Below are 56829 nucleotides of genomic sequence, written 5' to 3' on the forward strand. Positions count from 1 at the left end.
TCAAGGGGCCAACGACACCCCGGTGGGTGTCGACGATGCCGGCACCGCGATCGAGGCCGGTGGTGTACTCAACGGCACGCCGGGCAGCGATGCCACCGGTTCGGTGCTGGGCAACGACACCGATGTCGACACCCCAGCCAACGGCGAAACCAAGACCGTCACCGGTATTCGAGCCGTGGCTGAATCGGACCCCGGCGTCTTCAACCCCGTCGCGGTCGGCACCCAGATCGCCGGCCTCTACGGCACGCTGACCATCAACCCCGACGGCACTTACCGCTACGTGCTCAACAATGACAACGTGACGGTGCAGCGCCTGAGCGCCAATCAACAGCTGGTGGAATTCTTCAGTTATCGGGTCACCGATGCCGGCGGCCTCAACGACGTGGCGCAATTGCGCATCGTCATTCAGGGCGCCAACGACAACCCGGTGGCCAGCGACGATGCGGCCGACGCGCAGGCGGCGTCCACCAACGGCAACGCCACTGAAAGCAATCCCAGCGGTAACGTCATCCTGTTCCCCAGCCGTCCGGGCACCATCGATCAGGTCGGTGGCAACGGCGTGGACCAGGACGTCGATCAGGCCGACCGGCCCAGCGAACAGTTGCTGGTCAACGGCGTGATCAACAAAAGCGAAGCCACTTATGACCCGCTGAACGATGTGCTCAACGGCGTCAGTACCGGCACCACTTCGGCCAATGGCACCGTCGTGGCCGGGCTCTACGGCACGTTGCGAATCGGCGCCGACGGTTCGTTCTTCTACGACGTCGACAGCACCAACGCCGCCGTCCAGGCCCTGGCACCGGGCCAGACCCTGACCGAGTTCTTCACCTATCGAATCGTCGACACCGCCGGGCTCACCGACACCGCGCAACTGGTGATCACGGTTCGCGGCGTCAACGACCCGCCCGTGGCGCAGAACGTCATTTCCGTCGCCACCGAACAGGGCGGCGTGAACAACACCTCGCCCGGCGTCGACCCGACAGGCGATGTCACGGCCACTGCATTCGACCCGGACGGTGACCCGCTGACCGTCACATTCATCCGCGCCGGCGCTGAAGCCGATGGCGGAACACCCGTGGCCGTCGCCGCCGGCGGCACCGTCATCAACGGTCTGTACGGCACGCTGACCATCCGCCCCGACGGCAGCTACAGCTACGCCGTCGACAACAACAACCCAGACGTTCAGGCGTTGCGCCTGAGCAGCAACCTGCTCCTCGAACGTTTCACCTACACCATCAGCGACGGCGTGAACCCTTCACCGGAAATCGACAGCGCCGAAATCATCGTGCTGATTCGTGGCCAGAACGATAACCCGGTCGCCACCGACGACGGTGCAACTGCCATCGAGGCCGGTGGCCTGAACAACAATCAGCCCGGCCAGGACCCGACCGGCAACGTGCTGACCAACGACACCGATGTCGACGGCGGCGAGATCCCCGCCGACCTGCCCGCCCACGACTACGGCGAAACCCGCGCAGTGTCGTCGATGCGCACCGGCAACGAGGCCGCGACCGGCACCGCCGGCACGCTGGGCACGGAACTGCGCGGCACCTATGGCTGGCTGACGCTGAATGCCGACGGCAGTTACAGCTATCGCCTCGACAACAGCATGGCCGAGGTCCAGGCCTTGCGCGTCGGCAACACGCTGCTCGATGCCTTCACCTACAGCGTGATCGACGCCAGCGGCGCGCAGGACAGCGCAACGTTGACCATCACCGTGCAAGGCAGCAACGACACGCCCGTTGCGCAGAATGATGCGAACACGGCCATCGAAGCCGGCGGTTTGAACAACGGCACGGCGGGCGTCAATCCGAGCGGCAACGTGCTGGCCAACGACAGCGACGTCGATGCCAACGGCGAAACCCTGAGCGTCATCGATGTGCGCCAGGGTGCGTCGGTCGGGGTCATCGGCTCGGGCCTGGCCGGTGCCTTTGGCACCCTCACCCTCGGTGCCGACGGCAGCTACACCTACGTCGTCAACAACAGCAACCCGCAGGTCCAGGCATTGCGCACCAACGGCGACGTGCTGACCGAAACCTTCACCTACCAGATCCGCGACCTCGCAGGCGCCACCAGCAGCGCCGTGCTGACCATCACCGTGCGCGGCACCAACGATAATCCGCTGGCAGTCGATGACACGACCGTTGCGGTCGAAGCCGGCGGCACCGCCAACGCCACCCCAGGAATCAACCCTGGCGGCAACGTACTGAGCAATGACAGCGACGTCGATGCCGGCGACAGCAAGACCGTTACCGACATTCGTGGCGGCACTGAAGCCGCTGGCGGCACGTTCACCACGCTGGGTGCCAGCCAGTCGATCAACGGACTTTATGGCACCCTGACGATCGCTGCCGACGGCAGCTACAGCTACGTGCTCAACAACAATCTGGCCGCCGTCCAGGCACTCAAGCAGGGAGATACGCTGCTCGAAACCTTCACCTACCGCATGCGCGACACCGCCGGCGCCACCGACATCGCGCAACTGAGCATCCGCATCGACGGCGCCTGGGACGCGCCGGTGGCAACCAACGATGTGGCGGTCGCGGTGGCGGACAACGGCGCCGGCAACAGCGTCAACCCGACCCGCAATGTGCTGCCCAACGACACCGACGTCGACCAGGGCGACGTGCTGCATGTCAGCGGTATCCGCTTCGGCAACGAAGCGGCCGGTGGCGCACTCGCTGCGGTCAACCCGGGCACCGACAATACCAACGGCACGCTGATCAACGGGCTTTACGGGCAATTGATCATCGGCGCCGACGGCAACTACACCTACATTGTCGATTCCAACAACCCGACGGTCCTGGCATTGGGGCCGTTGCAGGTGCTCAACGAGTTCTTCACCTATCGGGTGACCGACCTCGGCGGGCAAAGCGACCTCGCGGAAATCCACATCATCCTGCGCGGGCGCAATGACGCGCCGGTCGCCAACATCGATACCGCGACGGCCGTGGAAGCCGGCGGCGTCAACAACGGCCAGGCCGGCATCAACCCCAGCGGCAACGTGATCAGCAACGACACCGACCTTGAGGGCGACACCCTCTCTGTTTCGGCAATAAGAACGGGAGGCCTCGCCGAGAACGGTACCAATGGCGTCCTCGGCACCTCGTTGCGCGGGCTCTACGGCAATTTGATCCTCAACAGCGATGGCAGCTGGCAGTACCTGCTGGACAACAGCCTGGCGGAAGTGCAGGCACTGCGGATCAGCGGCCAGACCTTGACCGACGTCTTCAGCTACACCCTGCGCGACGTCTTCGGCGGCACCGACATCAGCGAGTTGCGTATCACCGTCGATGGCCGCAACGACACCCCGGTGGCCCAGGACGACGGCAGCACCGCCCTCGAAGCTGGCGGCATTGCCAATGGCACGCCGGGCAGCAACGCCACGGGCAACGTGCTGGACAACGACAGCGACGTCGACAGCGTGGCCAATGGCGAAACCAAACAGGTGCTGAGCGTCAGCGCGCAAAACGGCCAGTCCAGCGGTGCCGGGCAAGTGCTGACGGGCCTCTACGGGCAACTGACGTTGAATGCCGACGGCAGCTACACCTACGTGATCGACAACAACAACCCGACCGTGCAAGCGTTGCGCACCGCCGGCGAAACCCTCAGCGAAACCTTCACCTACCGCATGCTCGACACCGCCGGCGCCACCGCGGATGCGCGCCTGACGGTGGTGATTCAGGGCGCCAACGATGCACCGGTGGCACGTAACGACAGCACAGTCGCCACCGACCAGACGCCCGCACCGCAAGCCACCGGCAATGTGTTGCCCAACGACAGCGACGTTGATGGCAACGACGCCTTGCAGGTGGTGGCGATCCGCACTGGCAGCGAAGCCGGCAGCGGCACCGCGGGCGTGATCGGTCAGCCGATCATTGGTCTCTACGGCACCCTGGTCATCAACGCCGACGGCAGCTACACCTACACCATCGACCAGAACAACCCACAAGTGCTTGCCGCCGCCGGACTGGGCCAGGTGCTGCAAGACATCTTCACCTACACCATCAACGACCTGACCGGCGCCAGCGACCAGGCCGAACTGGTGATCAATCTGGACATCGCCACGCCGTTCATTCCAGCGCCGGGGGGCAATCCGTTTCCCAGCGACCCGAACAGCCAGAACCCCAACCTGCGCCTGCCTGACCCCACGCCGGCAATTTTCATCACGCCGGTGGTGGAGCGCGAAGCCGAGCTGCTCGAACTGTCCACCTGGGGCGCCGGTGGCGCGAACTTGCGCATCAGCAGCATCGGCGAGTTCCCGAGCGAATCGCTGGCCAATGGCCTGGGGATCGTGCCCGGTCAGTTTGTCGCGGCAGCGGTGCGCGAAAGCCGTCGCGACAGCGACCTGGACCTGGCCTGGATCCTCGGACGCCAGGGGCGCACCAGCCTCAGTGCCGATGGCCTGTTGAGCGATCCGTCGCTGTTTACCCTCGACCCCGCGCACCTGACCCGAGGCCAGGCACAAACCGAAGCCCCCCGGGAACAGCGCCCGGCGCGGGGTTTCAGCGCTCAGTTACGCAATGCCGCACAGCGCCTGCACCCGACAAACACGGCCAACACCGAAAGCGGCCGAACAGAATGAGTATGCAGATCACAAAGGAATGACTATGCCGAAGACAGCGACCAGGTTTCTGAGTACCGCCCTCGCTTCCGCACTGTTGCTCAGTGCCTGTTCGTCGCTGGAGCCCAAGCCCTCCACCGACGAAGAAAACCGCCAACGCATTCTGGCCGATCAATCGCGTATGTACTCGGGCCAGGAACCGGTCACCGCGCCCATTACCTTTTACGAAGCCTGCGCCCGCGCGCTGAAATACAACCTCGACTACCGCCTCAAGCTCATGGAGAGCGCACTGGCGTCAGACCTGCGCGACGTGTCCAGCCATGAAATGCTGCCCCGGCTGGTGGCCTCGGCCGGATACGCCGGGCGTAACAACGACTCCGGTGGCACCTCCATCGGCATCGAGGATCGCCAGGTCAGCTTGCGTGCATCGACCTCCGAAGAACGCTACCGCGAACTGTACGGCGTGGGCCTGAGCTGGAGCCTGCTGGATTTCGGCGTGGCGTATTACCGGACCCAGCAAAAATCCGATCAGATCCTGATGGCCGAAGAGCGCCGGCGCAAAGTCGCGCAGAACGTTCTGCAGGATGTGCGCAACGCCTACTGGCGCGCACTCGGCGCGCAACGGCTGATGCCGGAAGTCGACAAACTGCTGAGCCGCACCCACACCGCGCTGACTTCGGCCCGGGAAGCCGAGCAGCGCGGGCTGCTGCCGCGCCAGGAAATCCTCGCCTACCAGCGCGCCCTGCTCGACTCGATCTACCTGCTGACCGTGCGCCGCCAGGACCTGGAGTTCGCCCAGGCCGAACTGGCGGCACTGATGTCGCTGCCGTCGGGCTCGAAAATGATCCTCGCCGACACGGCTGATCCGCCGTTGCCGGAGCTGCGTCAGAGCATGGCGCAACTGGAGCAGCTGTCCCTGGAGCACCGTCCGGAAATCATGGAAGAGTGGTACCGCAAGCGGGTCAACCAGAAGGACCTGGACATCGCCAAGGCGCAGTTGTGGCCGAACGTCAGCGTGGATTTCGGCTACAAGTACGACTCCAACAAATACCTCTACAACAACGACTGGATGGGCACCGGGCTGCAAGTGTCGATGAACCTGCTGCGCCTGTTGCAGTTGCCGGCACTCAACGCGGCGGAAAAATCCCAGAGCGAGACCGACGATACCCGTCGCGTGGCGCTGTCCATGGCGATTCTCACCCAGGTGCGCGTCGGCACCCTGCGCTATCAACTGGCGCGCCAGGAAGTGGAGTTCACCGAAGACAGCCTGCGGGTCGACCGCAGCCTGCTGGATTACGCCCAGGCAGCGAAGACCGGTGCGCTGGGTTCGGAACTGGAGGTGATTCGCTCCGAGGGTCGTTACCTGCTTTCGCGTTATCAGCGTGAGGCCGCGTTCTCCAGCGCTCAGGCGGCCTGGGGCCGGTTGTACAACTCGGTGGGACTGGACGTCCTGCCGACGGAAATCGAAAAACACGACATCAAGACCCTGGCCCGGGAAATTCAGCGCACGCTGAACGAACAGGAACACCAGCGGTTGCTCGTCACCCAGCAAGGAACGCCGAATGTTCAGACTCAGCCTTGATCCACGTTGGTTGTTACTGCTGGCGGCTATCGCCTCCGGCGCTCAGGCGGAGGACGCACCCACGGAAAGCGCCTCGGCGATCCGCGTGTTGCTCGCCGCCGAACTGGAAACCACGCTCTCCAGCCAAATGAACGGAACACTTGGCGAACTTAAGGCCAGCTTCGGCGAACACGTCGCCAAGTCAGAACTGCTGGCGCGTTTCAACTGCAACGAAGCGGATGCCCGGAGCAAAGTGGCTGCAGCGGAACTGGCCATGGCCCGGCAAAACCTCGAAGCGAAAAAGCAGCTGCGTGAGCTGAATGCGGTGGGCGATATCGAGGTGTCGATGGCCAACACCGAAGTGCAGAAAGCCGACGGCGCCCGGGCAATGGGCGTGGCGCAAAGCGGCTATTGCCAGGTGCTGGCGCCGTTTGCCGGGCATGTGGCCAAGGTGTACGTCAAACCGTACCAGACCGTCACCGCCGGTACGCCGCTGTTCGATCTGGTCAGCGACGGCGCCTTGAAAGTCCGGCTCAACGTGCCCTCGAACCTGCTGAAAACCCTCAAGCCCGGTATGCCGTTGCAGGTCAGCATCCATGAAACCGGCAAGACCTACCCGGCCCATATCAGCGCCATCAATTCACGCGTCGATGCCGTGGCGCAGACGGTGGAACTGGAAGCCCGGCTCGACGAAAAATTCCCCGACCTGATGGCCGGCATGAGCGGCACGGCGCAATTCAATCATGACAATGAATGAACCACTGCCCCACCCGCACCTGTTGCTGCAACTCGATGCGCTGCGCGACAAGGCGCTGGCGGCCGACTCGTTGAACGCCCTGGCGTTCAGCATGGCCAACGACCTGTATCCGTTGCTGGCGTTTCATCAGGCGCTGGTGTTTGCCCAGCGTGAACACACCCTCGAATTGTTGAGCGTGTCAGGATTGTCGCGGCCCAGCGAAGATTCGCCGTACCTGGTGTGGCTGCGCCGGGCCAGTCGCTGGATTGTCGCTCAGGTACCCGGCGACGCACCGGTCTGGCTGACCCAGGACAACGCAACACCACCAGCGGACATTGCCGAAGGCTGGAACGAATGGTGGCCGTCGGGCCTGTGGTGCATTCCGCTGCGGGATCGTGAACAGCGGCCGCTGGGCTTGCTCGTGCTGTTGCTTGAGGAAGAACCGCCGGCGCTGCTGCGCCAACACCTCGGCGGGTTGATCCAGACGTGGGCTTACTGCTGGACCGCACTGGTACGGCGCCGACGTTTTGGCCGCTGGTGGCCCAACCGCAAACAACTGCTGATCGGGCTGTTGCTGATTGGTGCGCTGCTGTTGTTGCCGGTGCGGCAAACGGCCCTGGCGCCAACGGAAATCGTCTCCCGCCAGGCGCAGATCATCAGCTCGCCGATTGATGGGGTGATCGAGCAGATCCAGGTCCGGCCCAATCAGCCGGTCGAAGCGGGCACACCGCTGTTCTCGCTGAACGAAACCACCCTGCGCAGCCGCGCCGAGGTGCTCGGCAAAGAAGTGGCGGTAGCCGATGCCGAGTTGTTGGCCGCCAGCCAGCGGGCGTTCGACAACCCGCAAAGCAAAGGCGAACTGACCCTGCTCAATGGTCGGGCCCAACAGCGCCGGGCGGAACTGGCGGCGGTTCAGGCCCAGCTCAAACGCACGCAAGTACTCTCGCCACGGGGCGGTGTCGCGGTGTTCAGCGACCCCAACGACTGGTTGGGCAAACCGGTGGTCACCGGCGAACGGATCATGCAAGTGGCCGACCCAAGCCAACCGGCGATGCTGATCCAGCTGGCCGTCGCCGACGCGATTGCCCTGGAACCCGGGGCCGAGGTCACGCTGTTCCTGACCGCGTATCCGCTGACCCCGCTCAAGGGCCGGATCCTCGAAACCAGCTATCAGGCGCGGCCCAGCGATGAAGGCGTGGTCGCCTACCGCCTGCTGGCGAGCATCGAGGGCACGCCGGAACATGCGCGCCTCGGCCTGCACGGCACCGCCAAACTGTATGGCGGCCGGGTGATGCTCGGTTACTACTTGCTGCGTCGGCCATTGGCGACGCTGCGGGCGTGGAGTGGCTGGTGATGCTCGACCCGGCCGATCTGCCCCTGCCACCGCTGCGCGAAGACTTGCGTCTGAGCGAAGCCGCCCACGGCAGCAGCGGCGAACCGGCGTGGGTGATTCAGGACACGGTGATCAACCGCTTCTACCGCATCGGCTGGCTGGAGTTTGAATGTTTGCTGCGCTGGGGCCAGTCGCCCCGGCAGATCAGCGAGCAAATCGCCGAACGCACCGCGCTCAAGCCGGATGTCGAGCAGATCCTCGACTTCCGCCAGTTTCTCGAACAGCACCAGTTGCTGCGCGCCGGCCCGGCGTCCCTGGCGCGCCTGCAAGCGAAGGGCGAGGAAAGCAGTTGGCTAAGCTGGCGCTGGTGGCTGCATCACTACCTGTTTTTCCGCATTCCGCTGTTGCGTCCGCAGCAACCGTTGCAGCACCTGGCGCACGCGCTGCGCTGGTTGTTTCACCCGCTGACCGCGATCCTGGTGTTCAGCCTGAGCCTGCTCGGGGTGATTCTGGTCCTGCAGCAATGGGACACGTTCACCAGCGCCGTGGTCGAGTCATTTTCCACCGAAGGCCTGTTCAGTTTTGCCCTGGCGCTGATCGTCGCCAAGACCCTGCACGAACTGGGGCACGCATTGGTGGCGACCCGACTGGGTTTGCGCGTCGGGCACATGGGCATCGCGTTCGTGGTGATGTGGCCGATGCTCTACACCGACACCGGTGAGAGCTGGAAGCTCAGCCGTTCCCGCCAGCGCCTGGCCATCGCCGCGGCCGGCATCGTCACCGAGCTGTCCCTGGCCGGGCTGTCGACGCTGGGCTGGGCACTCTGCGATCCGGGAGCGTTGCGCAATGCCCTGCTCTATCTGGCGACCACCAGTTGGCTGTTGTCGCTGGCGCTGAATGCCAGCCCGTTCATGCGCTTCGACGGCTATTTCATCCTGTCCGACCTGCTCGATTTCCCCAATCTTCACGAACGCGCCTCGGCGCTGGCCAGGGTCACCTTGCGCCGCAACCTGCTGGGCTTGCAGGAAGAATGGCCGGAAACCTTCCCGACCGGACAACGACGGCTGCTGGTGACCTTCGCGATCATCACCTGGCTGTATCGCCTGGTGCTGTTCCTCGGGATCGCCCTGGCGGTGTACCTGTTCTTTTTCAAACTGCTGGGGATCATCCTGTTCATGGTCGAACTGTCCTGGTTCATCGCGATGCCGGTGATGCGCGAACTGAGTCACTGGTGGGCCCATCGCGCCGGCATTCCGAGTCGGCGCAAGGTGCTTTTTTATGCGCTGCTGGCGGTCATTCTCGCGGGCCTGGCCATTCCGTGGCGGACCCAGGTCGATGCCGTCGGCGTGGCCCGTGCCGAGCATCAGTTGCGGGTCTATGCGCCCTACCCGGCGCGGCTGCAATCGATTCATGAGGTGGGCCCGGTCAAGGCCGGGGAGATTCTCGCAGTGCTCGACGAACCGGACATTGCCTCGCGCCTGCAGAGCAGCGAAGCCAATGCCCGCAGCTATGAAGCGCGCCTGTCCGGGTTGCTCGCCGATCCCGGCGGGCTGACCGAAGACGCCGTCACCCGCCAGCGGCTCAACGTGCAATTCGAAGAGGCCCGGGCGGCTCGCTCGGAGATTGCCCGGCTCAATCTGGCGACCCCGTTTGGCGGCGTGTGGCTGGACGTGAACCCGGACTGGAAGCCCGGCCAGTGGATCGGCCGTCAGGAATCACTAGGCATTCTGATCGACCCGCGCAGCTGGCAAGTGGATGCGTACGTCGCACAGGATCAGGTGCACCGCCTGGTCACCGGCGGACAGGTACGTTTCTACCCCGACGGCCAGACCACGCCGCTGACGGGGCGGGTGCTGGTGATCGGCAGTACCCGCGCCAGCCAGTTGTCCCATCGCATGCTGTCATCGCGCTTTGGCGGCCCGGTGCCGACCGCGTCCCAGGATCACCCGCTGATCCCCGGCGCCGCGCTGTTCCAGGTATTGATCCAGCTCGACGAGCCGCTGCCGAGCCTTCGGGAAACCCGCGGCCATCTGAAAATCCAGGGCGAACGGCGCAGCCTGCTGGGTGACGGCGCGACCCATTTGCTGGCGGTGTTGATGCGTGAAAGCGGTTTCTGAAACTAAGGCTCTTTCGGTTCTTCAGCCGGCGCGGTAAACCACTTGTCCCTGGCCACGACCTTCTCGTCTCGCGGATCGCCCAGGTAGTGCGGCGACATGATCTGCACGCCGTACTCGTTGAACACGTCCTGGATGTGGCCGTGCAGCACGCTGAGCAACACCGCGCGCGGGCGCGGCTGACTGGGAATGGCCTGGGCCACCAGGCGGTATTCCGGGTAAAAGTCCGAGAGCGCGGTCTGGAACACTTGCGGCGGCGGATCTTCGAGAATGCCGGGGGTGCGCTTGGCGGCTTCCAGCAGCATCGCTTCCACTTGTCGCCACGGCGTGTCATAGCCAATGGTCACGACGGTATCGACCACGTAACCGGGGCCTTGCACGGTGCGTGAATAATTCTTGGTGACGGTGCCGGTGATCAGCGAATTGGGCAGGGTCAGGACCTCACCCAGACCGGTGCGGATGCGGGTGGTGAACATGCCCAGCTCGGTGACCGTGCCTTCGTACTCGCCAATGCGCACGAACTCCCCCGGGCGCAACGTGCGGGTGTACGTCAGGATCAACCCGGCCGCCGCCTGCCCGACCACGCTGCTGGCGCCGAGTGAAATCATCAGGCCGATCAGCACCGACAACCCTTTGAACGCATCGGTGCCGGCACCGGGCAGATAGGGATAAGCCATGGCCAGGGCGAACAGCCAGATCGCCAGCGACGTCAGGCGCGTGGTCGGTTGCAGGGTTTCATGGTTCAGCCAGCTGACGGTGCCCGGGATTGCCAGGCGCCGCAGGACACGACGGCTGAACGCGGTAATGCCCCGGGCAATAAAGAAAATCGCCAGGGCGATACCCAGCCCCGGAATCGCCCCGATGATGCCTTCGAGCAGATAACGCGCGACATCCAGCAAGTAATTGTTGAGGCTTTCACCCCAGGGCCGGGTGTAGGGAAAACGCGACAGGACAAACCCCACCCACTCGTAAGTCAGCAACAGCACGATGACCCAACGCAGCAACCAGAACAGCCGGCTGAGCAGCGCATAGAGATAGCTCGCATCAATCACCTGCGTCTCGCCGACCTTCAACGCCTGGGTGTGCCGATGCATCAATTCCGGAAGCCGTTTATGCAGCCTGCGCCGCAACGCTGCCATGCCCCACAACAAGGCGACGTAGATCACGGTCGCCAGTGCGGCGGCGGCCAAGGCCTTGAGCATCAGGTGCAGGGTGCGCGCTTCGCGAGTTTCGGCGACCACCTGGCGCAATTTCTGCGCCGCACTTTCCGCCGCCTGCTGTATGGACGCGTATTCCACCGTATCGACGTCATCGGGGGACACGATGAACGCGCGTTTCGCACCCAGCAGCACCAGGTAATTGTTCTGGGCAGGATCGACGGTGACCGTCATATCCCCCGCTTCGTCCAGCGCCTCGTTGATCACGACCCTGGCCCGCTTGACCCGTGATTCCGGCACTTCTCCCAGCACCGTGGCGCGAAACACCATGATGCTGCGGTTGGCCACCTTGAGTTCGGCGGGGCTGTCCTTGGCGATGGGCGCATCCGCAGCCCCCACCAGAACGGACCACAACAGACAAACGCTGACGAGCCCCAGTGCTAGCAGCCTGCTTTGCATGGTTAAACTCCTTACGCCGCAGGCATCAAAGTGTCGATGTCGATGAAATTCAATCCTTGTCATCTCCATGAACCGGTACGTATCGCAGCGTAGTTGAGCGTTGCAGGCTTGTCAGATTTGCGCGGCGGCCGAATCAGCGCCAGGCGTTTTAGAAAATCTAAACTGTCATGGCTTAATTTTGATCCATTGTTTGAGCACCACTCGCGCTGTAAATAGAAGAGGCAGCCCCGCCGCTGTAATAGCCAACATTTGATCGCGGATTAAAGGTGATGCCTCTCATGACAAAAACAATCAAAAACCTCGCGTTCGCTGCCTCTGCCCTTTGCGTCCTGGGCACAGCATCTGCGGCACAAACCGGAGAGAAACATCCCGCCTTCGTCGTGCATAAACTCAATGACTTTCTGTATGCGATTGGCGAGCCCGACTATTACCAGAAGAACTATTCATACCTGGTCGTCGGTTCGGAGAAAGCGCTGATGTTCGACTCCGGCGCCAATCAAAAGGCAGACATCACCCAAGTGGCCAGGCAGATCACCGACAAGCCTTTGTCGGTGTTGCCTTCTCACCTGCACTTCGATCATCTGGGCGGCTTGCACAACTTCTCCAGCATCTACCTGCTGGATTCGCCCTACACCCAGAAATTCAGAAGCGAGGACGGCCTCTACAACGTGCCGGAACCCGTCTACCTCGGCAATCTGGACCACTTCAAACTCGCGCCCTTCAAGGTGGCGAGACTGGTCAAGCCCGATGAAGTCATTGACCTTGGCGGCGTGAAACTGAAAGTCCTCAGCACCCCGGGACACACTCAGGACGAAGTGGCGCTATATGACGAACAGCACAATATTCTGCTGTCGGGCGACCACCTCTACCCGTCCTGGCTACTGGCGGGAAACGTGAAGGACTACATCAGTTCAATCGACGCGACGCTTAAGATCATCAACAAGGAAACACGCATCTACGGCGCGCACGCTGACGAAGACCCAAACAAAGTGCCGGAAATGAACTACCAGGAAATCACCGGCATTCGGGACAAGATGGTGGCGATCAATGCGGGCCAGGCAAAAGGCGAGAAATTCACCGACCCGGACTTGATCAAGGATTCCCGACTCTACAAAGTCGAAAAGGACATCAGCATCCTGACCGACATCACCTTTACTGACGGCCGAACTTACGGCTACTGACAAAAAAAGGCCTGCCTGAGATTAATGCTCAGGCAGGCCTTTCCTTACTGAGGCGTAAATACCGTTATGCCTTGCGCCCTTTCAATCGATCAGTTCTTCAACCGTGATCGTCAGCTGAGTGCCAACCCGTTTTTTTAGCGTCTCAATAAAACGAGTAATTTTTGCGTCGACAAACTGTCGAGAGGTATAGACGGCATACACGCTGCGTTCATAGGTGTGATAGTCAGGCAAAACCCGCACCAGCCGCCCGGAACGCAAGTCGTCGATGGCCGTAAATCCAGCCAGCAAGCCGATCCCGGCGCCTTCCCGTATGGCCACCGCCATCGCATCCATGTCATTGACGCTGAAACTTGGTCCCTTGGGAGCAAATGTCGCCTCACCCGCCTTGCTCTTGAGCTGCCACTCATCCCTCACATAGTCCACAGTGCCGAGCAACAGGCACTGGTGATCACTGAGATCCTCTGGCGTCACAGGCGCCGCATGCCGCTTCAGATAATCGGGAGACGCGACCAGGACACAATGGCTGACTCCAATCTTCTGACTGACGTAAGCCGAGTCCGGCAGCGTTCGGGCAATCAGAATCGAGACATCCAGTTGGTCTTCCAGCAGATTTGGCATGCGCTGGGAAAGCATCAAATCCACAGTGACATCGGCAAACTCCTTGCGGTACTCCAGCACCGCGCCGGTGACCAGTTGCCGAGCCAATCCGGGCACGCAATGCACACGCAAGGTGCCCCTGGGCATCAAGGCCGCATTGCTCGCTTCGGCTTCCGCGCTCTCAAGGTCGGCCAGGATTTTTGTGCACCGCTCATAAAACCGCCGCCCCGCATCGGTCACCGAGAGACGCCGAGTCGAGCGTTGCAATAGACGGGCGTCGAGTCCGTTTTCAAGCGCGGTCACAGCACGCGATACGTTACCGACGGTGGAGTCCAGATGGTTGGCCACGGCAGTGAAACTGCCCATCTCGACAACCTTTATGTAAACCGACATGTTCGAAAGTTTATCCATCCCGACCTTCCTGTAGATCTGACATTGACCGTGATAACGAGCGATTTCGCAGATGCTACACGCTCCTCCCAGTGCTCGATATTACTTCCCGGCACAACAATGATTCCCTTCTGGCCGACTAAATCAAATGGCGCGCCTTCCATAGACTTGGTTGCACAGGCCCTGTGACACAGCCGTTCAGGCGCCGATTTTCATACGAATCCTGACAACCAGCCGAAGGCCAAATCATGACTACGTCCTACGACCCGCTTTATCTTTTTATCGGTGGTGAATGGATCAGTGCCGAATGGCGCGATACTGCCGCTGTCGTCAACCCGGCAACCGGACGTGAAATTGGACGCGTCCCGCTCGCCACCGCGGGCGACCTCGACCACGCCCTTGAAGTGGCTCGACTGGGCTTCGAAGAATGGCGGCAGACCGTACCTGACAAGCGCGCAAAAATCCTCAAACGCGCCGCTGATCTGATCCTGGAACGAGCCCCTCACATTGCTGCGCAAATGACACTGGAAGAAGGCAAGCCGCTGGGTGAAAGCCTGGACGAAGTGACTCGTGCCGCGGAGTACTTCGAGTGGTTCGCCGAAAGCGCCCGCCGCATCGATGGCCGCGTCGTACCGGCCAATCGTCCGGGCGTGCTGCAACTGGTAAAACGCCAAGCCATCGGCCCCGTGGCCGCGTTCACACCCTGGAATTTCCCGGCCATCACTCCCGCTCGCAAGCTCTCGGCAGCCTTGGCTGCAGGTTGCAGCGTCATTCTCAAGTCAGGTGAAGAAAGCCCTTCCACAGCGCTGGCCCTGGCGCGTGCCCTCGACGATGCCGGATTGCCCAAAGGCGTGCTGCAAGTGGTCTTCGGCGTACCGGATCAAGTGTCCAGCCACCTGATCGCCTCATCGATCATTCGCAAAGTAACCTTCACCGGATCAGTGCCCATCGGCAGACTCCTATCCGCCCGAGCGGCCGAGGGCGTCAAGCCCATCACGCTTGAACTGGGTGGCCACGGACCCGTGCTGGTATTTGCCGACGCAGACATTCAAAAGGCTGCCGTTGAGGGTGTCGCGAACCGGTTTCGCGGGACCGGCCAGGTGTGCATCTCCTCCACTCGGTTTCTGATCCAGCGTGACGCCTATCAGGCGTTTGCCGACCATTTTGTCGCTGCAACCAACGCCCTGCGAATCGGCGATGGCCTGCATCCGCAGACTCAGGTCGGACCGCTCGCCAACCCTAGGCAGCTGGCCAAGATGGAAGAGCTGGTGGCCGATGCCGTCGAGAAAGGTGCGCGGGTATTGGCCGGTGGCGAGGCCTTGCCCGGTGAAGGTTTCTTTTTCCAGCCCACCGTGTTGGCCGATGTGCCCATGAACGCCCGCGTCATGCACGAAGAACCCTTCGGGCCCATCGCCGTGCTGATGCCGTTCGATGACCTGACGGATGGCCTGAAAGAAGCCAACCGCTTGCCCTACGGACTTTCAGCCTACGCGTTCACCTCCAGCGCTCGAACGGCCATTGACGTCGCTGACGGATTGGAGGCCGGGATGATCGGAATCAACCAATACCGCATCGTCGCAACCGAGCTGCCTTTCGGTGGCATGAAAGAAAGCGGTCACGGCTCGGAAGGCGGCATTGAAGGCATCGAGCACTACCTCACTCACAAATTCATCAGCCAGGCTTAAGGAGAACGTCCCGTGTCCACGCTCAATTTCAGCAGCCCTCGCGAAGCGGCCCGCGCGTTTACACCGAAACTGTCGCAATTTGTCGACTCAACCCTTTATCCGCAGATCTGGAGCGATCCCGCGTTGTCTCCCCGCGACCGCAGCCTGATTACAGTGGCCGCTTTGATTGCCGGGGGTCACTCGGAAGAGTTGCCTGCACACCTGCGGCGGGCGGTCAGTAATGGGGTGACCCATGACGAGATAGCAGCAGCGATCACCCATCTCGCGTTTTATGTGGGTTTCCCCGGCGCCATCACCGCCTCGGCCATTGCCAATGCCACGTTTACCGAATCGGAGAAACATTGATATGAAAGCTATCACTCTCAGGGAATTCGGCGCCGCAGACGTCCTGGAACTCGCAGAGGTTCCCGATCCTGAAATACGCCCTACCGACCTGCTGGTGCGTGTCTACGCAGCGGGTGTGAACCGTGCGGACCTCACTCATCGAACCGGTGGGTACGGCCATCCGAATTTCGGCGACTCGCTGATTATCGGGCTGGAAATCGCCGGTGAGGTGATCGGGAAAGGCAGCGCGGTGACCGGTTTCGAGGTGGGAGACCGAGTGATGGGCGTTGTCGGCGGCGGCGCCTATGCCGAGATGGCGCGCATCGACTATCGCATGGCCATGCACATCCCTGCGCAGCTCGACTATGTGCACGCGGCGGCAATTCCCGAGGTCTTCGTCACCGCCCATGAAGCGATGATGCACCTCGCTCGGCTGAAGTCCGGCGACTCGGTGTTGATTCACGCTGCCGCTGGAGGCGTAGGGTCTGCCGCCGTGCAGTTGGCCTACGCCACAGGGGCCACGGTGTATGCGACAAGCGAGGGCAGCAAGTTATCGCGTGTGGAGCATTTGGGCGCGGATGTGGCCATTGACTACAAGACACAGGATTTCGCCGAAGTCATTGCCGAAAAAACCAATGGGCGAGGCGTCGATGTGGTGATCGATTTTGTTGGCGAGCCTTATTTCGCACGCAACATCGCGTCGCTTGCTCACGGCGGCCGCATGATTCAGGTCGGCATCCTTGGCGGTGGCGGGAAGGTGACTGTGGAGCTGGAGCACATCCTTTACCGTCACTTGCAAATTATCGGCACGGTCATGAAGTCCCGCACGCAGCCCGAGAAGCACGACATGATCAAGCGCTTCCGCGAGCATTGGCTTGATCGCTTCGAGGGTGCTGGAAGCCTGGAGCCCGTCGTCGATAGCACGTTCCCGCTGTCACGGGCTGCCGATGCCCATCGCCGGATGGAGTCTTCCGAGAACGTCGGGAAAATTATATTGACGATGCCGCTCGACCCACTGTAGGAGCGAGCTTGCTCGCGATGGTCGTCATCGATAACGCGTGCTTACTGGCTGAACGGGGCGCTCTTGAGTCAATCGCGAGCAAGCTCGCTCCTACAGTTCTCTAGCCGTGAGTAGGGTCACAACCGTGAGTTTGCGGCTGAATACAGCCACTCAATGAGGTTGTTCACTTCAGGCCGCTCCCGTTTGCCCTCTGCGCACAGGCAGTAGTAATTGTGCAGGGCCGGCACCGTCAGTGTCAGCGGCTGGATCAATCGGCCATCGTCCAGATCCCGCGAGGACACCACCTCGTCGCTCAACGCCACACCAAAGCCATCCCGCGCCGCCTGCAAGACCATGCCGAAGTCATCGAAATACATGTCCGACGGCTCGCTTCTGCTCAGTCGGGCCTCGGCCAGCCATTGCTTCCACTGGCTGCCATCGTCCTCATGCAACAGCCGATGTTTCGCCAGATCCGCGATGCTGCGAATGCCATTCGGCCCTCGCAACAATTGCGGGCTGCACACCGGCGTCATGCGGATGCCATGCAACAACCGCCACCAGAATCCGGACCAGGGCGGCGCACCGTAGACCACGGCGACATCGGCCCGGCGCCAGTCGACCTCCGCAAAAAAGGCGGCGGTGATGACGTTCAGCCTGATGTGCTTGTTGGCTTCCATGTAGGCGAACAGGTGCGTCGCCAGCCACGTGACGCCGTGCACCGGCGGTATGGACAGGGTCACTTCGGTGATTTGATCCGGATCGATCGACGGATCCTGCAGCAACTGCACGGCGCCCTCGATCTCCCCCATCGCCTTGGCGACGCTCTTTTGCAGCGCCTTGCCGCGTTCAGTCAGCACCAGCTGTCTGCCGCGCTTGGCAAACAGTTCGACGCCCAGGCTTTCCTGCAGCGCCTTGACCTGCTGGCTGATCGCCCCCGACGTGACATGCAACTCCACAGCGGCAGCCGACAGGCTGCCGAGGCGGGCCACGCTTTCAAACACGCGAAAACTGTTGAGCGGAGGGAGCGCCATGGTTTCTCCGGCGATGTTGCCCGGCAGCTGCCGCTCATTGAACGGCGCTGCCCATCAAGTCCGCGAAATCAGCCCTTGGCGGCCATCGCGGTCACTTCCACACGCATGCCTTCAACCGCCAGCGAAGCCACGCCCACGGCGGCGCGCACCGGCCATGGTTTGGCGAAGAAGCGCTTGTAGACTTCGTTGAACGCGGCGCGGTCGGCCATGTCGGTGAGGTAGATGGTCAGGTGCATGACGCGGTCCATGGAACTGCCGGCGCGCTCCAGTGCGACCTTCAAGGCCTGCAACGTGCACTCGCTTTGCAGGGTGATGTCGCCCAGTTCGAGTTCGCCGTCGGCGCGGGTCGGGATCTGGGTCGACACCAGGATGCCGTTGAAATCGGCAACGTCGGAGGAAATGGAATCGGCGTCAGGATCAGGGGTGAAGATGATGTCTGGGTTCGCCATGGGGTTCTCTTGTTTGAGGGAGTAAAAAAGTGCGGGCAGTTTACCGCGCATCGGGCCTGAGGCGAGTGAATTGCTGCTCGGTGACAACGCTGCCCCACTGACTGCCTTGCTCTTCGTGGGTCAGCGCAAACCCTTCGGCTTCATAGAGCCGACGCGCGGCGTCCAGGCCCTTGAATGTCGCCAACTCGATCGCCTCGAAACCAAAGCCGTCGCAGAACGCGACGGCCTCGCGCAGCAGCTGACGACCGACCCCGCCGCCACGACAGCCATCGTCGAGGATGAACCAGCGCAGATGCGCTTGATGGTTGCCCAGGTCCTGCCCGTCAATGGCGACCGAGCCGACGATGCGCTCGTTCAGCGTCGCCACCCAGATTTGATTGCAGGGCTGGTCCAGGCGCCCGACGAACTCGGCCAGGCCGCTGGCGACCCGGCTCTCGAAAAACTGCCCGAATCCGGAGTGCCGGGCGTAGAACGCGGCATGCATTTCCGTCACGCGCCCAACGACGCCAGGACGGTAACCGGTGCTGATTTCGACGGCACTGCCCGGCGCTTGGCTTTCGCCGGTGCGCTGCGCATTCAGGGCTTGGGCATAGGCCGCGAGCCCTTGGGCGACCGCCTGTTGTTGCGAAGGGTTCAAGTGTTCCAGCGCCGTCTCGACTTGAAGCTGGCCGTAAGCATGGATCGCCGCCACCGTGCGTTTGCCCTGTCGGGTCAGCTGCAAGCGCTTGACGCGACCATCGCTGTCGGCGCTTTCCACCAGCTCGCCGGCCTTGATGAGTTTGGCCACCATGCGGCTGACACTGGACTTGTCCAGATCAAGCAATTGCACCAGTTGAGCGGCGGTCAACCCGGTTTGCGCCTCGATTTCCAGCAGCGAGTGCACGGCCGAAGGTGAATAGTCGGTGGCCGCCAGGGTGGCGCGCATGAAGCCCAACTCACGGACCATCGTGCGCGACGCAGAGCGGATTTCTTCAATCAATGCGGGATGAGCGCTCACTTCAAGCTCCTCTGAAAATAGTTGCACTATACAACCATACTTCAGCGCAGGGCTTCAATAGTCGCTCGGGCAAACGCTCTGCATCAGTTATTTATACTCAAATGCCAGCTTAATAATATTTTACCGATACCAGGGTCATCCCTAGTCTTGAGCCCAAGAAATGGCAGGCCGCTCGCGACCTAAATCCAACTCGAAGGGTATAGAGATGACCACTGAAAAAATAAAAACAGATACGCTGATTGTTGGCGCCGGTCAGGCTGGCGTGGCCATGAGTGAACACCTGAGCAAACTCGGCGTGCCGCACCTGGTGCTGGAGCGCAACCGCATTGCCGAGCGCTGGCGCACCGGCCGCTGGGATTCGCTGGTAGCGAATGGTCCAGCCTGGCATGACCGCTTTCCGGGCCTGGATTTCGACGACCTCAGCCCCGACGAATTTGCACCGAAAGAACGCGTGGCCGATTACTTCGAAGCCTACGCGAAGAAATTCAACGCACCGATCCGCACCGGTGTGGATGTACTCAAGGTCGAGCGCAACGTTGGCCGCCCGGGCTTCACCATCGAAACCTCTGAAGGCGTGATCGAGGCCAACCGCGTGGTCGCTGCCACCGGGCCTTTCCAGCGTCCGGTGATCCCGCCGATTGCGCCGCAGGATCAGCCTTTCCTGCAAATCCACTCCGCCGATTACCGCAACCCGCAGCAATTGCCCGAAGGCGCAGTGCTGGTGGTTGGCGCGGGCTCCTCGGGCGTGCAGATCGCTGATGAGCTGCAGCGTTCCGGCAAGAAGGTCTACCTCTCCGTCGGCGCCCACGACCGCCCGCCTCGCGCCTACCGTGACCGGGATTTCTGCTGGTGGTTGGGTGTGCTCGGCGAGTGGGACCAGGTGGCAATGAAACCGGGCCGTGAGCACGTGACCATCGCGGTGAGCGGTGCCCATGGCGGCCGCACCGTGGACTTCCGTGGCCTCGCCCATCGCGGGATGACGCTGGTCGGCCTGACCCAGGCGTTCAACGGCGGCGTGGCGACGTTCCAGCCTAACCTGGCGGAAAACCTGGCCCGTGGCGACGAGAACTACTTGGCGCTGCTCAATGCCGCTGACGCCTACATCGAACGCAACGGCCTGGACCTGCCGGAAGAACCGGACGCGCGCATCACTTTCCCCGATCCGGATTGCGTGACCAACCCGATTCTTGAACTGGACCTGACCCAGGCCGGCGTGACTTCGATCATCTGGGCCACCGGTTTTGCCACCGATTACAGCTGGCTGAAGGTCAATGCCTTCGACGACAAGGGCAAGCCGCAGCATCAGCGTGGGGTGTCGAGCGAACCGGGTGTGTACTTCCTCGGGTTGCCATGGCAGTCGCGTCGCGGGTCTTCGTTCATCTGGGGCGTCTGGCATGACGCCAAGTACGTGGCCGATCAGATCGCCATCCAGCGTTCCTACCTCGACTACCACGATGCGGCGCAACGCGAGGCGGACGTCGCTTCGATAGCCCCGAAAAAAACTGTCAGCGCTTAAGCCACATTTCAGGAGTTTCACATGTCTGCGCCAACCCATACCCGTATTCGCATGTTCAACACCAAGGAAACCTACCCGAACCAGAGCCTCGACAACGACCTGTGCCAGGCCGTCCGCGCCGGCAACACGGTGTATGTCCGCGGCCAGGTCGGCACGGATTTCGAAGGCCGGCTGGTGGGCCTCGGTGACCCGCGCGCACAAGCCGAGCAGGCCATGCGCAACGTCAAGCAGTTGCTGGAAGAGGCCGGCAGCGACCTGAGCCATATCGTCAAGACTACGACTTACCTGATCGACCCGCGCTACCGCGAGCCGGTGTATCAGGAAGTCGGCAAGTGGTTGAAAGGTGTGTTCCCGATTTCGACCGGGTTGGTGGTCTCGGCGCTGGGGCAACCGCAGTGGTTGATGGAGATTGATGTGATTGCGGTGATTCCCGAGTAGACCGCGTCGCGGCTATCGCGAGCAGGCTCGCTCCCACATTTGATCACTGTTGCTCACACATTTTGTGTTCACCAAAGATCCCCTGTAGGAGCGAGCCTGCTCGCGATGAGGCCCGCCCAGCCACCTCATTTGCCAAGGAGCAACACCATGACCTTCTCCATCGCAGCCCGCTGCCCCGAAACCGGCCAGTTCGGCATCGCCATCAGCTCCTCCAGCATCGCCGTCGGCGCCCGCTGCCCGTGGCTGCTGCCGGGTGTCGGCGCCGTGTCCACGCAAAACATCACCCTGCCTTCCCTCGGCCCGGAAACCCTCGCCCTCATGGAGCAAGGCCTCGCCCCCGCCGAGGCGCTGGACAAAGTGCTCACGCGCAACGGGTACAGCCAGTACCGGCAAATCACTGCGATTGACCACCTCGGCCGCACCGCCCACTTCAGCGGCGCGCAAACACTGGGCAATCACAACGCCGTGTCCGGCGAACAATGCGTCGCCGCCGGCAACATGCTCGCGGACCGGGGCGTGATCGAGGCCATGGTCGCAGCGTTCGAGCACGGCGAAGGTCAACTCGCCGACCGCCTGCTCGCCGCGATGCAAGCCGCCATTGCCGCAGGCGGTGAAGCCGGGCCGGTGCATTCGGCGGCGATGGTGGTGGTCGGCGAACTGACCTGGCCGATCATCAACCTGCGCGTGGACTGGGCCGATCACGACCCCATCGGCGAACTGGAAAAACTCTGGAACGCCTACCGCCCGCAAGTCCAGGACTACATCGACCGCGCCCTCGCCCCGGACAAATCCCCAGGCTATGGCGTCGCCGGAGACGACCGATGAGCAACAGCCGCGATTTGCTGAAAACGCTGGTGGCGTTCGACACCACCAGCCGCGAATCCAACCTGCAACTGATCGAATTTGTCCGCGACTACCTCGCCGGTTTCGATGTGCCTTGCGAGCTGGTCTACAACGAGCAGCGCAGCAAGGCCAACCTGTTCGCGACTATCGGCCCGGCTCATCTGCCGGGCATTGTGCTGTCCGGGCATACCGATGTGGTGCCGGTCGACGGCCAGCCATGGACGGTGCCGCCGTTCGCACTGACCGAGCGCGACGGCAAGCTGTTCGGGCGCGGCACGGCGGACATGAAGGGCTACATCGCCTGTGTGCTGGCCCTGGTTCCTTCGCTGGTGAACGCTTCGCTGAGGCTGCCGGTGCACATTGCGCTGTCGTATGACGAAGAAGTGGGTTGCCTGGGCGTGCGTTCGTTACTGGCTGAGCTGGAGCGGCGTCCGGTCAAACCGATGCTGTGCATCATCGGTGAACCGACCGAACTGAAACCGGTGCTCGGGCACAAAGGCAAACTGGCGATGCGCTGCGACATTCACGGTGAAGCCTGTCATTCGGCGTACGCGCCACTGGGCGTTAACGCGATCGAGTACGCCGCTGAACTGATCGGCGAACTGGGTCGAATCGGTCACCGGCTGAAAGCGCCCGAGCATCACGATGCACGTTTTGATCCGCCGTTTTCCACCGTGCAAACCGGCGTCATTTCCGGCGGTAAAGCGCTGAACATCGTCCCCGCCGATTGCCGCTTCGACTTCGAGATCCGCGCCCTGCCTTCCCATGATCCGAGCGACGTGGCGCGGGAGTTGAAGGCCTACGCCGAGCAGCAGGTTCTACCGCGCATGAAGGCCGTGAGTGAACAGAGCGAGATTCGCTTCAGCGAGTTGTCGGCGTACCCCGGATTGGCGACGGATGCACGCAGTGAAGCGGCTGAGTTGATTGCCGCGTTTTCCGGCTCGCGGGAGTTCGGCACGGTGGCCTTCGGCACCGAGGGCGGCCTGTTCGATGCCGCCGGCATTCCCACTGTCGTGTGCGGTCCTGGCAGCATGGATCAGGGTCACAAACCGGATGAATTCGTCAGACTCGAACAGCTCGAAGCCTGCGACGAAATGCTGCAACGGATGCTCGCGTTCATCCGCCAATAAACCCAACATCCGAACCGCCTTTGTAGGAGCCGGCTTGCCGGCGATGGCGTCTTCAGAATCGCCATCGCCAGCAAGCTGGCTCCCACAGTTTGCGTGGTGGGTCAACGATCCCGAACACCCCAAATCCCCCTGTGGGCGCGAGCCTGCTCGCGATGACGGACTCACATTCAACACCTCTGTTGACTGACACTCCGCCATCGCGAGCAGGCTCGCTCCCACAGTTTTTTGACCTGCCCATGGGCATACATTTTTTAACGTCTATACCAACAATCTTTGTAATTTATCTATCCCACCCCACCGCACATCATCCACTCCAACAAGAAAAGCGTCGCCCTCGTGTGCCGCTCACCGAAGTACGTCCACGTACTCAAATTGCCTTGGAGTCCGTCATGGTTACCGCTGCAAACACCTCCGCCCCGCTCATTGAAAAACACACCATCGGCTACGTGCCGCCCGAAGATCGTCACGGCAAAACCCGCGACCTGTTCACCCTCTGGTTCGGCGGCAACATCGCCCCGCTGCCCATCGTCACCGGCGCCCTCGGCGTGCAGATGTTCCACCTGAACCTGGTGTGGGGCATCGTCGCCATTCTCGTCGGCCACCTGGTCGGCGGCGTGCTCATGGCGCTGCACTCCGCGCAGGGCCCGCAGATGGGCATCCCGCAAATGATCCAGAGCCGCGCCCAGTTCGGCTCCCTCGGTGCGCTGCTGGTGGTGCTGATCGCTGGCATCATGTACATCGGCTTCTTCGCCTCCAACATCGTCCTCGCCGGCAAGTCGCTACACGGCGTGGTCGACAGCGTGCCGGTGCCCGTCGGCATCGTCATCGGCGCCCTCGGTTCCGGGATCATCGGCATCATCGGCTACCGCTTCATCCACGTGCTCAACCGCATCGGCACCTGGGTGCTCGGCGCCGGCATCGTGCTCGGCTTCGGCTACATCTTCACCCACGTCCAGACCGCCGACTTCCTCACCCGCGGCAGCTTCAACATTTCCGGCTGGCTCGCCACCGTGTCACTCGCCGCGCTCTGGCAAATCGCCTTCGCCCCGTACGTCTCCGACTACTCGCGCTACCTGCCGGCCAACGTACCCGTCGCCGCCACGTTCTGGACCACCTACCTGGGCACCGTGCTCGGTTCCAGCCTGTCGTTCATCTTCGGCGCCGTCGCCGTGCTCGCCACGCCCGTCGGCATGGACACCATGGACGCGGTCAAACTCGCCACCGGCTCGATCGGCCCGCTGATGCTCGTGCTGTTCCTGCTCAGCGTCATCAGCCACAACGCCCTCAACCTCTACGGCGCCGTGCTCTCGCTGATCACCCTGGTGCAAACCTTCGCCTACCGCTGGATCCCCACCGCAAAAAGCCGCGCCCTCCTCTCGATCATCATCCTCGCCGCCTGCTGCTTCGCCGCCGTCGGCGCCTCCGCCAACTTCATCGGCCACTTCGTCGACATGGTCCTGGTGCTGCTCGTGGTGCTGGTGCCGTGGACCGCGATCAACCTGATCGACTTCTACGCCATCCACAAAGGTCAGTACGACATCAACTCGATCTTCAAAGTCGATGGCGGGATCTACGGCCGCTACAACCCGCAAGCGTTGCTCGCGTACGCCATCGGCATCGTGGTGCAGATTCCGTTCATGAACACGCCGCTGTACGTCGGACCGATTTCCGAGCACATCAACGGCGCGGATCTGTCCTGGCTGGTCGGCCTGCTGATCACCTCGCCGCTCTACTACTGGCTGGCCAATCGCGACAGCGCGTACAAACGCAAGTTGTCGAGCGGAAAACTGGCTAACGCCCTCTAACCTGTAGGAGCGAGCCTGCTCGCGATGAGGCCCTGACAACCGCAGAAATTCCACCCGTCAGGGCCCACCCCTCAAACTTTAATGAACCCCCACCACCCCAGCCCACCTAAAGCAAAGACCATCAGGAGGGCAACCCATGCAAACCGAAACCATCTGGATCGTACTCACCGCCATTCTCATCGTGATCGAGCTATGGGCCATCAACAAAGTGCGCAAAGCCGAAGGAAAATCCAGCAACAAACTCGTATGGATGGTGGTGATCGTATTTGTGCCGCTGTTCGGGCTGATTGCTTGGCTAGTGGCTGGGCCGAAACATACCGATCCAAATCCGCATTCGCCGCAGGCTCGGCAGTGAGGTTGGGGGATTTGCGGTAGCCATTTGCAGAACACCGCTGCTTGAAACGACAAAGCCCCGATGATTGGGGCTTTGTTGTTTTTGGTTATTCGGCCTTAAAAACTGATAGGGAAAACCATGGCAAGGGCCTCCCGAACAAGCGTCAGTAAAGCGCTGGCATAGCAAAAGCTCCAACACGGAACTTTCCTACAAAGTGATGTCGATATGATAGCGCGCAGATACAAAGCTTTCGAAATCAATCAGAGTCAGGCTGTTACCTGGCAAATCATGGAAGCCTGTGATGAAAGCAATTATTTTGATTTTGTTGATGTTCAGTAGTTATAGCTATGCCAACTGCGAAAACATCAAAGACGATGATCAGCGTAGCTATTGCAGAGCTCAGGAAAGTGGCAGTGGATGCGACAACATAAAAAACGACGACATGAGGAATGCTTGCAAAGGGGAAACGACCGGCAGCGGGTGCCAGAACATCCACGACAATGATCAGCGCAACTTGTGCGAGGCCAAACTGAGCGGTAATGGCTGCGACAACATAAAAAATGATGACATGAGAAATGCTTGTAAAGGGCAAACAACCGGCAGCGGATGCCAGAACATCCACGATAATGATCAGCGTAACTTGTGCGAAGCCAAACAAAGCGGTCACGGTTGCGAAAACATCAAAAATGACGACATGCGCAATCAATGTAAAACCGTCACGCAATGATATAGAAGCAGTTCCGCCAACCAAGTGTCACTCCGAGTTTTCACGCAAACAATAAAAATCCGATGCCTGAATGGGCACCGGATTTTTTCAGCCGTGTCAAACGCCTAATTCAGGCTGTGCTCGAGGCAATTGGGTAACAGGTTTCAATCCAACATCGGCACTTTGTTCAACAATTGGTAAAGCCCATCTGGGACCAACGGTGTTTCAACGGTAAAGCTCGTCCACGGCAACCATTTCGCGACGAAGGCTGCACCATTGCTTTCGTGCGCATTCAAGTGCGGCAAGTCGTAGACATTGGCATCCACAAACTTCGCATCGTAGATCTGCACGATCTCGTGCCCTGGATTTCCGGCATAGGTAAAGAGGCTTTCGAGCGTGCCTAGCAGGCGAACATCGGTAATGTCTAAACCGAGCTCTTCTTCAACTTCACGCACAACCGCCTCGGCACTGGTTTCGCCAAATTCGATTCCACCGCCGATCGGGCGGAAGAATCGCTTTCCAGTGACGGGATCACAGGCTTCGTTGACGAGTATCTTGCCATCGTGATGGAAGACGCAGAGTGCAAGTGGGCGGATGCGTAATGCGGTCATGAGGTGAATTCCATTTGCTGGGCAGAGAGTGTATCGGTCACGGCGCCAATCAATGTCTGCGGCCAGGCTTCCAGACACAGTGAGCAAAAACAGAAACAGCACACGCGAAAGCTATAAACAGAACGCCAACCGAGCCCCAACGCGGCAACTCTCTCAAAAACCCGACCTTATCAATGACCGGAAAACTGAGAACGGTCCCAATCGAAGCCCCGACGACAATCCCTACCCTCGAGCCCCACACACTCGTGTATCGCGCCTCTGTGCCGAACTCAATCCGCTTCACTCTCGGCGCCACGTAATACACGCCGACAATGCAAAAGACTACGAAAGAGGCAACTCCTGCCGCCTTGAGATACGCGTCTTCCACACCAAAAATCTGTTTCAGTCCCGCCACCAATATCACGGAGTAAAAGGCTGAACTGGCAATGACCATCAGCCATGCCCAGAGGTAGTAGCGAAATGTTCGAGCATCCATACTCACGCGATTCCTTAGGGCACGGCAATCAAGTCAGAAGTTAGCCGGGGTGTTGGCGCTGATGATTTCCGCCTCATCCTGGCCAATGTTGCGGAACTTGTGCGGCAAGGTCGTCGGGAAGTAATAACCGTCACCGGCATTGAGCACACTAATCTGCCCATCCACCGTCAGCTCCACCGTGCCGCGGGTCACAAGCCCGCACTCCTCACCTTCCGAATGCACAATCGGCTCTTCCCCGGAACTCGCCCCCGGCGCGTATTGCTCGCGCAACAACCGCATCTGCCGGCTCGGCACCGACGCGCCAATCAGCAGCAACCGCAGGCCATGACGGCCAAGGTCCGGCTGTTCATTGGCGCGGAAGACGTATTGATGCTCGCGCGGCGGCTGATCAAAGGTGAAGAAGTCCGCCAAAGACATCGGAATGCCTTCGAGCAGTTTTTTCAGGGAGCTGACGGAGGGACTGACGCGATTCTGTTCGATCAGGGAGATGGTGGCATTGGTGACGCCGCTACGGCGGGCCAGCTCGCGCTGGGAGAGTTTGTAGCTTTCGCGTACTAATTTGAGTCGTGAGCCCGTGTCCATGACAGCCTTATGCGAGAAATACTTAAGGGTTATGGGGGTGGATGGCGGGCGACTTTTGGCCGCGAAAGTACCGCTTCCCTGTCCCGGAGTTTTGAAAGGCGGGTATTAAATCACGTTTGTTCGTGTTGCTGTAGGCGCATGGATGGTGGTGATGGTGGTGAGCCAGGTGAGGTTGATGGTGAGCGGGATGACGCCATCGCCAGCAGGCTGGCTCCCACAGTTTTAGATCTCGGTTGCACATGCATTTTGTGCCTGCTTTGGATCCAGGGTAGGAGTGAGCCTGCTCGCGATGGCGGTGTGTCAGGCGACATCATTATTCAATGTGCCGCCGTCATCGCGAGCAGGCTCACTCCTACAGGGATTTGCGCTGGAATTAGATACCGAAGCGATCGCGCAGTGCGTAGTACGCGGCGCCCATGGCGGTGAGCGGGGCCTGGAAGGTGCGGCCGCCGAGCATCGGCATGTGCGGAAGCGAGGCGAAGGCGTCGAAGCGTTCGGCGTCGCCGCGGATCATTTCCGAGATCAGTTTGCCGGCCAGGTGCGAGCAGGTGACGCCGTGGCCGCTGTAGCCTTGCATGAAGTAGGCGTTTTTCTCGATGCGACCGAATTGCGGCATGCGCGACATGGTCAGCAGGAAGTTGCCGGTCCAGCGGTAGTCGATCTTCACGTCCTTCAGTTGCGGGAAGGTCTTGAGGATTTTCGGCTTGATCAGTTGCTCGATGTCGTCCGGTTCACGGGCGCCGTAGACCACGCCACCACCGTACAGCAAGCGGTTGTCGGCAGTCAGGCGGTAGTAGTCGAGCAGGTAGTTGCAGTCTTCGACGCAGTAGTTGTTTTTGATCAGGCTGCGCGCAACCTTCTCGGACAACGGTTCGGTGACGACGATTTGCGAGCCGCACGGCATGCTCTTGGCGGTCACGCGGTTGTCGAGGCCTTGCGGCAGGTAGGCGTTGCCGGCGATCAGCAGGTACTTGGCGCGGACCACGCCTTTGGCGGTGCGCACGGTGATCGGTTCGCCGTAGGTGATTTCCACCGCCGCCGATTGTTCGTAGATCTTGCCGCCGAGGCCGATGATCGCCGAGGCTTCGCCCAGGGCCAGGTTCAGCGGGTGGATGTGGCCGCCCTGCATGTCGAGCAGGCCGCCGACATAGCTGTCGCTGCCGACTTCGCGCTTGATGTCCGCGGCGTCGAGCATTTGCAGATTTTTATTGCCGTAGCGTTCCCAACTGCTTTTCTGCTCGGCCAGGCCCTTGAGCTGCTTCTTGTTCAGCGCAGCGAAGATGCCGCCCGGCTTGTAATCGCACTGGATGTCGTAGTGCTGTATGCGCTGACGGATGATGTCGGCGCCTTCGAAGATCATGCTGCCGAGGACTTCAGCGGTCTTGTCGCCGTAGCGTTCTTCGATGACATCGACGTCGCGGCTGTAGGAGTTGACCAGTTGGCCGCCGTTGCGACCGCTGGCGCCGAAACCGACTTTGGCGGCTTCGAGCACGGTGACGCTATAGCCGGCTTCGGCCAGGAACAGCGCCGAGGACAGACCGGTGTAGCCGGCGCCGATGATGCAGACGTCGCAGTCCACCGCTTGTTCCAGCACCGGAAAGTCGCCGGTGAAGTTGCGGGTGGCGGCGTAGTAACTGTTTACATGCTTCTGTTGAGTAGAGTCTTGTTTCATAGGTTTCTCCGATGGCCGCCAGCACTCGCCGGCGACCGCCGTTGTAGAAGTATTAGAGCTTGATCCAGGTCGCTTTGAGTTCGGTGTATTTGTCGAACGCGTGCAGCGATTTGTCCCGACCGTTACCCGACTGCTTGTACCCGCCGAACGGCGCGGTCATGTCGCCACCGTCGTACTGGTTGACCCAGACGCTGCCGGCACGCAAGCCACGGGCGAAGGTGTGGGCCTTGCTCAGGTTGCTGGTCCAGACGCCGGCGGCGAGGCCGAAGATGCTGTCGTTGGCGATGGCCAGGGCTTCTTCAGCGGTGTCGAAGGTGATCAGCGACAGCACCGGGCCGAAGATTTCTTCCTGGGCGATGGTCATGGCGTTGGTCACGCCATCGAAGATCGCCGGTTCCACATACAGGCCACCGGTGGCTTCGAGGGCACGGCTGCCGCCGGCGATCAGTTGCGCGCCCTGGTCCTTGCCGACCTGGATGTAGCGCAGCACGTTGTCCAGTTGACGCTGATCGACGACCGCGCCGACCGTGGTTTCCGGGTCCAGCGCGTGTCCCGGTTTCCAGGCTTGCAGCGCTTCCACCAGCAGCGGAATGAACTGCTCGCGGATCGAACGCTCGACCAGCAGACGCGAACCGGCGGTGCAGACTTCGCCCTGGTTGAAGGCGATGCCGCTGGCGGCGGCCTGTGCTGCCGCGCGCAAATCCGGCGCGTCGGCGAACACCACGTTTGGACTCTTCCCCCCTGCTTCGAGCCAGACGCGTTTCATGTTGCTTTGGCCAGCGTAGATCAGCAGTTGCTTGGCAATCGCGGTCGAGCCGGTGAAGGCCAGAACGTCGACGTCCATGTGCAACGCCAGCGCCTTGCCGACGGTGTGGCCATAGCCCGGAAGGACGTTGAACACACCTTTCGGGATGCCGGCGTCGAGTGCCAGCTGGGCGATGCGAATCGCGGTCAGCGGCGACTTTTCCGACGGCTTGAGGATGAACGAGTTGCCCGCCGCGAGCGCCGGGGCGAACTTCCAGCTGGCCATGATCAGCGGGAAGTTCCACGGCACGATGGCAGCGACCACACCGGCGGGTTCGCGGGTGATCAGGCCGAGCTGGTCGTGCGGCGTGGCGGCGACTTCGTCGTAGATCTTGTCGATCGCTTCGGCGCTCCAGCGGATCGCGTTGGCGGTCGCCGGGATGTCGATGTTCAGCGAGTCATTGATCGGTTTGCCCATGTCGAGGGTTTCGAGCAGGGCGAGTTCTTCCTGGTTAGCCAGGATCAGGTCGGCGAAGCGGATCAAAGTACGCTTGCGCTCGGCCGGGGCGAGATTGGCCCAGATGCCGGATTCGAAGGTGCGGCGCGCGACGGCGACGGCTTCGTTGGCGTCGGCTTCGTCAGTGCTGGCGACGTTGGCCAGGAAGCGGCCGTCGACCGGGCTGATGCATTCGAAGGTGGCACCGCTGAGTGCATCGCGGTATTGGCCGTCGATGAAGGCGCGGCTTTCGAGGGTCAAGGACTGGAAGCGTTGTTCCCAGTCGCTGCGAGTATTTATCATGGAAGTGACTCGACGCAGGGGAATAGGTGATCGCCAGTTAAAAACCTGGCTTGAAATGCAACCCCCTGTGGGAGCGAGCCTGCTCGCGATAGCGGTGTGTCAGACGACATCAATGGTGATTGATCCGCCGCTATCGCGAGCAGGCTCGCTCCCACAGTTGATGGGTGGTGTACGCGAAGAATGCGTACACCATTTGACCCATCAAACGGTGTGCAGGTACCAGTTGTACTCAAGGTCGGAGATGGAATTCTCGAACTCGGCCAGCTCGCTTTCCTTGCACGCCACGAACACGTCGATGTACAGCGGGTCGATGTATTTGGCCATGACTTCGCTGTCGTCCAGCTCGCGCAATGCGTCACGCAGGTTGTTCGGCAGGCTCTGTTCGTTTTGCTCGTAGCTGTTGCCTTCCACCGGTGCGCCCGGCTCGATCTTGTTGGTCAGGCCGTGATGCACGCCTGCCAGGACCGAAGCCATCAGCAAGTACGGGTTGGCGTCGGCACCGGCCACGCGGTGTTCGATGCGCACGGAGTCCGGCGAACCGGTCGGCACACGAACGGCCACGGTGCGGTTGTCGATGCCCCAGCTCGGCGAGTTCGGCACGTAGAACTGTGCGCCGAAACGACGGTAGGAGTTGACGTTCGGGCAAAGGAACGCCATCTGCGCTGGCAGGGTCTCGAGCACACCGCCGATCGCGTGTCGCAGCGCGGCGTTCTGCTCGGGATCCTCGCTGGCAAAGATGTTGTTGCCTTCTTTGTCGAGAATCGAAATGTGCACGTGCAGACCGTTGCCCGCCTGACCCGGATATGGCTTGGCCATAAACGTGGTGTCCATCTCGTGGTCGTAGGCGATGTTTTTCACCAGACGCTTGAGCAACACCGCGTAGTCGCAGGCCTTGATCGGGTCGTTGACGTGATGCAGGTTCACTTCGAATTGCGCCGGGGCGCTTTCCTTGACGATGGCGTCGGCAGGGATGCCCTGCTCTTTCGCGCCTTCGAGGATGTCTTGCAGGCAGTCGACGTATTCGTCGAGGTCATCGATCAGGTACACCTGGGTCGACATCGGACGCTTGCCGGACACCGGCGAACGTGGCGATTGCGGACGACCGTTCACGTTGTCCTGGTCGATCAGGTAGAACTCCAGCTCGAACGCCGCGCAGATGGTCAGGCCCAGTTCGTCGAACTTGCGCACCACATTGGCCAACACTTCACGCGGGTCAGCGAAGAACGGCTCGCCTTCCAGTTCGTGCATGGTCATCAGCAGTTGCGCGGTCGGGCGCTTCTGCCAAGGCTCGATGCTCAGGGTTCCGGGGATCGGGTAGCAGATCCGGTCGGAGTCGCCGATGTCCAGACCCAGGCCGGTGCTTTCCACCGTAGAACCGTTGATGTCCAGGGCAAACAGAGACGCCGGCAGGTTGATGCCTTTTTCGTAAACCTTATGAAGACTGGTGCGCTCGATGCGCTTGCCGCGCACCACACCGTTCATATCCGCAATCAGAAGGTCGACGTACAAAACCTCAGGATATTTCTTAAGGAATGCGTTTGCTTCGTTGAGTTGAACGGCACGCAGAGGGACCGACATGATGCACCTATTAGCTGTTAATTATTATGTTCACTGCACTTTCTGGAGCCCAGTCAACCCGAACGGCAAAGTGAAGTCAATAGCGAACACATGACCTTTCAGCCTTTATTTTTGGGGCTTTTTTGGGCACGAGGGTGCCATATCAGTCGTGAGCACCGCGTAAATGCAGGCGATCGGACGTGCGGCGTTTAGAATTTTTTACATGAGAGTTGTTAATTAAAATCAACAAGGCTAAGCTCCGGAAAAGCTCGTTCAAGTGTGAAACTTCGAGGTGATAAAAATGGCATTCAAGCCATTGATCGGCGTTACTGCGTGCGTCAAACAGATTGGCCTGCACCCCTACCACATCAGCGGCGACAAGTACTTGCGTGCTGTCAGCGTCGCGGCTCTGGGGCTGCCTGTGGTCATTCCTTCCTTAGGCGAACTGACTGAAATCGAAGATGTGCTCGCGCATCTCGACGGTCTGTTGCTGACCGGCTCGCCATCGAATGTGGAGCCCTTCCACTATCAAGGCCCGGCCAGCGCTCCCGGCACGGATCACGATCCAGCACGGGACGCCACGACTCTTCCTTTATTGCGTGCAGCCATTGCGGCGGGCGTTCCGGTGCTCGGCATCTGCCGCGGCTTCCAGGAGATGAACGTGGCCTTCGGCGGCAGCCTGCACCAGAAGGTGCATGAACTGCCGGGCATGCTCGATCACCGTGAAGCGGACAGTCCCGAGCTGTCGGTGCAATACGCCCCGGCCCATGCGGTGACGGTGCAACCCGGTGGCGTGTTCGAAGCGCTGGAGTTACCGGCCGAATTCATGGTCAATTCGATTCACAGCCAGGGCATCGACCGCCTCGCGCCCGGCCTGCGCGCCGAAGCGATTGCGCCGGACGGTTTGATCGAAGCGATTTCCGTGGACCACAGCCCGACCTTTGCAGTCGGCGTGCAATGGCACCCGGAATGGCAGGTGCTTTCGAATCCTCCTTATCTGAGTATTTTCCAGGCGTTCGGTGATGCATGCCGGCGACGGGCCGCGCTGCGTAAAACCCGCTGACCCAAAAACCCATTTACTGCCCCCGCGAGTTGGCGGGCGTGCCTTTGCGCGTCCGTAACTGGCGACAACAACACACTGCGATAACAACAAGTACTACCAGGCAGCCAGGACGGCGGCGCCGAATAAGCCCGAGCGGATCGGCAACGCAATTCCCTGTAGGAGCGAGCCTGCTCGCGATGGACGTCCGGATAACGCGGGCATCCAGATAGCCAGCGTTATCGTTGGCGTTCATCGCGAGCAGGCTCGCTCCTACAGTGGCCGGCGTTACGGGCTTGCAATCCACTCTTAAGTCAGGCCGCGTTGGCCCGACGACTGAAACCTGTTGGGAGTTTCACATGGCAAACGCCTCCAGCATTTACAGGAAGGCTCTTGAAGGTCACCAGGCACCGAAAAAGGTGCTGGTGAAAGTCGACCGCGTCACCAAGAAATTCGACGAAACCACGGCAGTGGATGATGTCTCGCTCGAGATTCATCAAGGCGAAATCTTCGCCCTGCTCGGTGGTTCCGGTTCCGGCAAATCGACGCTGCTGCGCATGCTCGCCGGCTTCGAGCGCCCGACCGAAGGCCGGATCCTGCTCGATGGCGTGGACATCACCGACATGCCGCCGTACGAACGGCCGATCAACATGATGTTCCAGTCGTACGCCTTGTTCCCGCACATGACCGTGGCACAGAACATCGCCTTCGGCCTCAAGCAGGACCGTTTGCCCGCCAGCGAAATCGACGCCCGCGTCGAAGAAATGCTGCGCCTGGTGCACATGACCCAATACGCCAAACGCAAACCCCATCAACTCTCCGGCGGCCAGCGTCAGCGCGTGGCCCTCGCCCGCTCCCTGGCCAAGCGTCCGAAGCTGTTGCTGCTCGACGAACCGATGGGCGCGCTGGATAAAAAACTGCGCTCGCAGATGCAGCTGGAACTGGTTGAGATCATCGAACGCGTCGGCGTGACCTGCGTGATGGTAACCCACGACCAGGAAGAGGCCATGACCATGGCCCAGCGCATCGCGATCATGCACCTGGGCTGGATCGCCCAGATCGGCAGCCCGGTCGACATCTATGAAGCCCCGGTCAGCCGCATGGTCTGCGAATTCATCGGCAACGTGAACGCCTTCGACGGCACCGTGGTGGAAGACCTTGAAGGTCACGCGATCATTCACAGCCCGGACCTGGAACAGAAGATCTACGTCGGCCACGGCGTCAGCACTTCCGTGGAAGACAAGTCGATCACCTACGCGATCCGCCCGGAAAAACTGCTGGTCAGCACCACCCAACCTGAAGGCCGCTACAACTGGTCCCAGGGCAAGGTGCATGACATCGCCTACCTCGGCGGTCACTCGGTGTTCTACGTCGAACTGCCTGGCGGCAAAGTCGTGCAGTCGTTCATGGCCAACGCCGAACGCCGTGGCGCGCGTCCGACCTGGGACGACAAGGTCTACGTGTGGTGGGAAGACGACAGCGGCGTGGTACTGCGCTCATGAAAACACTCAATCAGCAGTTCATGCGGCTGATGCCGAGTGGTCGCAAGCTCGTCATCGGGATTCCGTTCCTGTGGCTGTGCCTGTTTTTCCTGTTGCCGTTCTTCCTGGTGATGAAGATCAGCTTCTCGGAAGCGGCGCTGGCCATTCCTCCCTACTCCGAGATCTACACCTACGCCGAGCAGAAATTCCAGCTGTTCCTCAACGTCGGCAACTACCTGCTGCTGACCGAGGATGAGCTGTACATCTCGGCTTACTTCGGCTCGTTAAAGGTCGCGTTTTTCAGCACGCTGATGTGCCTGGTGATCGGCTTCCCGATGGCCTACGCCATTACCAAAGCGAACAAGGAAACGCAAAACGTCCTGATGCTGTTGATCATGATGCCGACCTGGACCGCGATCCTGATCCGCGTTTACGCGTGGATGGGCATCCTCAGCAACAACGGTCTGCTCAATGCGTTCCTGATGTGGACCGGGCTGATCGATCACCCGATCGAGATCCTCAACACCAACACCGCCGTGTACATCGGGGTGGTCTACGCCTACCTGCCGTTCATGGTGTTGCCGCTCTACGCCAACCTGGTCAAGCACGACGGCACGCTGCTGGAAGCCGCATCGGACCTGGGTTCGAGCAACTTCAACAACTTCTGGAAAATCACCGTGCCGCTGGCCAAGAACGGGATTATCGCCGGCTGCATGCTGGTGTTCATTCCGGTGGTCGGTGAGTTCGTGATTCCGGAACTGCTGGGCGGCCCGGAAACCCTGATGATCGGCCGTGTGTTGTGGCAAGAGTTCTTCAACAACCGCGACTGGCCGGTGGCGTCCGCCCTGGCGGTGGTGATGCTGTTGATCCTGATTGTGCCGATTCTGCTGTTCAACCGCAGCCAGGCCAAAGAGATGGAGGCACGGGGATGAAACGTTTCGGTTTTTCAAAATTGATGCTGGTATTCGGCCTGTCGTTTATCTACCTGCCGATGCTGATTCTGGTGATCTACTCGTTCAACGCCTCGAAGCTGGTGACGGTGTGGGGTGGCTGGTCGTTCAAGTGGTACGCCGGCCTGCTCGACAACACGCAACTGATGGGCTCGGTGGTGCGCTCGCTGGAAATCGCCTGCTACACCGCGATTGCTGCCGTAGCGCTGGGCACACTGGCAGCGTTCGTCCTGACCCGCGTCACGCGTTTCAAGGGTCGCACGCTGTTCGGTGGTCTGGTCACCGCGCCGCTGGTGATGCCGGAAGTGATCACCGGTCTGTCGCTGTTGCTGCTGTTCGTGGCCATGGCGCAGTTGATCGGCTGGCCGATGGAGCGTGGCATCGTCACGATCTGGATCGCCCACACCACGTTTTGTGCTGCCTACGTGGCGGTGGTAGTCTCCGCGCGCCTTCGTGAGCTGGACCTGTCCATCGAAGAAGCGGCCATGGACCTCGGGGCGAAGCCGTTCAAGGTGTTCTTCCTGATCACCATCCCGATGATCGCACCGTCACTGGCGGCCGGCGGCATGATGTCGTTTGCCCTGTCGCTGGATGACCTGGTGCTGGCGAGCTTCGTGTCTGGCCCTGGTTCGACGACCTTGCCGATGGAAGTGTTCTCGGCGGTGCGTCTGGGGGTCAAACCCGAGATCAACGCCGTGGCCAGCCTGATCCTGCTTGCCGTTTCGATCGTGACCTTCATGGTCTGGTATTTCAGCCGCCGCGCCGAAGCCACCCGTAAACGCGCGATCCAGGAAGCGATGGACCAGACCGCCAGCGAATCCTGGCAGCAACCTAAAAAGCAAATGCTGGAAGCAACGGCATAACACCGCCTCCCTGTAGGAGCGAGCTTGCTCGCGATGGACGTTAACGATAACGCGGGCTGTCTGATTGAACGCGGCGTCCGTGAGTTTTTCGCGAGCAGGCTCGCTCCTACAGAGGGTCGCGCAAGCATTTGCCGTGTGATTTTGAATAAAAAGAGAAATGGAGTTGTACCGATGAAAATGTTTGGCAGGACTCTGCTGACACTGTCCTTATTGGGCGCGATCGCCACCGGCGCCCAGGCCAATGACAAGGTTCTGCGCGTCTACAACTGGTCGGATTACATTGCCCCGGACACCGTCAAGAAATTCGAAGACGAGACCGGCATCCGCGTGACCTACGACGTGTTCGACAGCAACGAAACCCTTGAGGCGCGTCTGCTCGCAGGCAAATCCGGTTACGACATCGTCGTGCCGTCCAACAGCTTCCTGGCCAAGCAGGTCAAGGCCGGCGTCTATCAGGAACTGGACAAGTCGAAGCTGAGCAACTGGAAAAATCTCAACCCGGTCCTGCTGAAAAACGCCTCGGCCAGCGACCCGGATAACGCTCACGCCTTCCCGTACATGTGGGGCTCGATCGGCATCGGTTTCAACCCGGCCAAGGTCAAGGAAGTGCTGGGGGCCAACGCGCCGACCAACTCCTGGGACTTGCTGTTCAAACCGGAAAACGCCGAAAAGCTGAAGGCCTGCGGCATCAGTTTCCTCGATTCGCCGACCGAGATGCTCCCCGCCGCCCTGCACTACCTGGGCTACCCGGCGAACTCCCAGGACAAAGGGCAGATCGCTGAAGCGGAAGCGCTGTTCATGAAAATCCGGCCGTCGGTGGCGTACTTCCATTCGTCGAAGTACATCTCTGACCTGGCCAACGGCAACATCTGCGTCGCGGTCGGTTACTCCGGCGACGTGCTGCAAGCCAAGGCCCGCGCGCAGGAAGCGGGCAACAATGTGACGATCGACTACAGCATTCCGAAGGAAGGCGCCGGCAGCTTCTACGACATGGTCGCGATCCCCCGGGATGCGGCGAACGTCGAGAACGCCTACCAGTTCATGAACTTCCTGATGCGCCCGGACATCATCGCCGAGATCACCAACAACATCGGCTACAGCAACGCCAACGCTGCGGCGACTCCGTTGGTGGATGAAGCGATTCGCGATGACCCGGGCTCATATCCGTCCCAGGAAGTGATGGCGACGCTGTATGCGATTCCGGACATGCCGATTGGCGTTCAGCGGGTGATGACGCGCGGCTGGACGCGAGTGAAGCTCGGGAAATAATCGCTGAATCCAAGATAGCTATCGCGAGCAGGCTCGCTCCCACATTTGATCGGTTGTGATAACAAATATTGTGTCCGACACCAATCCCCTGCGGGAGCGAGCCTGCTCGCGATGAGGCCACCACTGGCAACACAACATTCAACTGTTTCCGTTCACGCAGCGTCTTACCACCGCTGCATCCTCTCCTGCAGAACGGCCTCACCTGGCTTCCTCGGTTAAGGTGAGTTCGGCGCCCTCCTCGGGCGCCTTTTTTTATGCCGGCACCAGCGGCCATTCGGCCAGCGCCCGGTAACGCCCCTTGTGCGATTCAAACAACGCAAATCGATCCGCCCGCAGGAAAAACTCCGGCGGCGTTGGCGATTCCGGCGCCGGTGTGCGGTAGTCACGCATCAACGTCAGGTGCGGCCGAAACTCCTTCGGCGCGTCCTCGAACCCGAACGGTAGCATCGCCTGCTCCAGCGCATACACCAGCCGCAACAGCTCCGGCGGCGCCTGTTCCGGCGCGAGCACCAAAGCCCCTGCCCTGCGCCAGACATCCAGCCGGTCCAGGGCGATCCGCAACGGTTCACCCGGCACGCGAACCTTCGCCGCCGCCGTACAGACTTCGCCAATCTGCGCCACGCCCACCGCGCCCAGAAACAGCAGCGTCAGGTGAAAATTTTCCACCGGCACCGGACGTCCGTTGCGCAACTGCAACGCGGCGCGCCAGTGGCCGATGGCCTTGCGTTGCTCGGGCGAACAGCTCAAAGCAAAAAACAGCCGCTTGACCGGCTCCGGGGTTTCGTCGCTCACGCCTGGCACCTCCTGGCATGCACGTTATAGTTGAACCAACCGAATCAACGGGAGGGGGCCATGCGAGAAATCATCAGCAAAGAGCCATGGTGGGCCATGCCACCGCAGCCCGGCCAGGATGAGTCAGAGCTGGAATGGGGCTGGCTAGTTCACTATAGCGAAGGTGAGCCGCGTTTCGAGTTTGTCCGGGAGCGACCGACGGACAGCGAGATCCGCAATCGCAAGAGTTGCAGGATCACCCCGACGCCGGAGTGACCCTGTCTCGGGTTCAAGCTTTCACGATCATTTCAAAACCACCAAACACCAGACGCTGGCCATCGAACGGCATCGGGTTGACGTCCGGCTGCATGCGCGGATCGTGCATGAGTTTTTCCATCCCGGCGTCGCGGGTCGCCTTGTCGGGCCAGATGATCCAGGAAAACACCACGGTTTCCTCTTCCTTGAGTTTCACCGCCATCGGAAACGACGTCACCTTGCCGTCGGGCACATCGTCGCCCCAGCATTCGGCCAGGCTCAGGGCGCCGTTCTCCTTGAAAATCGCCGCGGCGGTTTCGGCGTGTTTTTTGAATTTTTCGCGATTGGCGGTGGGTACGGCGGCGAGGAAGCCATCAACGTAGGACATGTTCGTACTCCTTCGGTTTATGGGTCAATCTGCGGGTTAGTCGGTTCCGGCGGACTCCAATCGACAGCGCCGCTGCCCGAACTGACCGACGGTACGTCGGCACTCCCCGCCAGATTGCCCTCGATCTGCCCTGCCATGTACAGGGTGCCCGCCATGACGCCGGTGGTAGGGTTCTGCACCAGTTTTATCCAGGCCTTGTCGAAGGTGTTGCCCAGACTGCTACGAATCAGCGCCTCGCTGTCCGGCCGGTCGCTGGCCTGGATCAGCGCGCGAATCCCCGCCACACCCACGGTAATCAGCCCCCCGGCAAGTTTGCCCGCCGCGGCAGCCACCGCGCTGGCCGCCCCACGCGGGGCCATTTCCGCTTCCATACGCTGACTGGCGCGTTTGGCCACCGGCGCCATAGCCGTTTCAGTCGAATCAACGCCCTTGCTGCCACCGGCCTTGTGGATCTTGTCGATCAGCGCGGCGTAGGCCGGCAACGTGTTCAGCGGCTGGGTGTGCACGACCTGGTACAGCGAAGCGTCCCGGGCCGGCGGCGGGCCCAGGGCGATGGCGGGGATTTTCTGGATACGGCCATTGAGCTGGGCCATGGGCACGCCGTGGCGCTGGGAGATTTTCTGCAGTTCTTCCTGAAGGATGTCGACGTAGAACGCCGTCGCCAGGCCAAGGATCTGGTCGGGGTCGATTTCCACCGCGACCGGCGCCAGCACGCGCTTCTGGTATTGCTCCAGCAGATACTCCGCCAGGCGTTTTGCCGAGGCGTCCTGCTCGCCCTGGGCGCTGAGGGTGTACCAGCTGACTTTCATCGACAGCCATTCCTGGGTCCAGTAGCTGCTGAACCAGGGGATGAAGTTTTCTTCGGTCAGCTGATAGACCCGCGTCCGCCAGTAGTCCATGGCGCCGCGTGCGTAGATTTTCGACTGTTCGGTGGCGGATTGGGACGCGGCGACGATGTCCCGGTCCACTTGCTGCCAGGTGCTCTGGGAAATGATCACCGGCGGCGCTGGCGCCGGAGCACGCACCGGCGTGGCGCAGCCGGCCAACACCAACAGCACGGCGACGATCAGCGAACGCAGGTTCAAGGTCGCGGTGTCCTACAGAGGTCCCCCGGACAGGACATTCGGGGGGTTATAAGCATTCTGATTTGAGTATAGGCGGCGAGTTCCGGGGAAGAGGTTGTTGCTGAGGGCCTCATCGCGAGCAGGCTCGCTCCTACAGGAGATCAGGGTCGTTCACAAATCTGCGTCCCACTACAAACCACTGTAGGAGCGAGCCTGCTCGCGATGAGGCCCCCAAATACACCACAAAAACCCGACCATCACTTACATCGATATTCACCATCGCCGCGAATGCCTTCCGCTCTAAAACCGTCAGCGTAGGATCAACCTCAATCCACCACGAAACCCGAACCGGAGGGCCGAATCATGTTGATCCATCTGCTGACCTGCCTGGCCCTGACAGCTTTCACGCTGAGCGTTTTTTCGTGGTACGTCCTGACCGAGGAGCGCACATCATGATCCACATCGTCACCCTTTCCGTGAGCTTTCCAGTGTTCGGCACCAACTACTACTCGCAGCAGGTCGTGTCGCGCAAAGCGCTGTCGCTGGTGTTCGACAAAAACTTCGAAGCGCTGCTGATGCCCGCCGCCGGCCACCACTTCAGCAACGAAGTGATCGGGCTCAACGATCAGTTCCGCTTTTTAAATGATGTGCTGACCGAGCATCTGCTGGATGCCGAGATGGCGCAGCATTCTTCCCGGTCGTTCACGTTCTGAGACTCGCCGCTTCACGCACAGACCTCACGTACACAACCCCGCAACCAGCGGTGTACAGGATCGGCGTCCAACCGTGGATGCCAGAGCATCGAAACCGTGAGCGCCGGCAGGGAAAACGGCAGCGCAAAACTGTGCAGGTCCGCCCGCAGGTTTTCCGTGTGACGTTCGGGGACCGTAGCGATCAGATCCGTGGCACGGGCCAGCGCCAGGGCGGTCGAGAAACCGGCGACGATGGTCACCACCTGCCGCTCCAGTAGTAGCGTCGCCAGCGCCTCATCGACCGGCCCCTTGTCGAGCCCACGCCGTGAGACGCTGATGTGCCCGCCCGCCGCATAACGTTGCGCGGTGATATCGCCCTCACTCAACGGATGCCCCTTGCGCACCACGCCGATGAAGCAGTCGCGAAACAATCCCTGGGTCCGCAATTCGGGGCCCGACGCCTTCCCCACCACGCCGGTTTCCAGATCGACGCTGCCGTCACGCAACGCGGTGCTGTCCTTGTCGGGCTTGTGCATGAAGCGCAGGCGGATGCCGGGAGCTTGTTCGGCGAGACGGGCAATCAGCGGTGCGCCGAAGTTTTCGACAAAGCCTTCGCTGGTGCGCAGCGTGAAGGTACGGGCCAGTTGTTGCAGGTCTGGCTGCTGCGCCGGACGCAGCACCGCTTCGGCGTCCTGTACCAGCTGGCTGACCCGCTCACGCAACTCCAGCGCCCGGGGCGTGGCTACCAGTCCGCGTCCGGCCCTGACCAGCAACGGATCGCCGGTGGTCTCGCGCAACCGCGCCAACGCCCGGCTCATCGCAGAAGGGCTCAACCGCAGGCGCTTGGCGGCGCGCGCCACGCTGCCTTCGGCGAGCAACACATCGAGGGTGACCAGCAAGTTGAAATCAGGAGTGGACATGGCGCGCCCCGCGGCAAGGTGAGATGGCGTTGTACGCACGAATAAAGTGCAACCCATGCGTCTTCCGCCATGTTAGGCCCCGGCGTAGATTTGCGACAGCTCCACTTCGGGAGTGGCCAGATCCAGGGGAACCGCATGAAGCCGACTATCGCCATCGCCGACAACCCATCACCGACAACCGCCGTGCGCTGGGCATTGATCAGCCTTTCACTGTCGATGCTGCTGTCCTCTCTCGGCACCAGCATCGCGAATGTCGGGTTGCCGACGCTGGCCCAGGTGTTCGACGCAACATTTCAGCAGGTGCAATGGGTCGTGATCGCCTACCTGCTGGCGATCACCACGTTGATTGTCAGCGTCGGCCGGCTCGGAGATCTGCTCGGGCGTCGACGTCTGCTGCTCGGCGGCATCGGCGTGTTCACGCTGGCCTCGGCCCTCTGCGGTCTGGCGCCGACGCTGGGGTTGTTGATTGGCGCCCGGGCGCTGCAAGGTCTAGGCGCCGCGATCATGATGGCGCTGACCATGGCCTTCGTCGGTGAAACCGTGGCGAAAGACAAAACCGGCAGCGCCATGGGCTTGCTCGGGACGATGTCGGCGATTGGCACCGCCATGGGACCGTCGCTTGGCGGCTTGATGATCGACGGTCTGGGCTGGCGGGCAATCTTCTTTGTCAGTGTGCCGCTGGGCCTGCTGACGTGGTTGCTGGCGCATCGTCATTTACCCGCTGACCGGCAGAAACCAGCGAACGGGCGTACCAGGTTCGATGCGTGGGGCACATTGGTGTTGGCGTTGACTTTGGCGGCTTACGCACTGGCCATGACCCTCGGTCGCGGTGACTTCGGCTCGCTCAATATCGGGTTGTTGCTGACGGCGGTTTTTGGCGGCGGGCTGTTTGTGTTCGTCGAGCGCAGAGTCGCCTCCCCGCTGATACGGCTGGCGATGTTCCGCGATCCGTTGCTGTGCGGCAGCCTGGCCATGAGCACCCTGGTTGCGACGGTGATGATGGCGACGCTGGTGGTCGGGCCGTTCTACCTCGCCCAAGGGCTGGGATTGAATGCGGTGGTGGTCGGGCTGGTGCTGGCGGCCGGGCCGTGCGTGGCTGCGTTCACCGGCGTGCCTGCCGGGCGGCTCGCCGACTGTTTTGGCGCGCAGCGAATGACCGTGGCCGGGTTGATGGCGATGGCTGTCGGTTGCCTCACGCTGTCGATGTTGCCACAGGCGTATGGCATCAGCGGGTACGTGGCGCCGATGGTGGTGATCACGCTCGGTTATGCGGTGTTCCAGACGGCGAACAACACCACGGTGATGACCGATGTAGCGCCGGACCAGCGCGGTGTCATCTCGGGCATGCTCAATCTCTCGCGCAACCTGGGGCTGATCACCGGCGCCTCGGCGTTGGGCGCGGTGTTTGCCTGGGCGGCCGGGATCACGAATGCGCAGCCCGAAGCCGTGGCCCACGGGATGCGGGTTACTTTCGCGGTGGCATTGGGGTTGATCGTTGTTGCGTTGGTCGTTGCTCTAATCAGCCGCACACGCAATCCCCTGTAGGAGCCAGCTTGCTGGCGATGGACTCAAGTGCGCCGCGTTTAACCGGTTGGCACGCGTTATCGTTGACGACCATCGCCGGCAAGCCGGCTCCTACAGGGATTTGCGGTGTATTAGGTTTACTGCTTGATCACCACCAACGGCTCGCCTTTTTTCACGATGTACGTCGCCAGCTCCGAGCCGGTTTTTGTCCCGACGTTTTTGGCGATGTGCGCAACACCAGCCGGGATGTACAGCGAATCACCAGCTTTCAGGGTAACCGGTGGCTGGCCTTCCAGTTGATATTCGAAGGTGCCATCGATCACATAAGCCACTTCCACACCCGGATGGGAGTGGTTGGGCGAGGACACGCCCGGATCGATATCGACCCGGACCTGGATCACTTCTTGCCCGGCGACGTCGAGGTCCCTTTTCAACAGATCGGTGCGATGAATGCCTGTCTGCCAGCTTTTCGCAGGGGCTTTCACTTCTTCGGCCTGGGACACGCCCGAGAACGCGGCGAGCGCAGCAGTGGTGACAACAGCGACACCGAGCATTTTGACGGCGTGACGAGCGTTGATACGGAACATGGCATTTCTCCGGTTTAGACCGTTGGGGAGGACTCCATTAAAGGGGCGCCGTGTATCCCGCTCGTGTCGCCGATGCCGTGGTTTTGTAAGCGTAGTTGGCTGCTGGCCTTGCCGATACGTTGGGATACAAGCGTGCGCCCGGTGACCGGCTGGCCGTGCAAGGTTGCGAGTGTCGCATTCGCGGCCTATGGTCCAAACGATGCATTGCTGGCGACTGGCACGCGAGGAAGCGTGGCCGGTTGCTGTCCTTCCCGTGCGAATGCCCGCAAAGAGGTGACAACATGCCGAACGACTCCCGCCCTGCCGTGCTTGAACTGATCGGTAATACACCCCTGGTGCGCGTCAGCCGTTTTGATACCGGCCCGTGCACGCTGTTTCTCAAGCTCGAGTCGCAGAACCCCGGCGGCTCGATCAAGGACCGCATCGGCCTGGCGATGATTGACGCCGCCGAACGCGACGGCCGGCTCAAACCCGGCGGCACCATCGTCGAAGCCACCGCCGGCAACACCGGGCTTGGCCTGGCCTTGGTCGGTCGCGCCAAAGGGTATCGGGTGGTGCTGGTGGTGCCCGACAAGATGTCCACCGAGAAAGTGCTCCACCTGAAAGCCATGGGCGCCGAGGTGCACATCACCCGCTCCGACGTCGGCAAGGGCCATCCCGATTATTACCAGGACGTCGCGGCGCGCCTGGCGCAAGAGATTCCCGACGCGTTTTTCGCCGACCAGTTCAACAACCCCGCCAACCCGCTCGCCCATGAGTGCAGCACCGCGCCGGAAATCTGGGCGCAGACCCAGCATGACGTCGATGCCATCGTCGTCGGTGTCGGTTCGGCCGGCACGCTGACTGGGTTGACCCGATTCTTCAAGCGCGTGCAGCCGAACCTGACCATGGTGCTGGCCGACCCGGTGGGCTCGGTGATGGCTGAATACAGCCGCAGCGGCACCATGACAACCCCCGGTTCCTGGGCCGTGGAAGGCATCGGTGAAGACTTCATTCCGTCGATTGCCGACCTGTCCAGCGTGGGCCACGCCTATTCGATCAGCGACGAAGAAAGCTTCGAGCACGCCCGCCAACTGCTGCGCGCCGAGGGCATTCTCGGCGGTTCGTCGACCGGCACCTTGCTGGCGGCCGCCCTGCGCTATTGCCGCGAACAGACCGAACCGAAACGCGTGGTCAGTTTCGTCTGCGACACCGGCACGCGCTATCTGTCGAAGGTCTACAACGACCAATGGATGAACGACCAAGGCTTGCTGGCGCGCAAACCTTACGGCGATCTGCGCGACGTGATCGCGCGGCGTTTCGAGGATGGCCGGGTGATCAGCGTCAGCCCCGACGACACCTTGCTGACCGCGTTCCAGCGCATGCGCCTGGCGGATGTCTCGCAGTTGCCGGTGCTGACGGAGGGCAAGCACCTGGTCGGCGTGATCGACGAATCCGACATTCTGCTGGGCATGGCGGAGGACCCTTCACACTTCCGCTTGACCGTGGCCAGCGCAATGACCGACAAAGTACAAACCCTGCCGGCCAGCGCCAACATGGCCGAACTGCAGGCAGAACTCGATCGCGGGCTGGTGGCGATCATCGCCGACGCGGCGGGCTTCCACGGCCTGATTACCCGCGTCGACCTGCTCAATCATTTGCGGAGATCCCTTGCATGAGTCAACACGATGAAAACGCCGCGTCACGTGCCTTCGCCACGCGGGTGATCCACGCGGGGCAAGCGCCGGACCCGACCACCGGGGCGTTGATGCCGCCGATTTATGCCAACTCCACCTACCTGCAACAGAGCCCCGGCGTGCACAAGGGCTTCGATTACGGGCGCTCGCACAACCCGACGCGCTTCGCCCTGGAGCGCTGCGTCGCCGACCTTGAAAGCGGCACCCAGGCCTTCGCGTTCGCTTCCGGGCTGGCGGCGATTTCCACGGTGCTGGAACTGCTCGACGCCAGCTCGCACATCGTCTCCGGCAACGACCTCTACGGCGGCACCTTCCGCCTGTTCGACAAAGTGCGCAAACGCAGCGCCGGGCATCGCTTCAGCTTCATCGACCTGACGGACCTGGCGGCCTTCGAAGCGTCGTTGCAGGACGACACGAAAATGGTCTGGGTCGAGACCCCGAGCAATCCGTTGCTGAGCCTGACCGACCTCGCCGCCGTCGCGCGCCTGTGCCGCGACCGCGGCATCATCTGCGTGGCCGACAACACCTTCGCCAGCCCGTGGATTCAGCGCCCGCTGGAGCTGGGTTTCGACATCGTGCTGCACTCGACAACCAAGTACCTGAACGGCCACTCCGACGTGATCGGCGGCATCGCCGTGGTCGGGAAAAATCCGGAACTGGCCGAGCGCCTGGGTTTCCTGCAGAACTCGGTGGGCGCCATCGCCGGGCCGTTCGACGCGTTCCTGACCCTGCGCGGCGTGAAGACCCTGGCGCTGCGCATGGAGCGTCACTGCAGCAACGCGCTGGAACTGGCGCAATGGCTGGAACGCCAGCCGCAAGTCGCGCGCGTTTACTATCCGGGCCTGCCGTCGCACCCGCAGCATGAATTGGCGAAACGGCAGATGCGCGGTTTCGGCGGGATGATTTCCGTGGACCTGAAGACTGACCTGGCGGGCGCCAAACGCTTTCTCGAGAACGTGAGCATCTTCGCGCTCGCCGAAAGCCTGGGCGGCGTGGAAAGCCTGATCGAACACCCGGCGATCATGACCCACGCCACCATCCCCGCCGATACCCGTGCGCAGCTTGGCATTGGCGATGGGTTGGTGCGGTTGTCGGTGGGGGTTGAGGATGTCGAGGATTTGCGGGCGGATCTGGCGCAGGCCTTGAAGCGGATCTGAACACCAGAACTGTAGGAGCGAGCTTGCTCGCGATGGACGTTAACGATAACGCGTGTTACCCGAATGAACGCGTTATCCGAACGTTTTTCGCGAGCAGGCTCGCTCCTACAGGGGACACGGTGCCAGGTCGATCAGGGATTATGCGCCGGACTTGATGCTGGTCCAGACCCGTGTGCGCACCCGTTCAAGCTTTTGCGGCAACGGTTGCACCACGTACAGCGTCTTCAACGCTTCGCTGGTCGGCGTCAGGTTCGGGTTGCCGGTGATGTCCTTGTTGATCAGGACGAGCGAGTCTTTGTTCGCGTTGGGGTAGCCGAGGAAATCACTGATCGGGGCGATGACTTTCGGGTCCATCAGGTTGTTGAGAAACTCGTGGGCTTCCTCGACGTTTTTCGCGCTTTTAGGGATGGCGAAGGTGTCGAACCAGATCGGCGCGCCTTCCTTCGGCAAGCGCCAGTCGACCACCACGCCGTTGCCCGCTTCTTTCGCACGATTGCCGAACTGGTAGAAGCTGCCGGAGTAACCGATGGCGACGCAGATATCGCCGTTGGCGATGTCGGTCATGTACTTGGCGGAGTTGAAGTAGGTGACGTAAGGGCGAATCTTCAGCATCAGCGCCTTGGCTTTTTCATAGTCGTCCGGGTTCTGGCTGTTCGGGTCCAGGCCCAGGTAGTGCAGCGCCAGCGGCAGGATTTCCGACGGTGAGTCGAGCATCGCTACGCCACAGGATTTGAGCTTTTCCATGTTCTCCGGCTTGAACACCAGGTCCCAACTGTCCACCGGTGCATTCTCGCCCAGCGCGGCCTTGACCTTGGCCGGGTTGAAGCCGATCAGCACGGTGCCGTACATGTAGGGCACGCCGTACTGGTTGCCCGGGTCGTTCTTGTCCAGCAATGCGAGCAGTGCCGGGTCCTGATGCTTCCAGTTCGGCAACTTGGACTTGTCGAGTTTCTGGAACACACCGGCCTTGATCTGGGTTTCGATGAACTGGTTTGACGGCACGACCAGGTCGTAGCCCGAGTTGCCGGTTAGCAGCTTCGCTTCCAGGGATTCGTTGGTGTCGAAGGTGTCCCAGGTCACTTTGATTTTGGTCTTGTCGGCGAAATCCTTGGGCACCGACGGCAGGATGTAATCCGCCCAGTTGTACACCCGCAATTCGCGCTGTTCGGCGTGCACGGCGCTGGCCAGCAGCGTCAGCCCACAAACGGTGGCGCCCAGTATGCGTTTCATCGTGACCATGAATGAATTCCCCAAGTGTGTCGCGTTGGTTTTTATGTTTTGTACACGGCAGGTCTTGAAAATTGCCAAGGGCAAGCAAAACGGGATTCTAGTTGTGGATTGGCGAGTGTGCCGGAACGGCAGTACTGATTTGATTCTTGCTGACGGGCTGGCGGGTTCATAGTGCGAGGTCGGCCAAAAGGGGATCGAAATGGCCAATATCGGTGTCCCGGTGGATCCGGTGGCGATGACGGCATGATAGCCAGGTAATACGCGATCCTTGTAGGAGCCGGCTTGCCGGCGATGGCGTTCGTCTAGTCAATGAATGATTGATTGACCCGCCGCTATCGCCGGCAAGCCGGCTCCTACAGGTTTCGCGACAGTTAGAAAATCAGTGGCATCACCCCAACCTGGCGAATAGAAATCCATAAAAAAGCCCGCACAAGGCGGGCTTCGGGATTTGAGTAGGTGGCCGGTGCTGGTCTCCGGCTTACAAGGTTTATCAGGACTCTCACACAAGAGTTTTGTGCTCTTGTGCTTCACACGGCATAAGGGCTGGATCTCAGCGCGGAGATCTTTCTAACCGTGTACCCTTCGGAACGCGCCCCACGTATCCTTGCCATCCGCTTGCGCATCAGTCTGCGTCTTCACCTACACGTTCAAGACTAGTACACCCTTCGCCGTGCGTCTCGGGGGTTTTTAGACCGATTTCGTCCACCGCGAAACCTCGCAGAAATCAAACAAACTAACCGCCCGCCAAGGTCACCAAAGGCATACCTGCGCAAACTGGCAACAGTGTTTGTCCAGTCGCCCGCTATTTGCATCCCCGACAAACCCCTAGCATCGACTTCACCCAGCGAGTAAACGAGTCAAGCCTCAACCAACTCGCGAAGTAACCCTTAAACCCGATGCGAAGGTGACCCCATGAAAAGTTTGAAGATCGCGCTGTTTCTGGCCCTTGCCGGCGTTGCCGCCCAGGCCTTCTCGGATGAAAGCCCTGCCAATACGGCGGCCAGCCAGATTCCGGTTGAAACCTACGCTTACGGCATGAAACTGGATATCCAGAAAATCATCACCGTGTCGGAGACCGGCGACGAATGTGCCCCCGTGCCGAAGCAAATGACTTATGAAGATTCACAGGGTCAACGCCATATCCTGCAGTACCAAGTGATGGGAACCGGTTGCTCGAACGGTTGAGGACCGTGCGGAAGATGGAGGGTCGACACTCCATGCCTGCCGCTCAATAAGGTTTTCCTGCCGCCGCGACAACTTCCTTGTTCGCCGCCAATAACCTCGGTATGTAGTCTTTCAGAAACTCCACCCAGGTCTTGATCTTCGCATCGACGAACTTACGCGATGGATAGATCGCAAACACGCTGAACTCCTCGAAGTGATACTCCGGCAAAATGCGCACTAACGTGCCTGCCTTCAAACCCTCTACCGCAGAAGCAATCGGTTGAATGCCGATGCCCATGCCCTTCTTGATCGCGACGGTCATCGCATCGGCGGTATTGACGTGAAACGCCGACAGCGGAATGTTCACCGTCTCCACGCCATCCGGCCCCTCGAATGCCCAGTTTTCAGCCGGCATGACCGTGTTCACGATCCGCAAGCACTCATGCTCGCCGAGCGCCCCCGGAGTGTCGGGACGGCCGCGCTTCTGCAAATACTCAGGTGAAGCGCAAAGGATGCTGTAGGTGACGCCCAGCCGTTGTGCGACAAACCCGGAATCGGGCAGGTCTCGCGCCAGCACGATCGACATGTCATAGCCCTCCTCCAACAGGTCCGGCAGGCGATTGGTCACGGTCAGGTCAAACATCACCGTCGGATGGGTTTCCCGGTATTTGGCGATGGCATCGATCACGTAATGATTGCCGATGGCGGACATCGCATGAATCTTCAGCCGGCCCACCGGAACGGTGTGGGCAGTGCCCGCCTCCTCATCGGCTTCGCGCATCTCTTCGAGGATTTTCTCGCAGCGTTGCAGATAACGGACGCCGGCTTCGGTCAGCGCCAGACGCCGTGTCGTGCGGTTGATCAGACGTGTTTGCAGCCGCGCTTCCAGGCTGGTGACTGCTTTCGATACGTTGGTCGTGGTGGTGTCCAGGAGCTGCGCGGCGGCCGTGAAACTGCCGGTTTGAGCGACGGCAACGAAAAACCGCATGGTCTGGAAAATGTCCATCGTTGAGCCTCTGGATAGCGGATTCCCGGTAAACACAATAACTGTAGGAGCCAGCTTGCTGGCGATGAATTCAAGTGCGCCGCGGTGAACCAGTCAGCACACGTAATCGTTAACGTCCATCGCCAGCAAGCTGGCTCCTACAGTGGATCGCGTCAACGTTGAATAATGGAAAGCAAAAAAGGCGGCCTTACTCAAGGCCGCCCTGCTCATCCTGGGTTACTTCTTGCGCGGAATAAACCCCGGCACGCCGGTTTCGACCACCGAGTTGAAGCGGATCCGGGTGGTGATGTCTTGCTTGATCTCCAGCATGGCCCGGGTGGGCAAGGTCGAAAGATCGAAGTTTTCCCGGATATGGCTCGGTGTCGCCGACGTGGTAAGAAACGCCACACCGCGCTGCACGGACCAGGCCAGCGCCACTTGCGCCGGGGTTTTCTGCACGCGCCGGGCGATGCCGGTGATCACCGCGTCTTCCAGTACCGCGGGCTCCATGCCATGCCCGAGGGGCGCAAACGCCAGGACGATAATTCCATGTTGTTTGCAGAACTCGACCAGTTCCCATTCCGGCAGGTAAGGATGGGCTTCGACTTGCACCACAGAAGGCTTGATCCGCGCCTCGGCGACAATCGCCTGCAAGGCCGGCAGCGTGATATCCGACAGGCCGATGGACTTGCAGCGTCCCTCGTCCACCAGACGCTCGAGCGCCCGCCACGTTTCGATCAGCGTGACGCCTGAATCGTAGATGACGTTGCCCTGCTCATCCCGTGGGTCCTGGTTGTCGCCGGGCTGAAAGGCGAACGGCGTGTGAATCAGGTAGCAATCGATGTAGTCGACCTGAAGGCGTCGGCAACTGGCTTCAAACGCCGGTTGCACACGCTCGGGACGGTGGTTGGTGTTCCACAGTTTGGTGGTGATGAACAGGTCTTCGCGGCGGATCTTGCCGGCCTCGAGGGTTTCCCTGATCGCCACGCCGACGCTCTCCTCATTGCGATAGCGCTCGGCGCAATCGAAATGGCGAAAGCCGGCGTCCAGCGCGTCCTTGATCGCCTGGGTGGTGACACTGAGGTCGCGAAACAACGTGCCGAATCCGACAGCGGGCATTGCACCGTTGCCGTGGTTGAGCGCAAATCGGGTATCGCGAAGGTCATCGTGAAACGCTTCGTAAGTCATGTCGTTACTCCAATCTTCATTGATAAGCAGGTGTCCGGCTTTCGCGAGACGCAACCCGTTGCTCGGACGCACCGACGGCGTTGCCGCCGAGCGCTATGTACAGGCGCACCGTGTCGAGGTATTGCGCCGTCTTCACACGAATCTGGCCGAGCAACGCCTGCTGATAGGCACGCTCCGCTTCCAGTACCTGGAGGATGCTGTTCTCGCCCTGGGCGTAGGCCTGCTGGTTCAGTTGCAGGCTGGTTTGCGCCGCGCGCAAGGCGTCTTCCTGGGCGAGGTTTTCCTCGGCGTCATGGTTGATGGCTTGCAGCGTGTCGGCGACCTGGCCAAACGAACTGATCACGGTCTGTTGATAGCCGGCGAGCGTCGCGTTGTAGCCTTCGACCGCCGCCTGCCGTTCAGCCTTGAGCGTGCCGCCATCGAAAATCGGCCCCGCCAGCCCCGCGGCAAAACCCCAGAGCGCGGCGCCGCCATTGCCCGAAGCGGCTTGCGCCAATGAAGCGGACAGCGTGACGTGCGGATAAAGGTTGGCGGTCGCGACACCGACGGCGGCGCTGGCCATGTGCAGTTGCGCTTCGGCCTGCTGCACATCCGGACGGTCGTGGGCCAATTCCGACGGCACGCTGACGGGCACGTTGGCTGGCAGGACGAATTCTTCGAGGTCGAAGTCCGGCGCAATCCAGTCGCCCGGGCCTTTGCCGGTCAGGATCGACAGCGCGTGACGCGCCGAATCGCGCTGCTGCGCAAGGGGCGGCAGCAAGGTGCGGTCCTGCGCCAGTCGCGTTTCCGCCAGCGACACATCGATCTGCGTGGTGCTGCCGTTGGCGTGGGCCATGCGCACCAGTTCGAGGTTCTTGGCGTCATTGGCCAACAGCTTCTCGACCGCGCGCATCTGCGCATTGGCCGATGCCACCAGCAAAGCCTGGCTGGCGACGCTGCCGGTCAACGTCAGGTACGCCGCGTCGTAGCGATGCTTTTGCAAGTCGGTCAACGCGTCCTGCTGTTCCACCAGGCGCTTGTTGCCGCCGAAGGCATCGAGGTCGAAACCGACCCGTGGCCCGATCGCATAGAAGTTGGAAACCGACGGTTCTTTAGCGTTATGAACCCGCTGCCGACCGGCCTGGGCGCCGAAATCGACCTGCGGATACAACACGCCTTCCGCCGCCGCGACCGATGACGCGGCCTGGCGGATCGTCGCATCCGCCGCGACGAGTTCAAGGTTGCCGTCGATGGCGCGCCGCACCACCTTGTCGAGCTTGGGCGATTGAAACGCCGACCACCAATCGCCCCCGACCTTGCGGCCCAGGTCAATCCGCCGTTCACCGCTCAGGCGCTGCTCGGCTTGTTGATCGTAGTGCTGCGAGGTGCTCGGCGGCTGCATCCGATAGTCGGGGCCGACGGTGCAAGCGCTCAGGAATGCCAGCGCTGCCATCGCGCCGAAGGTGTTTTTGAAGCTGGATCCTTTGATAAAGCGTGCTGGAGATTTCATTGGGCAAACTCCACGAAAACTATTGAGCCGCAACCGGCTTGCGAAGAAAGACAACCAGTGGGCTGACCACCAGCATCGCCACCATCAAAATCTTGAATTGGTCGACCACCGCGATAAACGCCGCCTGGCCGGTGATCATTTCGTTGAGTCCCGCCAGCGCCGGCAGCGAAGCCGACGCAGCGGCGTGGTATGGCGTGATGTTGCTGACCAGCGCCATGTGCATCGCCTGCGTGTTGTTGAAGAAAAACAACTGCACGATCGCCACGCCGAGGGTGCTGCCGTAGACCCGGGACAGATTGAACAAACCGGTGCCTTCCGGGCGCAGGGTCGGGTCGAGCGTGCTGAACGCGACCTTGGTCAGCGACGGCATGAGGATGCCGATGCCGATCCCCTGAATCGCGCCCGCCACCGCCACGGGCGACCAGTCCATCAGCGGCGAGTAACCGAGCATCAGCCAGTTGGCGTAAATCACCACGGCCACGCCAGCCGCGACGAACCAGCGGCGGTCGAAACGCTCGGGAACACGGCCCATCAACAGGAACGCACCGACCAGCCCGATGCCGCGCGGGATCGTCAACGAGCCCGTGGTGTCCGGCGGGTAGCCGAGGATCTCGTCGAGCATCGGCGAGGTCAGCGCCATGGTCGACAACAGCACGAAACCGACGGCGAAGAAGATGATCGTCGACAGCACGAAGTTGCGATCATCAAACAGGCGCTTGTTGAGGAAATGCACCTTCCTCGTCAGCACATGCACCGCGAACAGGTAGAGCCCCAAGGCACAGCCCAGCGCTTCCAGCCAGATCTCGGTCGAGGCGAACCAGTCCAGGCGTTCGCCTCGGTCAAGCAGCATTTGCAGGCTGATCAAACCGAGGGTGAAGGTGCCGAAACCGAAGAAGTCGAACGCCGGCGCCTTGTCGGCTTTCTTCTCCTTGAGCAGCAGCGTTATCACCAGCAAGCTGTACGCGGCCAGCGGCAGGCTGACGTAGAAGATCGGCCGCCAGTCGTAATGCTCGCCGATCCAGCCACCGATGCTCGGGCCGCTGACAATGCCGAACAGCACGATGGCCGTCCAGGTGGCGCCGAACTTCGCCCGTTTCTCCATGGGCAGGGTCTCCAGGGCAATCGCCATCGACAGCGGCGCGAGCACGCCACTCGCCAGGCCCTGGATGATCCGCGCACCGATGAACGCCAGCGGTGTCGTCGCCAGTGTCGCCAACACCAGGCCTAGCACGAAAAACGCCAGCGCCAACTGATAAACGCGTTTCAAGCCATGACGCGCAGCGAGCCATTGCGCGATCGGCATGGTGATCGCACTGGCCGCGAGGTAGGCGGTGAAGATCCAGCCGGCCTGGTCGTCGGTCATCGACAGGCTGCCCTGAATCAACCGCAGCACCGCGTTCGGCAACGGCAGGTTCGCCGATTGCATGTAAGTCACCAGCAGCGCGACAACTCTCAATGCCCGCGCGCCCTCTCCCGCCGAGGCGTTCATGACTCGGCACCGACGGACAACAGTGCTTTGAGCGGGTGCCACCAAGGAGCGCGATAACCGGTGTCGACCTTGACCGTGGCGCTGGTCCCCGAGTACAGCGGCAGCGCCGGGCTGATGTCGTCGAGCTCAAGACGCACCGGAACCCGCTGTACCACCTTGACCCAGTTGCCGGTGGCGTTTTCCGGCGGCAGCAAGGCGAAATCCGAGCCGGCGCCGGGGCTCATGCTGGTCACATGGGCCTTGAACACGTGATCCGGGTAGGTATCGATGCGGATGGTCGCTTCCTGGCCCGGACGCATGTGCGTCACCTGGGTTTCGCGAAAGTTGGCCTCGATCCAGATCTCACGCTCGGACAGCAGCGCAAAGGCTGGCGCGCCGTTGTTGACGTAGTTGCCGACCTGCAAGTCGTCGACCTTGGCGACGATGCCATCGTCCGGCGCGTACACCGTTGCGTAGGAAAGGTAGAGCTGCGCCTCGTCGAGCTGCGCCCTGGCTTCGCGAACCGTCGGGTGGCTGTCGGCGTTGATGTCCGGATTTCCGTTCAAGGCAACGACGGTGTTGGCGATCTGTTGCTGGATCGACGCAATGCGTTGGCGCGCCACTTTCAGGTCGGTGTCCGCACGCTCGTAAACGGCGCGGGAGACAAACTCGGAGGCCACCAGCGCTTTCTTGCGGGTGAACTCTTTCTGGTCGAAATCCGCCGACTCCCGGGCCGATTGCAACTCGGCCTGTTGCTGGCGATAACTGGCCTTGAGCCCATCGATGCGCAACTTGGCCACGCTCAACTGTGCTTCGGCACGGTCAACCGCGATCTGCAACGGCTTCGGGTCGATCCGGAACAGCACCTGGCCTTTATGCACGAGCTGGTTGTCCTCGACCGCGATGTCGACCACTTGCCCGGAAATGCGCGCATTGATCGACGCCTTCGCCACCCTGGCGTAGGCGTTATCGGTGGAGACAAAGGGCTCGCCCGCCAGGTAATGCGAGTAGCCGACGACCGCGAACAGCACCGGTACGCCGACCATCAGCAGCGGTCGCAGTGTTTGCTTGAGCGGTTTCCTGCCAGGCGCGTCAACGGCGTTCGGCCCTGGCTGCTCGAAGGTTTGTGAAGCGGGAATATCGAACTGTCTGGTCATGATCGAATGCACCTTTAACCGGGAAATCGGGCTAATACCCACTAAAACAGCCTTACCGTGCGCAAAAAGGAGGATCGCTCCGCCGCACCTGTTTCGTAGCCGCTTCACCCCGTTCGAGCTCCGCTACAACAAACCTTCAACCAAGGAATTTCTGATTCCTTAATTTTGTGCGATGGTGTAAGAATATCCCCACGCCAACCTCCATTCAAGGATTTTGTACGACATGGCACAAAATAAAACCTCAGAGGGCAAAGGCCGCGGCCGCCCTCGCGCCTACGACCCGCAGACCGCCTTGCAACAGGCACTGGGGGTGTTCTGGAGCACCGGCTATTCCGGCGCCTCGCTGGACAGCATCGCCACGGCGGCGGGCATGAACCGGCCGAGCCTGTACGCGGCGTTCGGCGACAAGCACGCGCTGTACATCAAAGCGCTGGAGCAATACTGGGAATTTGCGGCGGCGGCCATGCACGGCGCGCTGACGGACGAAGCACTGACGCTGCGTGAGGCGTTGACGCAGTTTTATGAAGGCCAGCTGGCGATCTATTTTTCCGGTGAAGGCCAACCCCGGGGCTGCTTCGCGATCGGCACCGCCACCACGGAAGCCGTTGAGGATCCGGAAATCCGCGACGTGCTGTCGGACCGGCTGAGCCGGCTGGATGCCGATCTGGAAGTGCGGCTGCGCGCAGCGATCGACAAGGGAGAGTTGAAGGACGATGTCGACC

The 56829-nt window shown here is 61.2% G+C and carries 50 protein-coding genes (2 of these 50 running past the window's edge); 27 read left to right on the plus strand and 23 right to left on the minus strand.

Annotated elements, in window-relative coordinates; all coding sequences use genetic code 11:
• The 5 genes in view from ACF6ZU_RS00390 to ACF6ZU_RS00410 are tightly spaced (at most 25 nt apart) and all read left to right on the plus strand, a layout consistent with a single transcriptional unit that may run on beyond the window.
• A protein-coding gene (locus tag ACF6ZU_RS00390) for a VCBS domain-containing protein (RefSeq protein WP_392889783.1) crosses the window boundary here: on the plus strand, window positions 1–4585 show its final stretch. The gene continues 4868 nt to the left of window position 1, outside the view; 4585 of the gene's 9453 nt are visible here — the last part of the coding sequence; the start codon falls outside the window, past its left edge; it ends in the stop codon at window positions 4583–4585.
• 25 nt (window positions 4586–4610) lie between these two features.
• On the plus strand, window positions 4611–6146 hold the full coding sequence (locus ACF6ZU_RS00395) for a TolC family protein (RefSeq protein WP_392889785.1): 1536 nt from the start codon (window positions 4611–4613) through the stop codon (window positions 6144–6146).
• Complete coding sequence (locus ACF6ZU_RS00400) at window positions 6127–6882, plus strand: efflux RND transporter periplasmic adaptor subunit (protein WP_392889787.1); 756 nt, start codon at window positions 6127–6129, stop codon at window positions 6880–6882. Before ACF6ZU_RS00395 ends, ACF6ZU_RS00400 begins: the two co-directional genes overlap by 20 nt.
• A complete protein-coding gene (locus ACF6ZU_RS00405) occupies window positions 6869–8215 on the plus strand; it encodes an efflux RND transporter periplasmic adaptor subunit (protein ID WP_392889789.1) in 1347 nt (448 codons plus the stop codon). The genes ACF6ZU_RS00400 and ACF6ZU_RS00405 overlap by 14 nt, the downstream gene beginning before the upstream one ends.
• Complete coding sequence (locus ACF6ZU_RS00410; RefSeq protein WP_392893984.1) at window positions 8215–10311, plus strand: HlyD family efflux transporter periplasmic adaptor subunit; 2097 nt, start codon at window positions 8215–8217, stop codon at window positions 10309–10311. The genes ACF6ZU_RS00405 and ACF6ZU_RS00410 overlap by 1 nt, the downstream gene beginning before the upstream one ends.
• Window positions 10312–10313: 2 nt before the next feature.
• On the opposite strand, the gene ACF6ZU_RS00415 is transcribed toward ACF6ZU_RS00410, so the two are convergent.
• Entirely contained in the window at window positions 10314–11924 is a 1611-nt protein-coding gene (locus ACF6ZU_RS00415; RefSeq protein ID WP_392889792.1) for a mechanosensitive ion channel family protein, read from the minus strand.
• A gap of 278 nt (window positions 11925–12202) precedes the next feature.
• Here ACF6ZU_RS00415 and ACF6ZU_RS00420 point away from each other — a divergent pair, with 278 nt between their 5' ends.
• The gene (locus tag ACF6ZU_RS00420; RefSeq protein WP_392889794.1) at window positions 12203–13105 is read left to right on the plus strand and encodes an MBL fold metallo-hydrolase; all 903 of its coding nucleotides are present in this window, start codon (window positions 12203–12205) and stop codon (window positions 13103–13105) included.
• Window positions 13106–13186: 81 nt separating this feature from the next.
• On the opposite strand, the gene ACF6ZU_RS00425 is transcribed toward ACF6ZU_RS00420, so the two are convergent.
• Window positions 13187–14113, minus strand: a complete 927-nt coding sequence (locus tag ACF6ZU_RS00425) for a LysR family transcriptional regulator (RefSeq protein ID WP_392889797.1) — start codon at window positions 14111–14113, stop codon at window positions 13187–13189.
• Between the two features lie 227 nt (window positions 14114–14340).
• Between ACF6ZU_RS00425 and ACF6ZU_RS00430 the strand changes: the two genes are divergently transcribed.
• The 3 genes from ACF6ZU_RS00430 to ACF6ZU_RS00440 are packed head-to-tail and all read left to right on the plus strand — an operon-like array spanning window position 14341 to window position 17122.
• Window positions 14341–15777, plus strand: coding sequence for an NAD-dependent succinate-semialdehyde dehydrogenase (locus ACF6ZU_RS00430; RefSeq protein WP_392889799.1), 1437 nt, complete (start codon window positions 14341–14343; stop codon window positions 15775–15777).
• A gap of 12 nt (window positions 15778–15789) precedes the next feature.
• Window positions 15790–16122, plus strand: a complete 333-nt coding sequence (locus ACF6ZU_RS00435; protein WP_392889801.1) for a carboxymuconolactone decarboxylase family protein — start codon at window positions 15790–15792, stop codon at window positions 16120–16122.
• Between the two features lies 1 nt (window position 16123).
• Complete coding sequence (locus ACF6ZU_RS00440; RefSeq protein ID WP_392889803.1) at window positions 16124–17122, plus strand: NAD(P)H-quinone oxidoreductase; 999 nt, start codon at window positions 16124–16126, stop codon at window positions 17120–17122.
• A gap of 116 nt (window positions 17123–17238) precedes the next feature.
• On the opposite strand, the gene ACF6ZU_RS00445 is transcribed toward ACF6ZU_RS00440, so the two are convergent.
• From ACF6ZU_RS00445 to ACF6ZU_RS00455, 3 genes are all read right to left on the minus strand, one after another.
• Window positions 17239–18132 carry a LysR substrate-binding domain-containing protein gene (locus tag ACF6ZU_RS00445; protein ID WP_392889805.1) on the minus strand — a complete coding sequence of 298 codons (894 nt, stop codon included), beginning with the start codon at window positions 18130–18132 and terminating at the stop codon, window positions 17239–17241.
• A 68-nt stretch (window positions 18133–18200) separates the two neighbouring features.
• Window positions 18201–18581 (minus strand): RidA family protein, encoded by a 381-nt coding sequence (locus ACF6ZU_RS00450; protein ID WP_392889807.1) that lies wholly within the window; start codon window positions 18579–18581, stop codon window positions 18201–18203.
• A 40-nt stretch (window positions 18582–18621) separates the two neighbouring features.
• Window positions 18622–19578 carry a GNAT family N-acetyltransferase gene (locus ACF6ZU_RS00455; protein ID WP_392889810.1) on the minus strand — a complete coding sequence of 319 codons (957 nt, stop codon included), beginning with the start codon at window positions 19576–19578 and terminating at the stop codon, window positions 18622–18624.
• 205 nt (window positions 19579–19783) lie between these two features.
• On the opposite strand from ACF6ZU_RS00455, the gene ACF6ZU_RS00460 reads away from it, so the two are divergent.
• The 6 genes from ACF6ZU_RS00460 (at window position 19784) to ACF6ZU_RS00485 (ending at window position 25665) form a co-directional block, all read left to right on the plus strand.
• Window positions 19784–21094: a flavin-containing monooxygenase gene (locus ACF6ZU_RS00460; RefSeq protein WP_392889812.1), complete on the plus strand. Its 1311-nt coding sequence runs from the start codon at window positions 19784–19786 to the stop codon at window positions 21092–21094.
• A gap of 21 nt (window positions 21095–21115) precedes the next feature.
• Window positions 21116–21532, plus strand: a complete 417-nt coding sequence (locus tag ACF6ZU_RS00465; RefSeq protein ID WP_392889814.1) for a RidA family protein — start codon at window positions 21116–21118, stop codon at window positions 21530–21532.
• A 147-nt stretch (window positions 21533–21679) separates the two neighbouring features.
• Complete coding sequence (locus ACF6ZU_RS00470) at window positions 21680–22357, plus strand: DUF1028 domain-containing protein (RefSeq protein ID WP_392889816.1); 678 nt, start codon at window positions 21680–21682, stop codon at window positions 22355–22357.
• Window positions 22354–23505, plus strand: coding sequence for an acetylornithine deacetylase (argE, locus tag ACF6ZU_RS00475; RefSeq protein WP_392889818.1), 1152 nt, complete (start codon window positions 22354–22356; stop codon window positions 23503–23505). The genes ACF6ZU_RS00470 and argE overlap by 4 nt, the downstream gene beginning before the upstream one ends.
• Window positions 23506–23894: 389 nt before the next feature.
• Window positions 23895–25310 carry a purine-cytosine permease family protein gene (locus tag ACF6ZU_RS00480; RefSeq protein ID WP_392889820.1) on the plus strand — a complete coding sequence of 472 codons (1416 nt, stop codon included), beginning with the start codon at window positions 23895–23897 and terminating at the stop codon, window positions 25308–25310.
• 136 nt (window positions 25311–25446) lie between these two features.
• Window positions 25447–25665, plus strand: coding sequence for a PLD nuclease N-terminal domain-containing protein (locus tag ACF6ZU_RS00485; RefSeq protein ID WP_392889822.1), 219 nt, complete (start codon window positions 25447–25449; stop codon window positions 25663–25665).
• A gap of 265 nt (window positions 25666–25930) precedes the next feature.
• Here the strand turns inward: ACF6ZU_RS00485 and ACF6ZU_RS00490 are convergent, their stop codons facing one another.
• The 7 genes from ACF6ZU_RS00490 to ACF6ZU_RS00520 all read right to left on the minus strand — a co-directional run bounded on the left by ACF6ZU_RS00490 (window position 25931) and on the right by ACF6ZU_RS00520 (window position 32811).
• The gene (locus tag ACF6ZU_RS00490; RefSeq protein WP_392889825.1) at window positions 25931–26395 is read right to left on the minus strand and encodes a hypothetical protein; all 465 of its coding nucleotides are present in this window, start codon (window positions 26393–26395) and stop codon (window positions 25931–25933) included.
• 119 nt (window positions 26396–26514) lie between these two features.
• Window positions 26515–26961 (minus strand): NUDIX hydrolase, encoded by a 447-nt coding sequence (locus ACF6ZU_RS00495; RefSeq protein WP_392889827.1) that lies wholly within the window; start codon window positions 26959–26961, stop codon window positions 26515–26517.
• 49 nt (window positions 26962–27010) lie between these two features.
• Complete coding sequence (locus ACF6ZU_RS00500) at window positions 27011–27436, minus strand: hypothetical protein (RefSeq protein ID WP_392889829.1); 426 nt, start codon at window positions 27434–27436, stop codon at window positions 27011–27013.
• A 33-nt stretch (window positions 27437–27469) separates the two neighbouring features.
• A complete protein-coding gene (locus tag ACF6ZU_RS00505) occupies window positions 27470–28018 on the minus strand; it encodes a cupin domain-containing protein (protein ID WP_007946335.1) in 549 nt (182 codons plus the stop codon).
• A 373-nt stretch (window positions 28019–28391) separates the two neighbouring features.
• Window positions 28392–29690 (minus strand): NAD(P)/FAD-dependent oxidoreductase, encoded by a 1299-nt coding sequence (locus tag ACF6ZU_RS00510; protein ID WP_392889832.1) that lies wholly within the window; start codon window positions 29688–29690, stop codon window positions 28392–28394.
• Window positions 29691–29742: 52 nt separating this feature from the next.
• Window positions 29743–31233, minus strand: a complete 1491-nt coding sequence (locus tag ACF6ZU_RS00515; protein ID WP_392889834.1) for an aldehyde dehydrogenase — start codon at window positions 31231–31233, stop codon at window positions 29743–29745.
• Between the two features lie 201 nt (window positions 31234–31434).
• Complete coding sequence (locus ACF6ZU_RS00520) at window positions 31435–32811, minus strand: glutamine synthetase family protein (RefSeq protein WP_392889836.1); 1377 nt, start codon at window positions 32809–32811, stop codon at window positions 31435–31437.
• 280 nt (window positions 32812–33091) lie between these two features.
• On the opposite strand from ACF6ZU_RS00520, the gene ACF6ZU_RS00525 reads away from it, so the two are divergent.
• The 5 genes from ACF6ZU_RS00525 (at window position 33092) to ACF6ZU_RS00545 (ending at window position 38392) form a co-directional block, all read left to right on the plus strand.
• Window positions 33092–33853: a gamma-glutamyl-gamma-aminobutyrate hydrolase family protein gene (locus ACF6ZU_RS00525; protein ID WP_392889838.1), complete on the plus strand. Its 762-nt coding sequence runs from the start codon at window positions 33092–33094 to the stop codon at window positions 33851–33853.
• A 335-nt stretch (window positions 33854–34188) separates the two neighbouring features.
• Window positions 34189–35331 carry a polyamine ABC transporter ATP-binding protein gene (gene potA / locus ACF6ZU_RS00530; protein WP_392889840.1) on the plus strand — a complete coding sequence of 381 codons (1143 nt, stop codon included), beginning with the start codon at window positions 34189–34191 and terminating at the stop codon, window positions 35329–35331.
• Window positions 35332–35360: 29 nt separating this feature from the next.
• Complete coding sequence (locus ACF6ZU_RS00535; protein WP_392893986.1) at window positions 35361–36242, plus strand: ABC transporter permease subunit; 882 nt, start codon at window positions 35361–35363, stop codon at window positions 36240–36242.
• Window positions 36239–37123, plus strand: coding sequence for an ABC transporter permease subunit (locus ACF6ZU_RS00540; RefSeq protein ID WP_392889842.1), 885 nt, complete (start codon window positions 36239–36241; stop codon window positions 37121–37123). Before ACF6ZU_RS00535 ends, ACF6ZU_RS00540 begins: the two co-directional genes overlap by 4 nt.
• 171 nt (window positions 37124–37294) lie before the next feature.
• Window positions 37295–38392, plus strand: a complete 1098-nt coding sequence (locus ACF6ZU_RS00545; RefSeq protein WP_392889844.1) for a polyamine ABC transporter substrate-binding protein — start codon at window positions 37295–37297, stop codon at window positions 38390–38392.
• A 252-nt stretch (window positions 38393–38644) separates the two neighbouring features.
• Here ACF6ZU_RS00545 and thpR read toward each other — a convergent pair whose 3' ends face one another.
• Window positions 38645–39184, minus strand: a complete 540-nt coding sequence (gene thpR / locus ACF6ZU_RS00550) for an RNA 2',3'-cyclic phosphodiesterase (RefSeq protein ID WP_392889847.1) — start codon at window positions 39182–39184, stop codon at window positions 38645–38647.
• 60 nt (window positions 39185–39244) lie between these two features.
• Here thpR and ACF6ZU_RS00555 point away from each other — a divergent pair, with 60 nt between their 5' ends.
• Window positions 39245–39439, plus strand: a complete 195-nt coding sequence (locus tag ACF6ZU_RS00555) for a hypothetical protein (protein ID WP_392889850.1) — start codon at window positions 39245–39247, stop codon at window positions 39437–39439.
• A 13-nt stretch (window positions 39440–39452) separates the two neighbouring features.
• Here the strand turns inward: ACF6ZU_RS00555 and ACF6ZU_RS00560 are convergent, their stop codons facing one another.
• Together ACF6ZU_RS00560 and ACF6ZU_RS00565 are read right to left on the minus strand one after the other, a co-directional pair.
• Window positions 39453–39806 carry a DUF1428 domain-containing protein gene (locus ACF6ZU_RS00560; RefSeq protein WP_392889852.1) on the minus strand — a complete coding sequence of 118 codons (354 nt, stop codon included), beginning with the start codon at window positions 39804–39806 and terminating at the stop codon, window positions 39453–39455.
• A gap of 17 nt (window positions 39807–39823) precedes the next feature.
• On the minus strand, window positions 39824–40891 hold the full coding sequence (locus ACF6ZU_RS00565) for a hypothetical protein (protein WP_392889854.1): 1068 nt from the start codon (window positions 40889–40891) through the stop codon (window positions 39824–39826).
• Window positions 40892–41322: 431 nt separating this feature from the next.
• Here ACF6ZU_RS00565 and ACF6ZU_RS00570 point away from each other — a divergent pair, with 431 nt between their 5' ends.
• Window positions 41323–41583 carry a hypothetical protein gene (locus tag ACF6ZU_RS00570; RefSeq protein WP_392889856.1) on the plus strand — a complete coding sequence of 87 codons (261 nt, stop codon included), beginning with the start codon at window positions 41323–41325 and terminating at the stop codon, window positions 41581–41583.
• An 11-nt stretch (window positions 41584–41594) separates the two neighbouring features.
• Here the strand turns inward: ACF6ZU_RS00570 and ACF6ZU_RS00575 are convergent, their stop codons facing one another.
• Window positions 41595–42482, minus strand: coding sequence for a LysR family transcriptional regulator (locus tag ACF6ZU_RS00575; protein WP_392889858.1), 888 nt, complete (start codon window positions 42480–42482; stop codon window positions 41595–41597).
• A gap of 135 nt (window positions 42483–42617) precedes the next feature.
• Here ACF6ZU_RS00575 and ACF6ZU_RS00580 point away from each other — a divergent pair, with 135 nt between their 5' ends.
• On the plus strand, window positions 42618–44027 hold the full coding sequence (locus tag ACF6ZU_RS00580; protein ID WP_392889860.1) for an MFS transporter: 1410 nt from the start codon (window positions 42618–42620) through the stop codon (window positions 44025–44027).
• A gap of 116 nt (window positions 44028–44143) precedes the next feature.
• Here the strand turns inward: ACF6ZU_RS00580 and ACF6ZU_RS00585 are convergent, their stop codons facing one another.
• The gene (locus ACF6ZU_RS00585; protein WP_392889862.1) at window positions 44144–44593 is read right to left on the minus strand and encodes a cupin domain-containing protein; all 450 of its coding nucleotides are present in this window, start codon (window positions 44591–44593) and stop codon (window positions 44144–44146) included.
• A gap of 281 nt (window positions 44594–44874) precedes the next feature.
• On the opposite strand from ACF6ZU_RS00585, the gene ACF6ZU_RS00590 reads away from it, so the two are divergent.
• Both ACF6ZU_RS00590 and ACF6ZU_RS00595 read left to right on the plus strand, forming a co-directional pair.
• On the plus strand, window positions 44875–46251 hold the full coding sequence (locus ACF6ZU_RS00590; protein ID WP_392889864.1) for a pyridoxal-phosphate dependent enzyme: 1377 nt from the start codon (window positions 44875–44877) through the stop codon (window positions 46249–46251).
• Window positions 46248–47426, plus strand: a complete 1179-nt coding sequence (locus ACF6ZU_RS00595) for a cystathionine gamma-synthase (RefSeq protein WP_392889866.1) — start codon at window positions 46248–46250, stop codon at window positions 47424–47426. Before ACF6ZU_RS00590 ends, ACF6ZU_RS00595 begins: the two co-directional genes overlap by 4 nt.
• Before the next feature lie 138 nt (window positions 47427–47564).
• On the opposite strand, the gene ACF6ZU_RS00600 is transcribed toward ACF6ZU_RS00595, so the two are convergent.
• On the minus strand, window positions 47565–48665 hold the full coding sequence (locus ACF6ZU_RS00600) for a polyamine ABC transporter substrate-binding protein (protein WP_392889868.1): 1101 nt from the start codon (window positions 48663–48665) through the stop codon (window positions 47565–47567).
• Window positions 48666–49568: 903 nt separating this feature from the next.
• Here ACF6ZU_RS00600 and ACF6ZU_RS00605 point away from each other — a divergent pair.
• Window positions 49569–49841, plus strand: a complete 273-nt coding sequence (locus ACF6ZU_RS00605) for a DUF2790 domain-containing protein (protein WP_392889870.1) — start codon at window positions 49569–49571, stop codon at window positions 49839–49841.
• Window positions 49842–49884: 43 nt separating this feature from the next.
• On the opposite strand, the gene ACF6ZU_RS00610 is transcribed toward ACF6ZU_RS00605, so the two are convergent.
• From ACF6ZU_RS00610 to ACF6ZU_RS00630, 5 genes are all read right to left on the minus strand, one after another.
• On the minus strand, window positions 49885–50826 hold the full coding sequence (locus ACF6ZU_RS00610; protein WP_392889872.1) for a LysR family transcriptional regulator: 942 nt from the start codon (window positions 50824–50826) through the stop codon (window positions 49885–49887).
• Between the two features lie 216 nt (window positions 50827–51042).
• Window positions 51043–51993: an aldo/keto reductase gene (locus ACF6ZU_RS00615; protein ID WP_392889874.1), complete on the minus strand. Its 951-nt coding sequence runs from the start codon at window positions 51991–51993 to the stop codon at window positions 51043–51045.
• 16 nt (window positions 51994–52009) lie between these two features.
• Window positions 52010–53482, minus strand: a complete 1473-nt coding sequence (locus ACF6ZU_RS00620) for an efflux transporter outer membrane subunit (protein WP_392889877.1) — start codon at window positions 53480–53482, stop codon at window positions 52010–52012.
• Window positions 53483–53501: 19 nt separating this feature from the next.
• Window positions 53502–54971 (minus strand): DHA2 family efflux MFS transporter permease subunit, encoded by a 1470-nt coding sequence (locus ACF6ZU_RS00625; RefSeq protein ID WP_392889880.1) that lies wholly within the window; start codon window positions 54969–54971, stop codon window positions 53502–53504.
• On the minus strand, window positions 54968–56107 hold the full coding sequence (locus ACF6ZU_RS00630; protein ID WP_392889883.1) for an HlyD family secretion protein: 1140 nt from the start codon (window positions 56105–56107) through the stop codon (window positions 54968–54970). The genes ACF6ZU_RS00625 and ACF6ZU_RS00630 overlap by 4 nt, the downstream gene beginning before the upstream one ends.
• Window positions 56108–56330: 223 nt before the next feature.
• On the opposite strand from ACF6ZU_RS00630, the gene ACF6ZU_RS00635 reads away from it, so the two are divergent.
• Window positions 56331–56829, plus strand: the 5' portion of a protein-coding gene (locus ACF6ZU_RS00635) for a TetR/AcrR family transcriptional regulator (protein WP_392889886.1). Its footprint extends 125 nt past the window's final position; 499 of the gene's 624 nt are visible here — the first part of the coding sequence; its start codon is at window positions 56331–56333; its stop codon lies off the right edge, out of view.

The sequence above is a fragment of the Pseudomonas migulae genome (assembly GCF_043225285.1).
Taxonomy (GTDB): Bacteria; Pseudomonadota; Gammaproteobacteria; order Pseudomonadales; family Pseudomonadaceae; genus Aquipseudomonas; species Aquipseudomonas migulae_C.

Excerpts from the sequence above, each read along its gene's own strand:
- ACF6ZU_RS00395 (WP_392889785.1), top strand. The coding sequence starts at position 4,611 with ATGCCGAAGACAGCGACCAGGTTTCTGAGTACCGCCCTCGCTTCCGCA.
- ACF6ZU_RS00400 (WP_392889787.1), top strand. The coding sequence starts at position 6,127 with ATGTTCAGACTCAGCCTTGATCCACGTTGGTTGTTACTGCTGGCGGCT.
- ACF6ZU_RS00405 (WP_392889789.1), top strand. The coding sequence starts at position 6,869 with ATGACAATGAATGAACCACTGCCCCACCCGCACCTGTTGCTGCAACTC.
- ACF6ZU_RS00410 (WP_392893984.1), top strand. The coding sequence starts at position 8,215 with ATGCTCGACCCGGCCGATCTGCCCCTGCCACCGCTGCGCGAAGACTTG.
- ACF6ZU_RS00415 (WP_392889792.1), bottom strand. The coding sequence starts at position 11,924 with ATGCAAAGCAGGCTGCTAGCACTGGGGCTCGTCAGCGTTTGTCTGTTG.
- ACF6ZU_RS00420 (WP_392889794.1), top strand. The coding sequence starts at position 12,203 with ATGACAAAAACAATCAAAAACCTCGCGTTCGCTGCCTCTGCCCTTTGC.
- ACF6ZU_RS00425 (WP_392889797.1), bottom strand. The coding sequence starts at position 14,113 with ATGGATAAACTTTCGAACATGTCGGTTTACATAAAGGTTGTCGAGATG.
- ACF6ZU_RS00430 (WP_392889799.1), top strand. The coding sequence starts at position 14,341 with ATGACTACGTCCTACGACCCGCTTTATCTTTTTATCGGTGGTGAATGG.
- ACF6ZU_RS00440 (WP_392889803.1), top strand. The coding sequence starts at position 16,124 with ATGAAAGCTATCACTCTCAGGGAATTCGGCGCCGCAGACGTCCTGGAA.
- ACF6ZU_RS00445 (WP_392889805.1), bottom strand. The coding sequence starts at position 18,132 with ATGGCGCTCCCTCCGCTCAACAGTTTTCGCGTGTTTGAAAGCGTGGCC.
- ACF6ZU_RS00450 (WP_392889807.1), bottom strand. The coding sequence starts at position 18,581 with ATGGCGAACCCAGACATCATCTTCACCCCTGATCCTGACGCCGATTCC.
- ACF6ZU_RS00460 (WP_392889812.1), top strand. The coding sequence starts at position 19,784 with ATGACCACTGAAAAAATAAAAACAGATACGCTGATTGTTGGCGCCGGT.
- ACF6ZU_RS00465 (WP_392889814.1), top strand. The coding sequence starts at position 21,116 with ATGTCTGCGCCAACCCATACCCGTATTCGCATGTTCAACACCAAGGAA.
- ACF6ZU_RS00470 (WP_392889816.1), top strand. The coding sequence starts at position 21,680 with ATGACCTTCTCCATCGCAGCCCGCTGCCCCGAAACCGGCCAGTTCGGC.
- argE (WP_392889818.1), top strand. The coding sequence starts at position 22,354 with ATGAGCAACAGCCGCGATTTGCTGAAAACGCTGGTGGCGTTCGACACC.
- ACF6ZU_RS00480 (WP_392889820.1), top strand. The coding sequence starts at position 23,895 with ATGGTTACCGCTGCAAACACCTCCGCCCCGCTCATTGAAAAACACACC.
- ACF6ZU_RS00485 (WP_392889822.1), top strand. The coding sequence starts at position 25,447 with ATGCAAACCGAAACCATCTGGATCGTACTCACCGCCATTCTCATCGTG.
- ACF6ZU_RS00495 (WP_392889827.1), bottom strand. The coding sequence starts at position 26,961 with ATGACCGCATTACGCATCCGCCCACTTGCACTCTGCGTCTTCCATCAC.
- ACF6ZU_RS00500 (WP_392889829.1), bottom strand. The coding sequence starts at position 27,436 with ATGGATGCTCGAACATTTCGCTACTACCTCTGGGCATGGCTGATGGTC.
- ACF6ZU_RS00505 (WP_007946335.1), bottom strand. The coding sequence starts at position 28,018 with ATGGACACGGGCTCACGACTCAAATTAGTACGCGAAAGCTACAAACTC.
- ACF6ZU_RS00510 (WP_392889832.1), bottom strand. The coding sequence starts at position 29,690 with ATGAAACAAGACTCTACTCAACAGAAGCATGTAAACAGTTACTACGCC.
- ACF6ZU_RS00515 (WP_392889834.1), bottom strand. The coding sequence starts at position 31,233 with ATGATAAATACTCGCAGCGACTGGGAACAACGCTTCCAGTCCTTGACC.
- ACF6ZU_RS00520 (WP_392889836.1), bottom strand. The coding sequence starts at position 32,811 with ATGTCGGTCCCTCTGCGTGCCGTTCAACTCAACGAAGCAAACGCATTC.
- ACF6ZU_RS00525 (WP_392889838.1), top strand. The coding sequence starts at position 33,092 with ATGGCATTCAAGCCATTGATCGGCGTTACTGCGTGCGTCAAACAGATT.
- potA (WP_392889840.1), top strand. The coding sequence starts at position 34,189 with ATGGCAAACGCCTCCAGCATTTACAGGAAGGCTCTTGAAGGTCACCAG.
- ACF6ZU_RS00535 (WP_392893986.1), top strand. The coding sequence starts at position 35,361 with ATGCCGAGTGGTCGCAAGCTCGTCATCGGGATTCCGTTCCTGTGGCTG.
- ACF6ZU_RS00540 (WP_392889842.1), top strand. The coding sequence starts at position 36,239 with ATGAAACGTTTCGGTTTTTCAAAATTGATGCTGGTATTCGGCCTGTCG.
- ACF6ZU_RS00545 (WP_392889844.1), top strand. The coding sequence starts at position 37,295 with ATGAAAATGTTTGGCAGGACTCTGCTGACACTGTCCTTATTGGGCGCG.
- ACF6ZU_RS00555 (WP_392889850.1), top strand. The coding sequence starts at position 39,245 with ATGCGAGAAATCATCAGCAAAGAGCCATGGTGGGCCATGCCACCGCAG.
- ACF6ZU_RS00560 (WP_392889852.1), bottom strand. The coding sequence starts at position 39,806 with ATGTCCTACGTTGATGGCTTCCTCGCCGCCGTACCCACCGCCAATCGC.
- ACF6ZU_RS00570 (WP_392889856.1), top strand. The coding sequence starts at position 41,323 with ATGATCCACATCGTCACCCTTTCCGTGAGCTTTCCAGTGTTCGGCACC.
- ACF6ZU_RS00575 (WP_392889858.1), bottom strand. The coding sequence starts at position 42,482 with ATGTCCACTCCTGATTTCAACTTGCTGGTCACCCTCGATGTGTTGCTC.
- ACF6ZU_RS00580 (WP_392889860.1), top strand. The coding sequence starts at position 42,618 with ATGAAGCCGACTATCGCCATCGCCGACAACCCATCACCGACAACCGCC.
- ACF6ZU_RS00585 (WP_392889862.1), bottom strand. The coding sequence starts at position 44,593 with ATGTTCCGTATCAACGCTCGTCACGCCGTCAAAATGCTCGGTGTCGCT.
- ACF6ZU_RS00590 (WP_392889864.1), top strand. The coding sequence starts at position 44,875 with ATGCCGAACGACTCCCGCCCTGCCGTGCTTGAACTGATCGGTAATACA.
- ACF6ZU_RS00595 (WP_392889866.1), top strand. The coding sequence starts at position 46,248 with ATGAGTCAACACGATGAAAACGCCGCGTCACGTGCCTTCGCCACGCGG.
- ACF6ZU_RS00600 (WP_392889868.1), bottom strand. The coding sequence starts at position 48,665 with ATGGTCACGATGAAACGCATACTGGGCGCCACCGTTTGTGGGCTGACG.
- ACF6ZU_RS00605 (WP_392889870.1), top strand. The coding sequence starts at position 49,569 with ATGAAAAGTTTGAAGATCGCGCTGTTTCTGGCCCTTGCCGGCGTTGCC.
- ACF6ZU_RS00610 (WP_392889872.1), bottom strand. The coding sequence starts at position 50,826 with ATGGACATTTTCCAGACCATGCGGTTTTTCGTTGCCGTCGCTCAAACC.
- ACF6ZU_RS00615 (WP_392889874.1), bottom strand. The coding sequence starts at position 51,993 with ATGACTTACGAAGCGTTTCACGATGACCTTCGCGATACCCGATTTGCG.
- ACF6ZU_RS00620 (WP_392889877.1), bottom strand. The coding sequence starts at position 53,482 with ATGAAATCTCCAGCACGCTTTATCAAAGGATCCAGCTTCAAAAACACC.
- ACF6ZU_RS00625 (WP_392889880.1), bottom strand. The coding sequence starts at position 54,971 with ATGAACGCCTCGGCGGGAGAGGGCGCGCGGGCATTGAGAGTTGTCGCG.
- ACF6ZU_RS00630 (WP_392889883.1), bottom strand. The coding sequence starts at position 56,107 with ATGACCAGACAGTTCGATATTCCCGCTTCACAAACCTTCGAGCAGCCA.